General features: G+C 72.7%; 52 protein-coding genes and 1 pseudogene (1 of these 53 cut by a window edge). 25 read left to right on the top strand and 28 right to left on the bottom strand.

Going from position 1 to position 55,788, the window contains the following annotated elements:
* Nucleotides 1-527: the 3' portion of a maleylacetate reductase gene (locus tag ACIQGV_RS09495; RefSeq protein ID WP_402492707.1), read on the top strand. Its footprint begins 544 nt before the window's first position; the window shows 527 of its 1,071 coding nt (coding positions 545-1,071); the start codon falls outside the window, past its left edge; it ends in the stop codon at nt 525-527.
* On the top strand, nt 524-1,408 hold the full coding sequence (locus tag ACIQGV_RS09490; RefSeq protein ID WP_402492705.1) for a dioxygenase: 885 nt from the start codon (nt 524-526) through the stop codon (nt 1,406-1,408). Before ACIQGV_RS09495 ends, ACIQGV_RS09490 begins: the two co-directional genes overlap by 4 nt.
* Before the next feature lie 98 nt (nt 1,409-1,506).
* Here ACIQGV_RS09490 and ACIQGV_RS09485 read toward each other — a convergent pair whose 3' ends face one another.
* From ACIQGV_RS09485 to ACIQGV_RS09475, 3 genes are all read right to left on the bottom strand, one after another.
* Nucleotides 1,507-5,079, bottom strand: a complete 3,573-nt coding sequence (locus tag ACIQGV_RS09485; protein WP_402492703.1) for a CHAT domain-containing protein — start codon at nt 5,077-5,079, stop codon at nt 1,507-1,509.
* A 240-nt stretch (nt 5,080-5,319) separates the two neighbouring features.
* On the bottom strand, nt 5,320-5,646 hold the full coding sequence (locus ACIQGV_RS09480; RefSeq protein WP_402492701.1) for a plasmid stabilization protein: 327 nt from the start codon (nt 5,644-5,646) through the stop codon (nt 5,320-5,322).
* Between the two features lie 174 nt (nt 5,647-5,820).
* Entirely contained in the window at nt 5,821-6,981 is a 1,161-nt protein-coding gene (locus tag ACIQGV_RS09475; RefSeq protein WP_402492699.1) for a glutathione-independent formaldehyde dehydrogenase, read from the bottom strand.
* Between the two features lie 170 nt (nt 6,982-7,151).
* Here ACIQGV_RS09475 and ACIQGV_RS09470 point away from each other — a divergent pair, with 170 nt between their 5' ends.
* The 6 genes from ACIQGV_RS09470 to ACIQGV_RS09445 all read left to right on the top strand — a co-directional run bounded on the left by ACIQGV_RS09470 (nt 7,152) and on the right by ACIQGV_RS09445 (nt 12,556).
* Nucleotides 7,152-8,678: an FAD-dependent oxidoreductase gene (locus ACIQGV_RS09470; RefSeq protein ID WP_402492698.1), complete on the top strand. Its 1,527-nt coding sequence runs from the start codon at nt 7,152-7,154 to the stop codon at nt 8,676-8,678.
* A 5-nt stretch (nt 8,679-8,683) separates the two neighbouring features.
* Complete coding sequence (locus ACIQGV_RS09465; RefSeq protein WP_402492696.1) at nt 8,684-9,352, top strand: HAD family hydrolase; 669 nt, start codon at nt 8,684-8,686, stop codon at nt 9,350-9,352.
* 451 nt (nt 9,353-9,803) lie between these two features.
* Complete coding sequence (locus ACIQGV_RS09460) at nt 9,804-10,145, top strand: STAS domain-containing protein (RefSeq protein ID WP_402492695.1); 342 nt, start codon at nt 9,804-9,806, stop codon at nt 10,143-10,145.
* 117 nt (nt 10,146-10,262) lie between these two features.
* The gene (locus ACIQGV_RS09455; RefSeq protein WP_402492693.1) at nt 10,263-11,045 is read left to right on the top strand and encodes an MEDS domain-containing protein; all 783 of its coding nucleotides are present in this window, start codon (nt 10,263-10,265) and stop codon (nt 11,043-11,045) included.
* The gene (locus tag ACIQGV_RS09450) at nt 11,042-11,995 is read left to right on the top strand and encodes an anti-sigma factor RsbA family regulatory protein (protein WP_402492692.1); all 954 of its coding nucleotides are present in this window, start codon (nt 11,042-11,044) and stop codon (nt 11,993-11,995) included. Before ACIQGV_RS09455 ends, ACIQGV_RS09450 begins: the two co-directional genes overlap by 4 nt.
* Nucleotides 11,996-12,178: 183 nt before the next feature.
* Nucleotides 12,179-12,556 carry an STAS domain-containing protein gene (locus tag ACIQGV_RS09445; RefSeq protein WP_402492690.1) on the top strand — a complete coding sequence of 126 codons (378 nt, stop codon included), beginning with the start codon at nt 12,179-12,181 and terminating at the stop codon, nt 12,554-12,556.
* Between the two features lie 356 nt (nt 12,557-12,912).
* On the opposite strand, the gene ACIQGV_RS09440 is transcribed toward ACIQGV_RS09445, so the two are convergent.
* Complete coding sequence (locus ACIQGV_RS09440; RefSeq protein ID WP_402492688.1) at nt 12,913-14,073, bottom strand: hypothetical protein; 1,161 nt, start codon at nt 14,071-14,073, stop codon at nt 12,913-12,915.
* Between the two features lie 103 nt (nt 14,074-14,176).
* Here ACIQGV_RS09440 and ACIQGV_RS09435 point away from each other — a divergent pair, with 103 nt between their 5' ends.
* The 3 genes from ACIQGV_RS09435 (at nt 14,177) to ACIQGV_RS09425 (ending at nt 19,089) form a co-directional block, all read left to right on the top strand.
* A complete protein-coding gene (locus ACIQGV_RS09435) occupies nt 14,177-14,788 on the top strand; it encodes a DinB family protein (RefSeq protein WP_402492686.1) in 612 nt (203 codons plus the stop codon).
* 902 nt (nt 14,789-15,690) lie between these two features.
* Nucleotides 15,691-17,859 carry a discoidin domain-containing protein gene (locus tag ACIQGV_RS09430; RefSeq protein ID WP_402492684.1) on the top strand — a complete coding sequence of 723 codons (2,169 nt, stop codon included), beginning with the start codon at nt 15,691-15,693 and terminating at the stop codon, nt 17,857-17,859.
* A gap of 138 nt (nt 17,860-17,997) precedes the next feature.
* Nucleotides 17,998-19,089 carry a DUF1996 domain-containing protein gene (locus tag ACIQGV_RS09425; protein ID WP_402492683.1) on the top strand — a complete coding sequence of 364 codons (1,092 nt, stop codon included), beginning with the start codon at nt 17,998-18,000 and terminating at the stop codon, nt 19,087-19,089.
* A gap of 115 nt (nt 19,090-19,204) precedes the next feature.
* On the opposite strand, the gene ACIQGV_RS09420 is transcribed toward ACIQGV_RS09425, so the two are convergent.
* The 3 genes from ACIQGV_RS09420 to ACIQGV_RS09410 all read right to left on the bottom strand — a co-directional run bounded on the left by ACIQGV_RS09420 (nt 19,205) and on the right by ACIQGV_RS09410 (nt 24,706).
* The gene (locus ACIQGV_RS09420) at nt 19,205-20,248 is read right to left on the bottom strand and encodes a LacI family DNA-binding transcriptional regulator (protein ID WP_402492682.1); all 1,044 of its coding nucleotides are present in this window, start codon (nt 20,246-20,248) and stop codon (nt 19,205-19,207) included.
* Nucleotides 20,249-20,297: 49 nt separating this feature from the next.
* Nucleotides 20,298-22,733, bottom strand: a complete 2,436-nt coding sequence (locus tag ACIQGV_RS09415; RefSeq protein WP_402492680.1) for a glycoside hydrolase family 3 C-terminal domain-containing protein — start codon at nt 22,731-22,733, stop codon at nt 20,298-20,300.
* 656 nt (nt 22,734-23,389) lie between these two features.
* Nucleotides 23,390-24,706, bottom strand: a complete 1,317-nt coding sequence (locus tag ACIQGV_RS09410) for an ABC transporter substrate-binding protein (RefSeq protein WP_402492679.1) — start codon at nt 24,704-24,706, stop codon at nt 23,390-23,392.
* Between the two features lie 627 nt (nt 24,707-25,333).
* On the opposite strand from ACIQGV_RS09410, the gene ACIQGV_RS09405 reads away from it, so the two are divergent.
* Both ACIQGV_RS09405 and ACIQGV_RS09400 read left to right on the top strand, forming a co-directional pair.
* Nucleotides 25,334-26,056 (top strand): dienelactone hydrolase family protein, encoded by a 723-nt coding sequence (locus ACIQGV_RS09405; RefSeq protein ID WP_402492678.1) that lies wholly within the window; start codon nt 25,334-25,336, stop codon nt 26,054-26,056.
* 324 nt (nt 26,057-26,380) lie between these two features.
* A complete protein-coding gene (locus tag ACIQGV_RS09400) occupies nt 26,381-26,782 on the top strand; it encodes a VOC family protein (RefSeq protein WP_402492676.1) in 402 nt (133 codons plus the stop codon).
* 60 nt (nt 26,783-26,842) lie between these two features.
* On the opposite strand, the gene ACIQGV_RS09395 is transcribed toward ACIQGV_RS09400, so the two are convergent.
* The 5 genes from ACIQGV_RS09395 to ACIQGV_RS09375 form a co-directional block, all read right to left on the bottom strand.
* Complete coding sequence (locus ACIQGV_RS09395) at nt 26,843-27,505, bottom strand: class I SAM-dependent methyltransferase (RefSeq protein WP_402492674.1); 663 nt, start codon at nt 27,503-27,505, stop codon at nt 26,843-26,845.
* 78 nt (nt 27,506-27,583) lie between these two features.
* Nucleotides 27,584-27,859: a hypothetical protein gene (locus ACIQGV_RS09390; RefSeq protein WP_402492672.1), complete on the bottom strand. Its 276-nt coding sequence runs from the start codon at nt 27,857-27,859 to the stop codon at nt 27,584-27,586.
* A 55-nt stretch (nt 27,860-27,914) separates the two neighbouring features.
* Entirely contained in the window at nt 27,915-28,265 is a 351-nt protein-coding gene (locus tag ACIQGV_RS09385) for a hypothetical protein (protein WP_402492671.1), read from the bottom strand.
* The gene (locus ACIQGV_RS09380; protein ID WP_402492670.1) at nt 28,246-28,692 is read right to left on the bottom strand and encodes a MerR family transcriptional regulator; all 447 of its coding nucleotides are present in this window, start codon (nt 28,690-28,692) and stop codon (nt 28,246-28,248) included. The genes ACIQGV_RS09385 and ACIQGV_RS09380 overlap by 20 nt, the downstream gene beginning before the upstream one ends.
* Complete coding sequence (locus ACIQGV_RS09375; RefSeq protein ID WP_402492669.1) at nt 28,689-29,021, bottom strand: hypothetical protein; 333 nt, start codon at nt 29,019-29,021, stop codon at nt 28,689-28,691. The genes ACIQGV_RS09380 and ACIQGV_RS09375 overlap by 4 nt, the downstream gene beginning before the upstream one ends.
* Nucleotides 29,022-29,704: 683 nt before the next feature.
* Between ACIQGV_RS09375 and ACIQGV_RS09370 the strand changes: the two genes are divergently transcribed.
* Nucleotides 29,705-30,790: an FG-GAP repeat domain-containing protein gene (locus ACIQGV_RS09370; protein ID WP_402492667.1), complete on the top strand. Its 1,086-nt coding sequence runs from the start codon at nt 29,705-29,707 to the stop codon at nt 30,788-30,790.
* A 585-nt stretch (nt 30,791-31,375) separates the two neighbouring features.
* On the opposite strand, the gene ACIQGV_RS09365 is transcribed toward ACIQGV_RS09370, so the two are convergent.
* The 3 genes from ACIQGV_RS09365 to ACIQGV_RS09355 form a co-directional block, all read right to left on the bottom strand.
* The gene (locus ACIQGV_RS09365) at nt 31,376-31,900 is read right to left on the bottom strand and encodes a GNAT family N-acetyltransferase (RefSeq protein ID WP_402492666.1); all 525 of its coding nucleotides are present in this window, start codon (nt 31,898-31,900) and stop codon (nt 31,376-31,378) included.
* Between the two features lie 180 nt (nt 31,901-32,080).
* On the bottom strand, nt 32,081-32,752 hold the full coding sequence (locus tag ACIQGV_RS09360; RefSeq protein ID WP_402492665.1) for a zf-HC2 domain-containing protein: 672 nt from the start codon (nt 32,750-32,752) through the stop codon (nt 32,081-32,083).
* Nucleotides 32,749-33,324, bottom strand: coding sequence for an RNA polymerase sigma factor (locus tag ACIQGV_RS09355; RefSeq protein WP_402492663.1), 576 nt, complete (start codon nt 33,322-33,324; stop codon nt 32,749-32,751). The genes ACIQGV_RS09360 and ACIQGV_RS09355 overlap by 4 nt, the downstream gene beginning before the upstream one ends.
* Before the next feature lie 231 nt (nt 33,325-33,555).
* Here ACIQGV_RS09355 and ACIQGV_RS09350 point away from each other — a divergent pair, with 231 nt between their 5' ends.
* Together ACIQGV_RS09350 and ACIQGV_RS09345 are read left to right on the top strand one after the other, a co-directional pair.
* Nucleotides 33,556-34,017: a plastocyanin/azurin family copper-binding protein gene (locus tag ACIQGV_RS09350; protein WP_402492661.1), complete on the top strand. Its 462-nt coding sequence runs from the start codon at nt 33,556-33,558 to the stop codon at nt 34,015-34,017.
* Nucleotides 34,007-34,480, top strand: coding sequence for a hypothetical protein (locus tag ACIQGV_RS09345; RefSeq protein WP_402492660.1), 474 nt, complete (start codon nt 34,007-34,009; stop codon nt 34,478-34,480). Before ACIQGV_RS09350 ends, ACIQGV_RS09345 begins: the two co-directional genes overlap by 11 nt.
* A gap of 115 nt (nt 34,481-34,595) precedes the next feature.
* On the opposite strand, the gene ACIQGV_RS09340 is transcribed toward ACIQGV_RS09345, so the two are convergent.
* Nucleotides 34,596-35,270 carry a hypothetical protein gene (locus ACIQGV_RS09340; protein WP_402492658.1) on the bottom strand — a complete coding sequence of 225 codons (675 nt, stop codon included), beginning with the start codon at nt 35,268-35,270 and terminating at the stop codon, nt 34,596-34,598.
* A 125-nt stretch (nt 35,271-35,395) separates the two neighbouring features.
* Nucleotides 35,396-35,602 (bottom strand): annotated as a pseudogene (locus tag ACIQGV_RS09335) (DUF5133 domain-containing protein); the annotation flags it as partial.
* A gap of 273 nt (nt 35,603-35,875) precedes the next feature.
* On the opposite strand from ACIQGV_RS09335, the gene gvpJ reads away from it, so the two are divergent.
* Nucleotides 35,876-36,277 carry a gas vesicle protein GvpJ gene (gvpJ, locus tag ACIQGV_RS09330; protein ID WP_402492657.1) on the top strand — a complete coding sequence of 134 codons (402 nt, stop codon included), beginning with the start codon at nt 35,876-35,878 and terminating at the stop codon, nt 36,275-36,277.
* Between the two features lie 596 nt (nt 36,278-36,873).
* On the opposite strand, the gene ACIQGV_RS09325 is transcribed toward gvpJ, so the two are convergent.
* Both ACIQGV_RS09325 and ACIQGV_RS09320 read right to left on the bottom strand, forming a co-directional pair.
* Nucleotides 36,874-38,130, bottom strand: coding sequence for an MFS transporter (locus tag ACIQGV_RS09325; RefSeq protein ID WP_402492655.1), 1,257 nt, complete (start codon nt 38,128-38,130; stop codon nt 36,874-36,876).
* A 13-nt stretch (nt 38,131-38,143) separates the two neighbouring features.
* On the bottom strand, nt 38,144-38,731 hold the full coding sequence (locus ACIQGV_RS09320) for an ArsR/SmtB family transcription factor (protein ID WP_402492654.1): 588 nt from the start codon (nt 38,729-38,731) through the stop codon (nt 38,144-38,146).
* Nucleotides 38,732-38,981: 250 nt separating this feature from the next.
* Here ACIQGV_RS09320 and ACIQGV_RS09315 point away from each other — a divergent pair, with 250 nt between their 5' ends.
* On the top strand, nt 38,982-39,377 hold the full coding sequence (locus ACIQGV_RS09315; RefSeq protein WP_402492652.1) for a hypothetical protein: 396 nt from the start codon (nt 38,982-38,984) through the stop codon (nt 39,375-39,377).
* 84 nt (nt 39,378-39,461) lie between these two features.
* Here the strand turns inward: ACIQGV_RS09315 and ACIQGV_RS09310 are convergent, their stop codons facing one another.
* The 4 genes from ACIQGV_RS09310 to ACIQGV_RS09295 all read right to left on the bottom strand — a co-directional run bounded on the left by ACIQGV_RS09310 (nt 39,462) and on the right by ACIQGV_RS09295 (nt 43,526).
* On the bottom strand, nt 39,462-39,878 hold the full coding sequence (locus ACIQGV_RS09310) for a universal stress protein (RefSeq protein ID WP_402492651.1): 417 nt from the start codon (nt 39,876-39,878) through the stop codon (nt 39,462-39,464).
* A 2-nt stretch (nt 39,879-39,880) separates the two neighbouring features.
* Nucleotides 39,881-41,377, bottom strand: coding sequence for an APC family permease (locus ACIQGV_RS09305; RefSeq protein WP_402492649.1), 1,497 nt, complete (start codon nt 41,375-41,377; stop codon nt 39,881-39,883).
* Nucleotides 41,378-41,642: 265 nt separating this feature from the next.
* On the bottom strand, nt 41,643-42,074 hold the full coding sequence (locus tag ACIQGV_RS09300) for a DUF3224 domain-containing protein (RefSeq protein WP_402492647.1): 432 nt from the start codon (nt 42,072-42,074) through the stop codon (nt 41,643-41,645).
* A 192-nt stretch (nt 42,075-42,266) separates the two neighbouring features.
* On the bottom strand, nt 42,267-43,526 hold the full coding sequence (locus ACIQGV_RS09295; protein WP_402492645.1) for an esterase/lipase family protein: 1,260 nt from the start codon (nt 43,524-43,526) through the stop codon (nt 42,267-42,269).
* An 832-nt stretch (nt 43,527-44,358) separates the two neighbouring features.
* On the opposite strand from ACIQGV_RS09295, the gene ACIQGV_RS09290 reads away from it, so the two are divergent.
* Both ACIQGV_RS09290 and ACIQGV_RS09285 read left to right on the top strand, forming a co-directional pair.
* Nucleotides 44,359-44,685 carry a hypothetical protein gene (locus tag ACIQGV_RS09290; protein ID WP_402492643.1) on the top strand — a complete coding sequence of 109 codons (327 nt, stop codon included), beginning with the start codon at nt 44,359-44,361 and terminating at the stop codon, nt 44,683-44,685.
* 215 nt (nt 44,686-44,900) lie between these two features.
* Complete coding sequence (locus tag ACIQGV_RS09285; protein ID WP_402492641.1) at nt 44,901-45,308, top strand: hypothetical protein; 408 nt, start codon at nt 44,901-44,903, stop codon at nt 45,306-45,308.
* Between the two features lie 116 nt (nt 45,309-45,424).
* Here ACIQGV_RS09285 and ACIQGV_RS09280 read toward each other — a convergent pair whose 3' ends face one another.
* Nucleotides 45,425-45,763, bottom strand: a complete 339-nt coding sequence (locus ACIQGV_RS09280; protein ID WP_402492640.1) for a YciI family protein — start codon at nt 45,761-45,763, stop codon at nt 45,425-45,427.
* A gap of 239 nt (nt 45,764-46,002) precedes the next feature.
* Between ACIQGV_RS09280 and ACIQGV_RS09275 the strand changes: the two genes are divergently transcribed.
* Complete coding sequence (locus ACIQGV_RS09275) at nt 46,003-46,836, top strand: PIG-L family deacetylase (RefSeq protein ID WP_402492639.1); 834 nt, start codon at nt 46,003-46,005, stop codon at nt 46,834-46,836.
* A 122-nt stretch (nt 46,837-46,958) separates the two neighbouring features.
* Here ACIQGV_RS09275 and ACIQGV_RS09270 read toward each other — a convergent pair whose 3' ends face one another.
* Nucleotides 46,959-47,372: a hypothetical protein gene (locus ACIQGV_RS09270; RefSeq protein ID WP_402492638.1), complete on the bottom strand. Its 414-nt coding sequence runs from the start codon at nt 47,370-47,372 to the stop codon at nt 46,959-46,961.
* 183 nt (nt 47,373-47,555) lie between these two features.
* On the opposite strand from ACIQGV_RS09270, the gene ACIQGV_RS09265 reads away from it, so the two are divergent.
* The gene (locus ACIQGV_RS09265; protein ID WP_402492636.1) at nt 47,556-48,128 is read left to right on the top strand and encodes a dihydrofolate reductase family protein; all 573 of its coding nucleotides are present in this window, start codon (nt 47,556-47,558) and stop codon (nt 48,126-48,128) included.
* Between the two features lie 255 nt (nt 48,129-48,383).
* Here the strand turns inward: ACIQGV_RS09265 and ACIQGV_RS09260 are convergent, their stop codons facing one another.
* Both ACIQGV_RS09260 and ACIQGV_RS09255 read right to left on the bottom strand, forming a co-directional pair.
* The gene (locus tag ACIQGV_RS09260; RefSeq protein WP_402492635.1) at nt 48,384-49,175 is read right to left on the bottom strand and encodes a DUF4239 domain-containing protein; all 792 of its coding nucleotides are present in this window, start codon (nt 49,173-49,175) and stop codon (nt 48,384-48,386) included.
* A gap of 246 nt (nt 49,176-49,421) precedes the next feature.
* Nucleotides 49,422-49,991, bottom strand: coding sequence for a hypothetical protein (locus ACIQGV_RS09255; protein WP_402492634.1), 570 nt, complete (start codon nt 49,989-49,991; stop codon nt 49,422-49,424).
* A gap of 99 nt (nt 49,992-50,090) precedes the next feature.
* On the opposite strand from ACIQGV_RS09255, the gene ACIQGV_RS09250 reads away from it, so the two are divergent.
* Nucleotides 50,091-52,043 (top strand): SMI1/KNR4 family protein, encoded by a 1,953-nt coding sequence (locus ACIQGV_RS09250; RefSeq protein ID WP_402492632.1) that lies wholly within the window; start codon nt 50,091-50,093, stop codon nt 52,041-52,043.
* Between the two features lie 352 nt (nt 52,044-52,395).
* On the opposite strand, the gene ACIQGV_RS09245 is transcribed toward ACIQGV_RS09250, so the two are convergent.
* Nucleotides 52,396-53,298: an LLM class flavin-dependent oxidoreductase gene (locus ACIQGV_RS09245; protein WP_402492631.1), complete on the bottom strand. Its 903-nt coding sequence runs from the start codon at nt 53,296-53,298 to the stop codon at nt 52,396-52,398.
* Between the two features lie 155 nt (nt 53,299-53,453).
* Between ACIQGV_RS09245 and ACIQGV_RS09240 the strand changes: the two genes are divergently transcribed.
* Nucleotides 53,454-54,221: an SDR family NAD(P)-dependent oxidoreductase gene (locus tag ACIQGV_RS09240; RefSeq protein ID WP_402492629.1), complete on the top strand. Its 768-nt coding sequence runs from the start codon at nt 53,454-53,456 to the stop codon at nt 54,219-54,221.
* Between the two features lie 26 nt (nt 54,222-54,247).
* Entirely contained in the window at nt 54,248-54,619 is a 372-nt protein-coding gene (locus ACIQGV_RS09235) for a MerR family transcriptional regulator (protein ID WP_402493182.1), read from the top strand.
* Nucleotides 54,620-55,788 lie beyond the last annotated feature (1,169 nt).

Genomic DNA, 55,788 nt, shown 5'->3' with positions numbered 1-55,788 from the left:
GCCGCAACCCGGTGTCGAGCGCTGTCGCCGCGGACGGCATCCGGCACCTCGCGGCCGGTCTGCCCGCCGTCGCCGCCGACCCCGCCGACGGCGACGCCCGGGCCGCCCTGCTCCTCGGCGCCTACCTCGCCGGCTCGGCGTTCGCCGTCGCCGGATCCGGGCTGCACCACAAGATCTGCCACGTGCTGGGCGGGGCGTTCGGCCTGCCCCACGCCGAGACCCACGCGATCGTGCTGCCCCACGTGCTGGCCTTCAACGCCTCCGGGGCACCCGGGGCCATGTCCCGCATCGCCTCCGCGCTCGGTCAGGACGACCCCGCCCGGGCGCTGCACCGGCTCGGCCGCGAGCTCGGTGTTCCCGCGGGCCTGAGGGAACTGGGACTGCGCGAGGCCGACGTGGACACCGTCCTCGACGACGTCCTGGCGCTCGCACCCGCCGACAACCCGAGCCCCGTCACGACCGGCGGACTGAGAACCCTGCTGCACGCCGCATGGGCCGGAACGGCTCCCGCCACGGAGGACTCATGAGCACCGACCACGGCACGGCCGCCGACCGGGAACGGGCCCTGACCGACGAGGTCGTCGCCGGCTTCGGCCGGGCGGCCGCCCCCCGGCTGCGCGAGGTCCTGCAGAGCCTCGTCCGTCATCTGCACGCCTTCACCCGGGAGGTCCGGCTCACCGAGCGGGAGTGGGAGACGGCGATCGAGTTCCTCACCCGCGCCGGGCACATCACCGACGACCGCCGCCAGGAGTTCATCCTCCTGTCCGACGTCCTGGGCCTGTCCATGCTCACCGTCGCCGTCAACCAGCCGAGGACACCCGGAGCGACGGAGGCGACCGTGCTGGGGCCGTTCTACACCGACGACGCCCCCGAGATCCCGCTCGGCGGTGACCTCGCACGGGGGGCGAAGGGCACCCCCTGCTTCGTGTCCGGCCAGGTGCGGTCACTGGACGGCGGCCCGGTCGACGGTGCGCTCCTGCACGTCTGGGGAGCCGACGAGGACGGCTTCTACGACGTCCAGTACTCCGCCGGCCGCTCCGCGGGCCGCGGCCGGCTGCGGACGGCCCCCGACGGCTCGTACCGCTTCTGGACGGTGCTGCCGACGCCGTACCCCATCCCCCACGACGGCCCGGTCGGCGACCTGCTCACGGCCGCGGGCCGTGGCCCGATGCGGCCCGCGCACCTGCACTTCAAGGCCACCGCGCCAGGCCACCGCACCCTGGTCACCCACCTCTTCGTGGCCGGTGACCCCCATCTCGCGGACGACGCCGTGTTCGGCGTCAGGGACAGCCTCGTGGTGGAGGCCGAGCGTCACGCCGCCGGCCCGGCCCCCGACGGGACACACCCGCACCGGCCGTGGACGAGCATGACCTTCGACCTCGTCCTGGTGCCCGGGACCGACACCTGACCGGGCCACCCCGGCCCCGGCTTCCCCGCAGGGGCCTCTCGCTCCCGCGCGACGCGCGGATCGGTGCCGCCCGGATCCGGCGGCGGGCGCGTCTCCGTTCAGGAAGACCCTCGGAGCGTCGCGGTGGCGGCCGGGCTGCCGTAGACCGCGTACGCGAGCCAGGTCGGGTCACCGTGCAGGGCCCGGGTGGCTCGGCGGGCGGCCAGCGATGCCTGTCCCAGGGGCCGGCCGGCGTCGAGGAGCTGTCCGTAGAAGGTCTTCGCGAACTGCACGGCCGAGTCGGACCGCACCGGCCAGAGCGTGCCGACGAACGCCCCGGCGCCGGCCTGCAGGAAAGCCTGGGCCCACCCGACCGTGTCGCTGAACCAGGGAATCTCACCCGCGCTGCGACAGGCGTTGAAGAACACGAGCGGCTGATGGTCACGCAGGCTGCCGGTCTGCGCGGCGGTCGCGAGGTCACGGGGCGTGAAGTGTCCGTCGGCCATCCGCACCCGGGATCCGGACCGGGAGAAGGCGTTGTGGCAGGCGAAGTGCAGGAGGCCGGCGTGGCCGCGCTCGACCAGGTCGGTGAGCGCCTCGCGTTCGGTGAACAGTCCCGCGTCCACCACGTCCTTCCCGAGCAGATCGCGCAGTTCGGTTATCTCCAGCTGCGCCTCCGCCGGTGAATCCGGCGGCATGACGAAGGCGGCGCCCGGGACGGCGATCCGGTGGACGCGGTCCTGGCGGAAGACACGGCGCACGACGGGCAGCCACTCGGCGAGAAAGCCGTTGTCGTGGTCCTTGTCGAGCGGGTAGAGGAGCTCCCAGGGCACGAAGTCGTGCTCGCCGAGCACCGTGAAGGAAGTGATCCGGTCGGCCTGTTCCCAGAACTGCCGCTGTACCGCCTCCGGAACGGCCGACGACCACAGCTGGACGCCCTCGTTCTTCAGACGTCTGCGCAGCCCGGCCGCGTCGGTGCGCGAGGCGCCTCCGGCTCGGCCGGCTGCCTCACGCAGCTGGTCGTAGATCTGCTCGGTCGCCTCGCTCGGGTCACCTCCGCGGTACCGGAACAGTTCCGGGGGATAGCAGGTCTCGCTCAGCAACTGAAAACTGAACGAGCCGTCCTCGGCGCGGTGGACCTGGAGTGTGGCCTCCCCCGGCTCGAAGGCGATGCCCGGCAGCACCGCGCGCCGTCGCGGACCGTCCCTGGTCACCCCGCCCTCGGTCACCGAGATCTGCAGATGTACGGCTCCCAGATAGGTGCCTCTGCGGAAGGCGCGGACCGTCACGTGATGGAGGCCCGGGGCCATCGTGCGCAGACCGAAGTACAGGACATCGGAATCCCGCCCCGGGTACACGGTGAGTTCCTGCGTGAGATCGCCCAGCGCGCGCAGGCCCTGCGCGGTCACGGTGATCGTCAGCCGTGCGCCCTCCTCGGGTACGGAGAACGGCCTCATGAGGACGCTGCCCTGGCCTTGGCCCGGCTCCCGGGTGATCTGTACGTGGAGCGGGACCTCCCGGTCCGGGGCGGCCTGCTCCGCCAGCTCGGCAGTCAGGTGATGTGGTTCGGACACCCCCTCTCCCCCGCCTGCGGGAGCCGCGTGCGGCGACTCGGCCCGGGGCCGGGACGCCGTCGTGGCCGGACCGCGTGCGGACTCGCCGTGCCGGGACGGTCCGGTGTCGCCGGCGGCGTGCCTCGGGTCCGGTCCCGCGCTGCCCGTGTCGTCGTCCTCCTCCACCAGGAAACCGCGCATCGGCGACGGAGCCTGCTCCGTCGCCGGTGGACCCTGCGAACGGACCGGAGCCATGGGCTCGGTCATCGCGGGGAACATCTGCTGCCGGCCGCCATAGGCCGGAGACATGGACGGAGCGGGTGAGATCACGGGGGGAGAACCGTACGGCGCCGCGGCCCCCGGTCCAGGTCCGTTCGTCGGGCCGTCGCCGACGGCGCCGCCGGCCTGCGACGTCCCGGTGGCGACACCGGACGTTCCCCGTCCCCCGAGACTCCCCGCGTCCCGTCCCCCGCTGCCGGACACACCGGCGTCCCCGCTTCGGCCTGCCTCCGCCTGTGAGCCGTGCCGGCCCCCTGCGCCGACTCCGGCCCGGCGTCCTTGCGCAGTGCCACGCCGCAGATCGGCGAGTCGGCCGCGTACGTCCTCGGGCGCACGCGAGACCTGTGGTCCGGAAGGCTGTTGCTGTTGCTGCTGAGCCCTGCCGGGGGCGGAGTTCGCCCGCGGCACCCGGCGCGGCAGGCCGGAGGAGGTGAAGCCGCCCTCGGACGGCCGCCGGCCCTGCTCCGCCTGCCCGGCGACGTCGTGCGGGGTCCGGGGCCGCTGCGGTGCCGGAGCGGGGCCGCTGTCGGGCCGCTGTTCCCCGCGCCCCCGGAACCAGTCGGCCACCAGCGCGTCGTACAGCGGCGTAGGCTCCTCGCCGGGCCCCTGCGGGGCGGAGACCTGCGACACCCGGGTGGCGCGGTCCGGCTCGTCGCCGCCGTGCGGGGACCTCGACGGCAACTGCGCCGACGGGTCCGTCCCGTGCCGCTGCGGTGAACCCGACGGCGGTTCGGCGGGCAGCCAACCGGGCGGCGGCATCGGAGGCATTCCCGAACCGGTGGGAACGAAGTCGTCCGCATCGGGGCGACGGCGGGCCGCGTCCGCACCGACGGCGGCGTCCGCACCGCCGACGGGGCCGGCACCCCGGCCGCCAAGTCCAGCAGGTCCGCCAGGTCCGCCAGGTCCGCCAGGTCCAGCAGGTCCGCCAGGTCCAGCAGGTCGCTCGGGCGGGCCCTCCGTGTACGGTCCGTCCCCCTGCCATGGTCCTCGCGGGAGGAAGTGCGGGTCTGCGCCCGGCCCACCGGCTCCCCGGTGCTTCGTCCGGGAGAACCCCTCCGCGACGGCTGCCGCCAGTTCGCGGTACGCCTCCCGGGTGGCCTCCTGCACACGTTCCAGGTCCACGAGGCCACCGTTCGCGAGGTGTTCGTCGAACGGCACCACGACGACGCTGCGGCAGGATTCCCTCAGCCGCTCGGCAGCTTCACGGGCATCGAGTTGCGTCCCGCTGTCGCGGACATCCGTCAGGACCACATGGCTGCGCTCGGCGAGGTAACGGTAGGTGGCCAGGGCATCGACGGTGGCGGCGACACTGGACTCGGACAGGCTGCTGACGAATATCTGCTGGTCGGACCCGGTCAGTGCGACGAAGGTGGTGAGGTGGTCCACGCCGGTGGCGCAATCGCTCAGGACGACGCCGTAGGAGCGGAGGGCCGTGAGGAGGGCGCTGTACGAGACGGCGTCGAGCGGTCCACCCTGCGCGCCGGTGCCCGCCCCGCCGGAGAGGATCTTCAGTCCGAGAGCTCCGCCGGCGATGAACTCCCCCAGGCCGAAACCGTCTTCGCCGAGACGGGCGGCCACGTTCCGTAAGGAGGAACCGTTGTCGAGGGCGGGGGCGTAGCGGCCCAGCGTGCCGTCATCGGCGTCCACCGCGATGACCTGGTCGTCCCGCTCGGAAGCGAGGACGGCGCCGAGACCGACGACCGTCGTCGTCCTGCCGGTGCCGGCCTGCGGGCCGACGACCGCGACGAGATGGGGGCTCCCAGGGGGAACGGGCGTGCGGATCGTCTCGCCGAGGTCGCGAGAGCCTTGCCGGTCGGATCCCTTCCTGCTCCGCCACCACCGCCGACCTGTCGCCGACATCGGTCACCCCCGGTCACGCGCGACTCCGGCCCTGCCCGCCTCTGCACCTGCCAGCTCGTACCGGACATGCCGAGGCGTCCTGCCACTCAGGGCCCGCAGACGAACAGCGGCCTCCTCGGCCTGTCCGGCCACGTCACGATGCCAGGTCGAGAAGCACCGCGCCGTGCGACGCTCCGGATCATTCCCTCTGCGGCCACGGCCGACTCCTTTGGACCGACGCGTTGTGGGACGCGCCGCGCGTCACCGTCCGAGGGCGTCCGCCAGCTGCTTCTTCGACATCGAGGAGCGGCCGTGGATGTTGCGCTTCTTCGCCTCTTCGTACAGCTGGTCCCTGGTAGGTCCCTGCGCCCCGCTGTGCGAGCGCTGCCCGCCGCGCTGGGACGCGGACTTGGGGTCACGGGTCGAGGTCCTGCTCGCCGTCCTCGACTCCCCCGCCCTCGCCCGTTCCTTGTTGACGGTCCGCGCGGCGATCTCCTTGGCCCGTCCGGCGGACTCGCCCCGGTCCTGGGCGCTCTCCTTGATGTGTTCGTACTGTCGTTCGCGCTTGGAACTCGATCCGGCAGGCATTCCGTTCCTCCTCGCGTCAGGGACGACCGGGCCGCCGGGCCGCGGGTGCTCCGCCGTCCCTGCGGTCGCGCCGCGGCTCGGACCGCCGAGGGGATCCGGCCCCTCGGCCGCCTCTCGTGCCGTGCACCGGTCAGGACGACGGGTTCCCCGAAGCGGCCGTCCGATGCGGCCGTCTCAGCCGTGGCCGTCGGGGTGCAGGACCACCTTGGTCCAGCCCTCGTCACGGTTGTCGAAGTGTGCGTAGGCCGACGGCGCCTCGTCGAGGCTCAGTTCGTGCGAGACGATGAAACCGGGCTCGGCCCTGCCGGAGGCGATCAGGTCGCGCAGGGCGCGGTTGTACCTCTTCACCGGAGCCTGGCCGGTGCCCATGCGCTGGCCCTTGAACCACATCAGCCCGTAGTCGAACGGAATCCTGCCCTGGGCCGCCAGTTCGCCCTGGGCCTCGGCGGCGCCGGGGTCCTCCGGGAGGAAGACGCCGACCACACCCAGAGAACCGGTGAAGCGGACGCTGTCGATCAGTCCGTTCAGGGTGAGGGCCGCGTCCTCCTGTCCGCCCGGGTCGTGGGCCTGGTAGCCGACGCACTCGCAGCCGTTGTCGGCGCCGAGCCCGAGCGTGGCCTCCTTCACGACTTCGGCCGGGTCCTCCCTGGTCGTGTCGATCGCGACGGCGCCGATCTCCTCGGCCTTGCGCAGCCGGTCCTGCTGGTGGTCGGCGACCCACACCCGGCCGGCGCCCCTGAGCATCGCCGAGTACGCGGCCATCAGTCCGACCGGCCCGGCACCGTAGACGAGGGTCTGGTCGCCGGGGGAGACACCCGCCATCTCGGTGGCGTGATAGCCGGTCGGGAAGACGTCGGCGAGCATGACGTAGTCGTTCTGCCGCTCGACGGCGTCCTCGCCCAGGCGCAGGGCGTTGAAGTCGCCGTAGGGGACGCGCAGATATTCGGCCTGGCCCCCTTGGTACGGCCCCATCTCGGCGAATCCGTAGGCGGCTCCGGCCAGCGAGGGTTCCGGCTGCATGGTCAGGCAGTAGTTGGTGAGACCTTGTTCGCACTGCTTGCAGAAACCGCAGGCGACGTTGAACGGCAGGACGACGTGGTCGCCGACCTCGACCTTGCTGACGGCGGAGCCGACCTCGACCACTTCGCCGAGGTTCTCGTGCCCCATGCTGCGGCCCGTCTCGAAGGACGTACGCCCCTCGTACATGTGCAGGTCCGAGCCGCAGATGTTGGTGGTGGTGATCTTGACGAGGATGTCGCAGGGGTGCTCGATCCTCGCGTCGGGCACCTCCTTGACGGTCACGGTACGCGGTCCTTCGTACACGGCGGCCTTCACGGTCTCTCCTTCCGCGCCACTGCGGCCCGCTCGACCGGGGCGGCTGGGGCGGCTGACGCTGTCCGTGGCGGGTCCCCGCGTACGAATCGCGCGAAACCGCCTGAAAGCACCCTTCGGTGCCGTGCGTCGGGTCGCGCGTGTCACTCCGGCAGGACGGGCACTCGGCAGCCATGAACGCTCAGCAGGAACTCCCGGGGTCGTACTGGCTCGAAACCGCGCCGGGCGGCGAGCCCGCTCCCCCGCCGTCCCGCGACCTCGCCGTCGACGTCGCGGTGGTCGGCGGCGGCATGGCAGGACTCAGCACGGCGTGGGAGCTGGTCCGGCGCGGTCACGAGGTGGCCGTTCTGGAGGCGGGCCGGATCGCGGGCGGGGTCACCGGCCGCACGACGGCCAAGCTGACCGCGCTGCACACCCTCGTGTACGACCGTCTCCGCCGCACCCGCGGCCGCGAAGGCGCACGGCTGTACGCCCACTCGCAGTCGGCGGCGATCCGCCGTGCCGCCGAGACCGTCGAGGAAGTGGGGATCGAGTGCGCCTGGGAGGAAGCGGCGGCCTGCACGTACGCCGAGGATCCGCGGCACGTCCCGCAGCTCCGGGCGGAAGCCGAGGCGGCGCGCGAGGCCGGTCTGCCGGCCGGGTTCGTCACCGGCACAGAACTGCCCTACCCGGTCGCCGGAGCGGTGCGGGTGACCGGCCAGGCGCAGTTCCATCCCGTGAAGTACCTGCTCGGCCTGACGGAGGAGCTGCGTCGGCGCGGCGGCATCGTCCACGAGGGGACCCGCGTCACCGGCCTCACCGAAGGCACACCCTGTGTCCTGACGACCGACGCGGGTGTGCGGGTGCGGGCGCGCGAGGTCGTGGTCGCCACGCACCACCCCGTCTTCGACCGGGCGCTGCTCTTCACCCGGCTCTCCCCGCGCCGCGAACTGGTCGTCGCGGGAACCCTCGGCGCGGACCGGGCCCCGCGCGACATGTACATCACCACCGAGCAGAACACCCGGTCCGTGCGCAGCGCGCCCCACACCGACGGCACACGTCTGCTGATCGTCGCCGGGGAGCACTTCACCCCCGGCACCGCCGACGTCGAGGAACGCTTCGGCCGTCTCGCCGCCTGGGCCGAGAGCCGCTTCCCGGGGCTGGCTCTCAGCCATCGCTGGGCCACCCAGGACAACGACTCCACCGACTCCGTCCCCCTCGTCGGACCGCTCCACCCGGGCAGCCACCACGCCTACGTGGCCACGGGATTCGGCGGCTGGGGCCTGAGCGGCGGCATCATGGCGGGCGAGCTGATCGCCGACCTCGTCGAGGGCCGGAAGCCCGAGTGGGCGGACCTGTACGACCCGCGCCGGCTGGGCTCCGTGGTCCGCGAGGGATGGTCGTTCCTGAAGAACCAGGCCCATGTGGCCCAGCACTTCGTCGGCGACCGGCTGCCGTCCGTGACGACGCCCTCTCCCGAGGAGCTCGCACCGGGGGACGGTGCCGTCCTGCGGGTGGGCGGGCACCGGTACGCCTTCCACCGGGACGGCGGCGGCCTGCTCCACGCCGTCTCGGCCCGCTGCACCCATCTCGGCTGCATCGTCGCCTTCAACCGCGCGGAGCAGGCATGGGAATGCCCCTGCCACGGCTCCCGCTTCGCCCCGGACGGCCGTGTCCTCCAGGGTCCCGCCGTCCGGCCGCTGGAGAAGCGAGAGGTCTGACCGCCATGGAACGGGCAGCCGTGTTCGACGTCGACGGGACCCTCGCCGACACCAATCATCTGCATGTGGTCACCTGGTGGGAGGCGTTCCGCCAGGCCGGGCACGCGGTGCCGACGCACGCGATCCACCGGGCGATCGGCCTCGGATCCGAGGACCTTGTCGCCCATCTGCTCGGGGAGGACGGCAAGGCGCCCCCGGCCCCTGACGAGGTGCGGGACCTCAGCACCGCCCACAAGGTCCTGTACGCCCAGTACTTCGGGCGGCTGACCGCGCTGCCGGACGCAGGACGCCTGCTGCGGCGGCTGGCCGACGACGCCTGGACGGTCGTCCTGGCCACATCGGCCGGGGACGACGAACTGTCCGCGCTGCGGCGGGCGATCGACGCGGACGACGCCGTCGAGGCGACGGCGAGCGCCGACGACGTCTCCGCGGGCAAACCGGCACCCGAGCCCGTCGAACGGGCACTGGAACTGGCCGGCGTACCGGCGGAACGCGCCGTGTTCGTCGGCGACACCGTGTGGGACATGCAGGCGGGCACCCGCGCCGGGGTGCCGTGCGTGGCCCTGCTGTGCGGCGGCGTCGCCCGCGCGGACCTGGAGAAGGCCGGTGCCGACGCCGTTTTCGACGACCCGGCCCATCTGCTCTCCGAGCTGGCGCGCAGTCCGTTCGCCTGACAGCGTCGTCATGTCCGCTGTGCCGGGGCACTCGTGCGGCACGGCCGCGCTCGCCCGCCGGTTCCGCCGCCTCCGGGAGGCGGGCACCGGAGCGCCTCGGCCCACAACGGCCTCCGACGTGGATCCCGGACCCTTCGGCGGCCGGCACCGTCGAGTCCGGCCGGTCATCGCTCCCGAACCGGCCGGGCGGCGGGAGGCGGGCCGACCGGGCGGCGGGAGGCGGGCCGGCCGGGCGGCGGGAGGCGGGCCGGCCGGGGGCGCGGCATCTGTGTCACGCTGCAAGGACAACCAGCCTGGTCCGGTGGGAGACCCCGCGCCGCCCCGACGGCCCGTACCGTGGCCGGGACGCGGTACGGGTTGCCCTGCCCGGCTGTACGCGGCCCCACGCCGCGTGCTTGACGCCTCCCTGCCGGGGCGTGATGGGCTCGACCCCGGATTCGGGGGGCGGACCATGAACGGCCTCACCACCACGACCCAGCACCACCCCCACCGCACGGTCATCACCGTCGCCGGGGACATGGACCGCAGGACAAGCGCCGAGATCGCCCGGACCACGTCCCTCGTCCTGCCCGGATGCGTCCTGCTGCAGATGGACCTGTCCGACGTCTCCTTCATGGACTCCAGCGGCCTGAACCTGCTGCTCAAGCTGCGGCGCCACCTCCAGGCCCAGGGCGGCTCCCTCAGCGTCACCGGCCTCCGGCACCAGCCCGCCCGGCTGCTCATGCTGACGGAGACCTACGAACTGCTCGCCGCCGGCACCGACGGCGAACACGACGAGACCTCCCCCGCCTGAGCCGGCCGCCCTGCCCGCAGCCGGGCCCGAGGGCGGCCGGGGATGCGCTTCGCCCCGCCCTGAGGGCCGGGGGACCCTCGTAGGATCAAGGGTGGGAGGAGAAAGCGAGGGAGAGTGGTGAGAGCGCCGCGGATGCTGGCCACCCTGGACGAGGTCGACGCCGGCGACCACGTCTGCCAGGTGCTGGGCCGTACCGACGACGTCATGGGCCGCAGCCTGTCCTTCGTCGCCGACGGGGCGTTGCACGGCGACAAGGTGGTGATCGTCGGCCCCGGCCTCCGGGCGGGAAGCGGCTACGGAGAGCTCGTGCTCGACCCCGCCCGGCTGGACGGCTCCCTCCTCTCCGCCGTGCGCCGCGAGGCGGCCAACGCCGACCGGGAGGGCTTCCGCTCGCTGCGCGTGCTGCACCATGTCAGGCCCGGCGACCGGGCGGACCGGGACCCGCAGTGGCTGCGCAGTGAACTCGATCTCGAGGAGTTCGCCGCCGACACCGGAGCGATGGTCGTCTGCGCCTACAGCGGTGCCGGCCTGGACCTCTCCGTTCTGCATCAGATCGAATGTGTGCACCCCCACCGGGTGGGCGGCCGGGCGGTGCCCCCGGCTTTCCGTGTGTACCGGAGCGGGAAGGAGGGCTGGACGACGGAGGGGGTCGTCGACAGCGACGGGGCGGCGGCCTTCGGCGCCGTGCTGTGCACGCTCCTGGCCCGGACGGCGACCGTGCGGCTGCTCTGTCACGCGCTGGAGTTCTTCGACGCCGCCGGCATGAGCGCCCTGGCCGACGCCGCCAGGCACCTTCCGGATCGCAAGGTGATCCTGGAGGGCACCAACGAGACCGTGCGCTTCGCCTGGGAGCTGTCCGGCTTCGCGATCCCCGACATCCCGGTGGTGATGACGCCGTGACCTCCCCCTCCACGTCCGCAGCCACGCCCGGCGGGGACTACCGGCACGAGCTGTACCCGTACTCCGGGCCCGACGAGTTCGTCCAGGGCACCGCGGGGTTCATCCAGGAGGCGCTGGACGGGGGCGAGGCGGTCGTGGTGGCCGTCTCCCAGGAGAAGGCATCTCTGCTGCGCGCGGCGATCCGCAGGGACGACGCGGTGCGCTACGTCGACACGACCGAAGTGGCGCACCATCCCGGCCGGCTCATCGGGGCATGGCAGCGATGGATCACGGAGCAGGCGTCGGACGGGCGGCCCGTCCGCGGTATCGGCGAGTCGCCCTGGGACAAGGTCCGCAGCCGCGCCGAGGCCGACGAGCTGCGCTACCACGAGTGGCTTCTCAACATGGCCTTCGCCCAGGGCCCCGCCTGGTGGCTGCTGTGCCCCTACGACATCGCCCACGAGCAGGCGGCCCTGCCGCAGATGGCCCGTTGTCACCCCGAGATGCGCACGGACGGGCGGACCGCGGCGTGCGAGGACTACGATCCTCGGGTCCCGTACGCGTTCACGCCGTTCACGGCCCCCTGTGATCCGTACGACGAGTTCCCGTACGCGAGCGGTGATCTGCCCGCCCTGCGGGACAAGATCGCCGCTTGCGCCGCGGAACACGGCCTGGCCGGCCGGCGCCTGAGAGAACTGCACCTGGCCGCCACGGAGGTGGCCACCAACAGCATCCGGCACGGCGGTGGGCAGGGTGTGCTGCGCACATGGGGCGAGGAGGACCGGCTCGTGTGCGAGTTCCGCGACGCGGGCCACCTGGACAATCCCCTGGCCGGGCGGACGATGCCCAGCCCCGGCCAGTCGGGCGGACGCGGTCTGTGGCTGGTCCATCAGCTGTGCGACCTCGTCGAGATCCGGTCCGCACCGGACGAGGGAACCACGGTGCGCCTCCACACCCACCTGCCCGGCTGATCCCGCCGCCCGGCCGGCTGCCGGTCCCCGACGACGACCGGCATGGTCCGCACCGGACCGGGCAGGCGGTGAGGGCGGGACGGCAGGTGCTGGTACGGCGCGGCCGGACGAGGGAGGACCCGCGGGCAGAAGTGCCGCGGCGACCGGGATGACGAGGACGGTACGGATGGGAGCATGTCGTCCATGCTGACTGTGGCGATGCGGCGAGCGGACATCGCGGTGGCACAGCTGCCGGAGGAGGTCGACTTCGACAACGCCGCCTGCGTCCGCGCCCAGTGCGAGGACCTGATACGGCAGGGCTGCCGCCGGCTCGTCCTGGACGCGTCCGAGGTGCGCTACCTCGACTCCTCGGGCATCAGCATGATCGTCTCGCTGTTCCACGCGCTCAGCGGCCTTGCCGGCACTCTGCGCCTGGCAGCCGTCGACGACCACTACCAGCAGGTGTGGCGCATCCTCGGTCTCGACGGCCTGCTTCCGCTCTCCGCCACGGTGGACGAGGCTCTCGGCGCCCTTGTCACGGGCTCCGGGCTCCCCGAGAGCGAGGTCCCCGGCCGGGCATGACGGCATGTCCGGCCGGGGGCCGGAGCGGCCCGGGCCCCCACGGGGCCGAGGAGCTCGGGCCCCCACGGGGCCGAGGAGCTCGGGCCCCCACGGGGCCGAGGAGCTCGGGCCGACACCGCCCGCCCGGCCGGCCGGACACCGCCGGGCGCCGGGCGCCGCCGGTGTGCCGGAGGAGGCCGGGGACCGCGCGGCGGCCCTCGGCGGCGCCACCGTGGCCGGGAGACTCGACCGTGACATCGATGTCGCCGTGACCTGCCGGTCGCGGGCATCGAAGCCACGGCCGGGCCGCGGTGGCGCCGGGACTCCTCCGGCCGAACGGGCTGCGGCAGTCGCCTCGGGCCGTCCTGTCCGGCGGGTCAGCCCGCGGCGGGACGCGTCGCGCTCACCGTGGCGGGACGCGACTTGGAGCCACCGCTGTAGAGGGCGACCAGGCGGTAGTAGGTCGTGACACCCGGCTGGGCCGAGGCGTCCGGGTACGACACCTTGTCATGACCGGACGGCCCGCCGCCGATGTCGCCCGGCCGGCCAGGCTCGCCGGCACCGTTGTACGTGCCCAGCAGCGTGAAGCCGCTGCCCGGGGACGTGGACGACCAGATCTCGAAGTCGTCGACGCCGTACTGCCAGGTCCACTTCAGCTGGTTGCCGTCGGCCTGCCCGGCCGCCGTGACCACGGTCGCCTTGCCGCACGACACCTTGGAGACGGTGTCCGGGCCCGGCACGGTGACCTTGTAGAGGCGCTGACGGCCGTTGGGGTCGAGCCAGCGGGTGCTGAGGGTCCTGCCCGAGGGGATCGACGCGGCCAGGCCGGCTTCCACGTCGGTGTAGAAGAGTTCGCTCTCCGAAAGGAAGTCGGCGGTGAGAGTGTCGGCGGTCGCCTTCGGCCAGCTCACGGACTGCCGGCTCAGGACCGACGGCGTCTTGCGCGGCGTCTCGGCGAACGTGCGGATGCCGTCGGCCGCCACGTCCTCGAACGGCGCCAGGTGGTGCCGGTCGACCTTGAACGCGATGCGCCGGGTCAGCTTGTAGCCGCCGACGGAGTCCCGCCTGCAGGTCAGCGTGGAGGCGGTGGCGACCGGGACGGTCGGCCGGTAGGCGCCGCCGTCGTTGCGGGTGCCCTTCATCGACGCGTTGCCCAGGCTCCACATCTTGCCCGTGGTGCGCTTGTGGAAGGCGCAGCGGATGTAGGTGGTGTTGTACTTCTTGGCCTGCGCGTGGTTGGGGTAGAGGGTCACGACGCCGACGTTCTTCAGGGAGGCGTTCTTGGCGAGGCCGAGAAAGGTGCGGGCCTGCGCCGTGCAGAACGGCACGGCGGTCTTCTTGGCCCAGGCCGCCGGCGTCGCGCTGTTCGTGGGCACCTGACCGACCGACGCCCACGCCTTCTTCGTCGCGTAGAACTCAAGCGCGTGCGGCTGGGTGCAGGCGGTCTTCACCAGGTAGGTGTCCGGGTCCGCGGAGCTCGCCGTCCAGTAGTCCTGACGGAACCGCGGGACGGTGTACGGCGGGGGGCTTGTACTCAACCGTGCCGGTCCGGCCTTCCGGCCCATGTACGTGAGCCAGGAAGGGGCAGTAGAGTCCGACTGAAACTTTCTGCAAAGAATTGCACTCCGAGAGGGCCCAGCCATGCCGGGATTCGCCCCGCCCGCCGCCGACGAACGCACGGCGCTGACCGCCTACCTCGCCCACCAGCGGCGCGCGCTCCGTGTCACGGCGTACGGCTTGACGGACGATCAGGCCCGCACGGCGGCCCCCGTCGGCGAGCTGAGCATCGGCGGGCTGATCAAGCATGCGGCGAGGTGCGAGACCTTCTGGACCGACCTCGTTCTCCGGCAGCGGCGTGGGCCGCAGCGCAAAGCGGACGAGTCCGACGCCGACGAGTTCCGGCTCGCCCCGGACGAGAGCCTGGCCGACGTCCTGGCCGCGTACGCCGAGGCGGCCGAGCGGACCGACGCGGTGATCGCGGGGATCCCGGATCTCGGGCAGGCCGTTCCGGTGCCGCGGGGTCTTCCGTGGTTCCCCGAAGAGGTCGGGGAATGGTCGGTCCGCTGGGTCCTGCTCCACCTGATCGAGGAGACGGCGCGGCACGGAGGTCACGCCGACCTCATCCGCGAGAGCCTCGACGGCGCCACCCTCTACCCGCTGCTCGCCACGGCCGAGGCGTGGACCGACCCGTGGTTCCAGCCGTGGGAACCCGCGCCCGCAGACCTCGGCCCGCAGCAGGCATCGGCCGACTGATCCTGACGCGCCCCCGGCGGGCCACCCCGCCCCCGCCGAGGATGCTTCCCTGCCCCTCGTCCCTGCCCCTCGGGCAGCGGATGCCCCCGTCGCCCCGTCGAGCCACATCAGCAGGCGTCGCCTCTCGCCGGCCTCCGCCGAAGAAGCCGGCGAGCGCCTGGGGCGAGGGGGCGGCGCGAGACGGAGGAGGCCCCGTCGGCCGCCCGCCTGCTGACGCAACTGCCGTTCGCGGCGCGGCGCCGTTCGCGGTGACCGTTTCGCTCCAGGGGTGACGGCCGGGGCGACGCCGTTCTCCGGCCGGGTGGTCGAGGGCCCCGCTCGCCCCGGCCCCACGGATCTCGCCCGGCCCCGCGAGCTCTCGCCCCGGCCCCGCGGATCTCGCCCGGCCCCACGAGCTCCCGTCCCGACCCCACGGACCCTGCCCCGGAAGGGCAGCCGCGGCCGGTACCGGCCTCCGTCGGCGTCGATGTTACAGGAGAGCGCTCTCCGGCGACATGCCCGCCGACGCCTTCGCGCGTCGGCCCGGGCTGCGGCGACCACGCCGTCGACGACACCGGAATCTCCCCGCACCCGTCGGCACCTCCACGGTCTCCGCAGCCCCCCTCCCCACTCCGACCTGCACCGATCAGCTCCTCGGACATGACCGCGCCCGCGGCCTTTCCACCCCGAGGGGCCGAGCCTCGCCCCGCCGGAGCCCCGTACGACGCAGCCGCCCGGCAACGCGGACCGGCCGCGCGCTCCAGGGGCACCGACCCTCCGCCACCCCTTCGAAAACGCCCTGCAATCAGAACGGTTGACCCAGGAAACATTGACAGGCCCACAACTGCACGACACTCTCTGGGAGAGCGCTCTCCCAGATTGGCACGGTGCCGTCCGAACTCCCCACTCAGCCAGGAGCCCCAGTGTCCAGACCCCCTCTCGCCCCCGGCCGCCCACGAAAGGCCGCGCTGCTCGTCACACTCGGCGCCCTGCTGGCGTCCTCCTTCTCAATCGCGGCGGCACCGGGCGCGGCGGCCGCCGACACCCTGCTGTCCCAGGGAAAGCCCGTCTCCGCCTCCTCCCAGGAAGGAGACGGCTACTCCCCCTCGGCGGCGGTCGACGGCAACCTCACGGGCACCCGGTGGGCGAGCCAGTGGAGCGACCCGCAGTGGATCCGCGTCGACCTCGGCCAGGTGTCCGACCTCAGCCGCGTCGTCCTCACCTGGGAGTCCGCCTACGGCAGGGCCTATGAGATCCAGGCGTCCGACAACGGCACCGACTGGCGCACCCTGAAGACCGTCACCGACAGCGACGGAGGCACCGACGACCTGGCCGTCTCCGGTTCCGGCCGCTATGTGCGCATGCTGGGTACGGCGCGGGCCGGCGGTTACGGCTACTCGCTGTGGGAGTTCCAGGTCTACGGCTCCGCGGGCGGCACCCCTCCCGCGCCCGGGGGCGCGGTCAAGGTGACCGGTTCCCAGGGCAACTGGCAGCTCCAGGTGGGCGGTCAGCCGTACACCGTCAAGGGCTTCACCTGGGGTCCGTCGATCGCGGACGCCCCCAGATACATGCCCGACCTGAAGTCCATGGGCGTCAACACCGTCCGCACCTGGGGCACCGACGGCTCCACCAAGCCGCTGCTCGACGCCGCGGCGGCCAACGGCATCCGGGTGATCAACGGCTTCTGGCTGCAGCCGGGCGGCGGCCCGGGCAGCGGCGGCTGCGTCAACTACGTCACCGACACGACGTACAAGAACAACATGCTCACCGAGTTCGCCAAGTGGGTCGACGTCTACAAGAGCCACCCGGGCACGCTGATGTGGAACGTGGGCAACGAGTCCGTCCTCGGACTGCAGAACTGCTACAGCGGGACCGAGCTGGAGGCGCAGCGCAACGCCTACACCACGTTCGTCAACGACGTCGCCAAGAGGATCCACTCCATCGACCCGGACCACCCGGTCACCTCGACCGACGCCTGGACCGGGGCCTGGCCGTACTACAAGCGCAACGCCCCGGACCTGGATCTGTACGCGATGAACTCCTACGGCGACATCTGCGGCGTCCAGGAGGACTGGCGGCAGGGCGGTTACACCAAGCCCTACATCATCACGGAGGGCGGACCGGCCGGCGAATGGGAGGTCCCCGACGACGCCAACGGTGTCCCGGACGAACCCACCGACGTCCAGAAGGCCGACGGCTACACCAAGGCGTGGAACTGCGTCACCGGTCACAGGGGTGTCGCCCTGGGAGCCACTCTCTTCCACTACGGCACCGAGCACGACTTCGGCGGGGTCTGGTTCAACGTCCTGTCCGGCGGTCTGAAGCGGCTGTCCTACTACACGGTGAAGCGCGCCTACGCGGGCTCCACGGCCGGGGACAACACCCCGCCCGTCATCAGCAGCATGACCGTCTCACCCGCTTCGGCGGCACCGGCCGGAGGGGAGTTCACCGTCCGTGCCGACGTCCGCGACCCGGACAACGACCCGGTCACCTACAAGATCTTCCTCAGCGGCAACTACGCCACCGGCGACAAGGGCCTCGTCGAGGCGAAGTGGCGGTCCACCGGGAACGGCACCTTCGCCGTCACCGCGCCCGAGAAGCTCGGCGTGTGGAAGGTCTACGTCGAAGCGCAGGACGGGAAGGGCAACGCCGGCATCGAGACGAAGTCGGTCAAGGTCGTCGCCCCGCCCGTCAGCGGGACGAACGTGGCGCTGAACAAGCCCACCACCGCCTCGTCCTACCAGGCCCAGTACGGTGACTGCCCCTGCACCGCCGCCAAGGCGACGGACGGCGACATGAACACCCGCTGGGCGAGCGACTGGAGCGATCCGCAGTCGATCCAGGTCGACCTGGGCGCACCCACCGCCATCCGCAGACTCCAGCTGGTCTGGGACCCCGCCTACGCCCGGTCCTACGAGGTCCAGGTCTCCGACAACGGCACGAACTGGCGGTCGGTGTACTCCACCACCACCGGCAACGGGGACGTCGACACCCTCGACGTCACGGCGACCACACGCCATGTCCGCCTCCAGCTGACCGCGCGCGGCACCGGCTGGGGCTACTCCCTCCACGAGTTCGGCGTCTACAGCTGACGATCCGGACCTCCATGACGGGTGGCGGGGCCGGCCGCTCGGCCCCGCCACCCCGGCACCACCGCACGGGAACCCACCACACCGGTCGCGCGGCGTCCGCACGCGCACGCGACACCACCCCACGGGCAGGAGATCCCCATGAGATCGAGTCCGAAGCGGCTCTCCGCACTCCTCGTCAGCACGGCCCTCATCGCCGGCGCCCTCGGCATCGGCACGATCGCCCGGGCCGCCGACCCGAGCGACGGCGCCCCGCCCGCCGTCGCTGCGGCCGTCAACCACACCGGCCACCGGATGGCCGCCTCCACACAGGCCTCGGGCGACGACGCCGACGGGGACGGCTACATCCCGGCCGTACCCCAGGTCACCGGCGTCGTCCCCTCCACGGCCACCCCGCCCCCGGCCTACCATCACGAGTTCCAGGCCGGCTGCTCCGTCACCCACACCGCGCCGGACGACCCGATCGTCTACCCGGGCCAGTTCGGCAAGTCCCACGACCACACGTTCATGGGCAACACCTCCACCAATGCCGCCAGCACCACCGGCTCGCTCTACGGGGGGAACACCACCTGCAAGGCGCCCGCGGACGCCTCCGCGTACTGGATGCCCTCGCTCTACAAGGGCGACCAGAAGATCCTGCCCGTGGGCCCGCAGGTCATCTACTACAAGGCGGGCGTGACCGACTACCGGAGCGTGCGGCCCTTCCCCAAGGGGCTGCGGTTCGTCGTCGGCAACCCGATGCAGACCGCCCAGGAGTTCCGGTCCCACAAAGGGTTCGTCGAGGGCTGGGAGTGCGGTGACAGCTTCTTCAACACCGACATCCCGGCGAGCTGTCCGAGTCGGCCCGACGTCCAGCTCAACCTGCGCATGCAGGCCCCCAGCTGCTGGGACGGGAAGTACCTCGACACCCCGAACCACCAGGGCCACATGGCCTACACGGTGGTCAAGCCCGGCACCAACGACAACATGTGCCCGGCCTCCCACCCGGTCGCCCTGCCCATGATCGAGTTCAAGATGGCGTGGCCTGTCAACGGCGACATGAGCCAGGTCCGCCTGGCCAGCGGCCGCGGCTACTCCTTCCACTACGACTTCTTCAACGCGTGGGAGGAGCGCACCCTCAAGGCCCTTGTCGACCACTGCATCGTCGGCGGCCTGCAGTGCGACACCCGGGGCTTCGACCTCTACCGCCCCGAACGCGGTGCCGTCCTGAACGAGGACCACCGCCTGCCCTGACGGCTCCTGAAGCTCCGATCCGGCCCGCTCCGCGCCTCCTGACCAGGCGGGGGCGGGCCTCTCCGTTCCGTCGCCCCGGCCGCACACGGCAACGGCGCGGGGCGGGGCGGCGCGGCTATGCCGACTCGCGTACCACCAGTGCCGGTTCGAAGATCAGCGACGTGGGCTCCTCGCGGGTGCCCTCGATGTGCTCCTGGAGAATGCGGGCCATCGCGGCCGCCATCTCCTCCATCGGCTGGCGGACCGTGGTCAGCGGGGGGCGGCAGGTGCTCGCCGTGACCGAGTCGTCGAAGCCGACCACCGCCACGTCCTCCGGCACCCTCCTGCCGTGCTCCCCCAGTGTCTGGCACACCCCCTGCGCCATCAGGTCGTTGGCCGCGAAGACTCCGTCGATGTTCGGGTGCTCGGCCAGGAGACGGGCCATCGCGGCCGCGCCGCTGTCGTGCGTGAAGCGGCCCTCGGCTATCGGGATGTACGGGTGACCGCGGCGTGCCATGGCCTCCTGGAAGCCCGCCAGCCGGTCCTGGGCGGCAGGCAGGTCCAGGGGGCCGCTCACGGTCGCGGCACGCCGGCACCCACGGGCCAGCAGGTGCTCGGCGGCGAGCCGTCCCCCGTCCCGGTGGGCGAGGTCGACGTAGCTCACCGGGGTCACCAGCGCGGGCCGGGCGAAGAGCACACACGGCAGGCCCTCGTCCGCGAGGAGGCCGGGCAGCGGATCCTCGGCGTGCGTGGAGAAGATCAGCGCGCCGTCCGCGCTGCCCTGCCGCAGATACGTCACCACCTGCTGCCTGGATGCCTCGGTCTCGGCGAACATCAGCACAGGGTGCATCGACCGCGGCCGCAGGAAACCGATCACTCCGCTGACCACACGCCCGAAGAAGGGATCCGCGAAGACCCGGGCCGCGAAGGCGGCCTGATCGTCCTCGGACCCCCCGTCGCTCGAACCGGAGACGACCAGCGCAACGGTCTCGGCCCGCCGGGTGACCAGAGAACGCGCAGCCCGGTTGGGCATGTAGCCGGTGCGGTCGATCGCGCCTCGCACCAGGTCCTGGATGGCGGGGTCGACGTTGCGGATGCCGTTGATGACGCGGGAAACGGTGGCGCGCGAAACGCCCGCCTCCCGGGCGACGTCCTCCAGCGTCGGCAGTTGTCTGGCCATGGCCGGTAAGCCTACCCGCCCGCCACCAGGCGGTGGAGCGCTCTCCGGCTCAGGAACCGTGCTCGACGCGCACGGTCGCCGACAGCAGCAGATCTCCGGCCGATCTGCCGGCCAGCACCCGCCACACCCCGGCCTCGGTGCGCCATGCGGCGTCCGCCTCGGACCAGTGCCGCAGGGCCCGGGCGTGCACATCGATCCGCGCGGTCACCAGCTGGCCCGGTCCGGCCTCCACCGCCGCGTAGCCGGCGAGCCATCGCACCGGCCGCTCCAGGGGCGAGCCGGGTTTGGCCAGGTACACCTGGACGACCTCACGTCCCCGGCGGGTGCCGCTGTTGCGGACGTGGACGCGAACCGTCAGGGAGCCGTCGTCGTGCGTGACCTTCGGAACGTCGAGCCGCTCGTAGTCCCACGTCGTGTAGCCCAGACCGTGCCCGAACCAGTAGGCGGGCGCCCGCCCGGCGCGCAGCCAGGCACGGTAGCCGATGTGCAGTCCCTCGGCGTACTCCAGCACACCGTCCTCGGGCCGGGTCCTGACCACCGGAGCGTCGGCGAGGGAGGCCGCCCAGGTGGTCGGCAGGCGTCCGGCCGGCTCGGTCCGCCCGAGCAGCACGTCGGCCAGGCCGGCTCCCGCCTCCTGGCCGGGAAACCAGCACAGCAGCACGGCGCCCACGTCCTCGCGCCAAGGGAGCTCGACCGGACCGCCCGCGCTGACGACCACCACGGTGCGAGGGTTCGCCCGGGCCACGGCGCGCACCAGGTCGTCCTGTCCGCCCGGCAGCGCGAGACCGGCACGGTCGTGGCCCTCGGACTCGTCCTCCTCCGTCGTGCCGACGAACACGATCGAGACGTCGGAGTTTCGCGCCGCCTCGACCGCCTCGGCCAGCGCCAGTTCCGGGGTCCGGACAGGCGGCTCGGCGGTCACCAGGACGGCGCGGCCCGCGCCGGGAACCAGTTCACGGCGTGCCACGACGTGTACGTCCCCGGTGCCCTCCAGACGCAGACGGCCGTACCGGCAGGGCGGGTTGACATGGACCACGGCCGGGTCGTCGGTCTCCCGGCGGACCGTGGCGTCCACCACGGAGAGGCCGTCCACCGTGAGCGTCATGGGCCCGAAACCGCCCACGCCGAACGTCCACTCGCCGCTCTCGGTGGGCGACAGCAGGGCACTGACCTCTACGCGGTGGGTACCCGGAGGCACAGGCGGCTCCAGCTGGCGTCCGGACCAGCGGTGTTCGGCGTGGAGTTCGTTCCCCTGCTCGTCGAGCGCGCGCACCAGCACCCCTGGCCTGCCGCTTCGGGGGTCCCGGCACCGCGACCGGTCCAGGGGCAGGGGCGGGGAGCCGGGATCGGGGCCTGGCGCGTGGACGACGCGCACGCTCTCCCCCAGGGCGTCGCGTACGCCTGCCAGCGGGGGGACGACATGGTGCGGGTACACGCCGGCGCTGCCGCCGCCCTGGACGCGCGGCCGGGTGGCGGGCGCCCCGATCACGGCGACGGTTTCGAGGGCGGCGGGATCCAGCGGCAGCAGACCGTCGTTGCGCAGCAGCACCGAGCCGGCGGAGACAGCCCGCCGGACCAGTTCCCGCGCGTCGCCGGGGTCCGGCGGCGCGACGGAGGCGTGCCGGGGCGCACCGAGCACGCCGACCCTGTCGGCGAGCCGCAGGACGCGGCGGGCCTTGTCCTCGACGGCCTCCGGGGGCACCGTGCCCTCACGCACCGCACGGACCAGCGCCTCTCCCCAGACGCCGTCCGGCCCGGGCATCACCAGGTCGTGGGCGGCGAGTGCCGGAGCCAGGGTGGTGCGCACAGCTCCCCAGTCGGACACGACGACGCCGTCGAACCCCCACTCGTCCTTCAGCGGCGCCGCCAGCAGGGGGCTCGCGGTCATCGTGGCTCCGTTGACGGCGTTGTAGCCGGCCATGACGAGCCACACCCCGGCGGCCACGGCAGCCTCGAAGGGAGCCAGGTAGACCTCCCGCAGGACGCGGTCGGTGACGCGGACGTCCACGGTGAGCCGTTCGGTCTCGGAGTCGTTGGCGACGTAGTGCTTCGCCGCCGCGGCGACACCGTGCGCCTGGATGCCACGGATCAGCGCGGCACCGGTCCGGCCTGTCAGTTCCGGGTCCTCGGCGAAGCACTCGAAATGGCGGCCGCCCAGCGGTGACCGGTGCAGGTTGAGCGTGGGGGCCAGAACCACATGCACCCCCTTGCGGCGCGCTTCGGCCGCGAGCAGGCTCCCGAGCCGTTCCACCAGGGCGTCGTCCCACATCGCCGCGAGAGCGGACGGCGAGGGCAGCAGCAGAGAGGTGCTCCGTTCGTCCCAGGACTCTCCCCGCACTCCCACGGGGCCGTCCGAGATCACCATCTCTCCCAGACCGACGGCGGGTTCGGAGACCGTGCGCCAGGTGGTCGCGCCCGTCAGAAGGCGCACTCTCTGCCGCAGGTCCAGCTTTTCGAGCAGTCGTGCACGTTCTTCTTCGGTCATGCGTGTCTGCCTCCTCGGCCACCCATTATGGGAGAGCGCTCTCCCAAGGATTCCGAGGGAAGGAGAGGAATGTCAATGAGGCCCGGCGATCATCGTGGGCTCGGCGGCTTCATCACGAGGCCGCCGCGGCGAGAAGACACGCGCCGTGCCGGGCAGACCATGACCGATCGGACCCCCTACGGTGCCGGACCGAGCCGAAGCGGCCGGGGGCGGTCTCCGGTGCCGGACCGGCGGGCCGCCGTGGGCGCGGACGGACGGCGCGGGCCGCCGTGGGCGCGGCCGGACGGCGCGGGCCGCCGTGGGCGCGGGCAGATCGGATGCGGACCGCCGTGGGCGCGGGCAGATCGGATGCGGACCACCGCGGGCGCGGGCAGATCGGATGCGGACCACCGCGGGCGCGGGCAGATCGGATGCGGACCACCGCGGGCGCGGGCAGACGGCGCGGGCCCGCGCCCACGGGTACGGGCGCGGCAGGCCGAAGACGCGAGAGCGCCCCGGCCTGAAGGCCGGGGCGCTCTCGAAGGATCAGAGGCAGGGCCCTGCGATGCGGTGGACCCGCCCGGGGCGGCGCGGGCCTCGCGCCGCCCCGGGGGCACCCTTCCGCATGGCCGGCGCCCCGGCCCGCGGGACTGCGGTCGTGCCCGGGAGAGCGTCGCTCACTGCTGGGGCATCTGCTGCTGGGCCTCGGTGAGTTCGGCCTTGACCGACTCGGTGGTCACCGGCTTGCCGTTGGCGGCGGCGGCGAACAGGTTCTTGACCGCGGTACCGACGAGGGTCTCGAACTGCGCCTCGTTGGGCACCTGCGGGAGCGGCGCCGCGCTGGTGGCCAGGGTGTCACGCAGGACCTTCAGCTCGGGGCGGTCGAAGGCCGGGTCGTTCTGCGCGGCCTTGACCGGCGGGATGGAGCCGTAGGCGGCACAGAGGATCTTCTGCTCGGCGTCGCTGGTCATGAACTTCACGAACTCCATGGCCCCGTCGAGGTTGTCGGTGTTCTTGAAGACGCCCATGTTGATGCCCGAGACCATCGAGTTGACGGCCTTGCCCTGGCCGGGGGTGCCCGACTGCACGGGGACGGGGGCGACGCCCCACTCGTCGTCGCTCATGCCCTGGGACTTGAACGTGGAGGCAGCGGCCTGCCACAGGACCATCGCGGTACGGCCCTTGGCGAAGTCGCCCAGCGACTGGTTCTGGGCGTACTCGGCGTTGCCCGTCGCGATGACCTTGTCCTTGGCCATGAGGTCCACGTACTGCTTCACCGCGGCGACGGCTCCGTCCGAGGTGAAGTCGGGCTTGCCGTCGGCGGTGAAGAAGTCGGCTCCGTGCTGCTTGCCGAGGACGAACACCTGGTGGATGTTGTTGGAGAGGTTCGAGCCCTCCGCCCCCAGGCCGGCCTTGCCGTTCCCGGTCAGCTTCTTTCCGGCGGCCACCAGCTCGTCCCAGGTCGCCGGCGGCTTGGCGACGCCCGCGTCGGCGAGCATCTTCTTGTTGTAGTAGAGCGCGTAGGACATCGAGTAGAGCGGCACGGCGGCGGGGTCCTGGCCCTGTGCGCCGGCGGAGCCGAGGGCGGCCTCCAGGAACCGGTCCCTGCCGCCGATCCTGGAGAAGTTCTCCTCGTTCCAGGGCAGCAGCGCACCGGTGGCCTGCAGGGAGGCCGACCAGGTGTTGCCGATGTTGAGGACGTCGGGGCCCTGCCCGGACGTCGTGGCGGTCATGATGCGGTTCAGCAGGTCGGACCAGGGGACGACCTCCAGCTTCACCTTGATGCCTGTCTGCTGCTCGAACTTCTTCAGTTCCGGCGCGAGGACCTTCTTGTCGGCCTCGATGTTCGGCCCCTGGTTGGACGCCCAATAGGTGAGGGTCTTCGGCGACTCGTTGGAACCGCCCTCGTTCGAGGAACCGCCTCCGCACGCGGTCGCGGTGGCGAGGAGAGCGACGGCGACCGCACCACTGGCTACGGCTCTGTATCTGCGCATGGCTCCAGGTGTCCCTTCCGGAGGAGCGAGAAGCCGGAGAGCGGGCGGCACGCGCTGCCTGCCCGAACGTCACCCTCACGGCTTAATTTAGAACGTGAGTGAAGCGGCCGCCGAGCGACGGAGTCAAGAGGCAGCACCACGCCGATCTCGGTGACATCGCGGAACGAAGAAGCCGAAGCGCCTGCACGAACCGTGCCGTACAGTCACTGACCTGCGACGCAGCAACTGCGCTGCGGATTGCAACGGTTGTGTTTCGGAGGGCCCGCGAGCGGGCGGGAACCCGGCCCCTCCTCCGGGCCGGGCGCAGCCACCCTCAGCGACGTCGCCGGCGGGACACCTGTCCGGGCGGAGCTCCTCGGAGCCTCTCGGCGCACTCTCCCGGTGAGCCCGTATGTCGAGGTGCGGTGCGGCCCGCCGGGAGCGGCTCCGTGACATCCGGGCACGGAGCCACCGCAGAAACCTGTTTGGCGGACCACCGGGGCCGCTGCTACCTTCCGGGAAGCCGTGCGAGAGAACGAGGAGGTGGTACCCGTGAACACATCGACATGGGTGCTCCTCTCCGGGGTCACGGTCGGGCGATAGGTCGTCCGGGAGCGCCGTTCACGAGCACTCCCGAAAGGCACGACCATGCGATTCACTTCCGAGCAGCGCCTCGACGACGGCGTCCTCGAACGCGCATTCACCCTCGGCGAGATCCCCGGCACCCTGTGGACGTCTGGATCCGCACCGGCCCCGCTGGTCCTGATGGCCCACAACAACGGCCTGCCCAAGGCGGACCCCCGGCTGGTGGCCCGGGCCCGGTACACCGCGGCGCGCGGCTACGCGGTGGCCACCATCGACGCCGCCGGGTGCGGTGACCGGCCCCGCTCCGCCGCCGACGAACAGGCCCGCGCCGACCTCCGCCGTGCGATGCAGGCCGGCGAGCCGGTCGACGAGATCTTCGAGTCCTTCATCGGCCCGCTGGTCGAGAACGCGGTCCCGGAATGGCAGACCACTCTGGACGCCCTCCTCGAACTGCCCGGGATCGGCGGCCCGGTCGGGTACTCCGGGGGGTGGACCGCCCTCGGCATCCGGCTGGCGGTGGCCGAGCCGCGCATCGCGGCCGCCGGCTTCTTCGCCGGGGGGTACGTGCCCCGCGCCCAGCGCGAGGAGGCCCGGCAGGTCACCGTCCCGCTGCTGTTCCTGCTGCAGTGGGACGACGAGGGCAACCCCCGGCAGCGGGCCCTGGACCTGTTCGACTCCTTCGGCAGCAAGGAGAAGACGCTGCACGCCAATCCGGGCGGGCACACCGGCACCCCGTGGTTCGAGCTGGAGGACGGGTGCCGGTTCCTGGACCGGCACCTGAAGTGAGTCCGGGCCGTCGGACCGCCGGCAGCCGGTGAGCGGGCCGGCCAGGACACCGCTCGTCGAGGAGGGCCGGGCCCTCCTCGACGGCGGTGGCCGGCAGATGCACCACCGCCCCGATCCCGGCGGTACCGGCGAGGGCCGGCGCTCGGCCACCGACGCCCTGACGGCGACTCGGATCCGCCTGCCACGCCCGGCAGGAGTCCGCTTCCTGGCCGGCCCGGAGGGCGGAGGGTCCACGGAGGAGCCCCGGCGGGCCCGGTCCTGTCCACGAGGAAATGCCCTCCACGGCCTGTGCAAGCCGCAGGAACTCGTAGATCCTTGCTCCCCGTGACCGATACGACGAGCGCAACCACGTGGCCCGCAGAGATCAGCGCCATCACCCTGTTCACGGAGGATCTGGAGGCCACGAAGGAGTTCTACCGTGACGTGTTCCGCCTTCCGGTGACTTTCGAGGACGACGACTCGGCCGTCTTCAGCTTCGGGAACACCCTCATCAACCTGCTGAGGTCCACCGCGGCGCACGAGCTGATCAGCCCCGCGCACATCGCCGCTCCGGACGCCGGCTCCCGCATGCAGCTCACTCTCCCCGTGGACGACGTGGACGCGATGTGCAAGGACCTCACCGCCCGCGGCGTGACGCTGCTGAACGGCCCGATGGACCGGCCCTGGGGGATACGTACCGCCGGCTTCCGCGACCCGGGCGGCCACATCTGGGAGATCGCGCGGTGACCGCGGCCGCGTCCGCCGCCCGGACGCCGTGGACGGTGACGTCCGGTACGGGTACCGCGGTCAGCGGGGCAGCGTCTGGGTGACGCGCCACAGGCGGCGGGGCAGGTCGCCCTCCTCGAAGGGGTGGATCTCGTTCAGGGTCCAGCCGTCGGCGAGGGCGTCGACCAGGGCGCAGTCGAAGAAGTGGACGGCGAAGCCGCCGTGTTCGTAGATGTCGTCGCCGTGGGCGGTGCCGGCGCCGTAGTGGGCGTCGCCGGTGTGCCGGACGGTGTGGACGAGGACGCCGCCGGGCCGCAGGACACGGCGGATCTCGCCGACCGCCGTGCGGATCTCCTGCGTGGACAGGGCCATGCACAGCAGCATGTGCGCGAAGACCGCGTCCACCGAGGCGTCCGGCAGCGGCAACGGATCGCGGACGTCGTGCAGCACGGTGGTGACCCGTTCGGCCACGCCTCGGGCCCGGGCCGCGTCGCGCAGCTGTTCCAGCCCGGCGGGACTGAAGTCGGCGGCCCGGACGGTGAATCCCTGGCGGGCGAAGTACAGGGCGTCGCGGCCGTGCCCGGCGCCGAGCTCCAGCACGTCCCGGGCTCCGGCCGTGCGGAACACGCCGGCCGCGTGGACGGCCGGGGCGGAGGGCTGCTCGCCGTACATGCCCGGGTGGGCGGTGTAGGTGTCCTGCCAGTGCCGTCGCTGGGTCTCGGTCAGGTCCTGCTCGTCCGTCACGGTCTTTCCGTTCCCTCTGGTGCCCGGGGAAGTCCGGGTGTACCGCCGCCCGGTCGGCGGCGGGGGGCGCGTCCACGGTCACGGCCGTCTCGCGGGGCGCACCAGGGCTCCGACGGCGTCGTGGCGGCCGGGCCGGCGGCCGTCGGCGATCCCGCCCCGGGCGATCGGCCCGGCCCCGAAGATCCCGCCGTACGCGGCCAGGATACGGCCGAAGCCACCGTCGGGCCGGAGGCGACCACCGCTGCGGTGCAGGCCAGGGCGACGGCACCGATCCGGATCCGGTCCCCGTGCTCGCGGATGCCCGGCCGGACCGGCCGGGCGCCGCCGGTCCCGAAAGGGGCGGCGCCCGCACACAGGGGGGCGGCGGCACGCGGGGCGACGGAGGGAGCGACGGTCGTACCGGCCGGCCCTACCGGCGGCCCGTGCAGCCGGTCTTCGTCGGGCCGGTGTCCGCCGCGCAGCCGCACCCGTCCTCACCCGCGCTCTTCGGTGAACAGGAGCGGGAGCCGCGGCGCTGCCCGTACCACCAGGTGCCGGCCGCGAGTACGGCCAGGACGACGGCGAGGGCGGGCAGCCGGCCCACCACCGTCCCGGCCCCGGCCCCGGCCCCGGCCCCGGCCCCGGCCCCGGCCCCGGCCCCGACGACGCCCGCCGTGATCAGGACGGGCAGCGCGCAGCAGGCCGCACAGGCCAGCGCGGCCAGAGCCCCGAGTGCCTTCGGGGCACGGTGCGGGCGTCGGTCAGCAGCAGGGGCCGACATGGCGGTTCTCCTCGGCGAGGCCGGTGAAGGGGATGGGGCAGCACGTGCTGGACGCGCAGACGGTCAGGTCGTCGCAGCCCGCCTCCAGGGCGGCGGCCAGGGCGGTGCGGATGGTGGTGAGGTCGGCGATCCTCGCGTCGACCTCGGCGAGCTTGGCCGCGGCCCGGTCCTGGAGCCCGGCCACGGGGCGGCCGTGCCGGTGGCGGCCGGCCTCCAGCAGTTCGGCGACCTCCTCCAGCGTGAACCCGAGCCGCTGCGCGGCCTTGATCACCCGCAGCACGGTCACCGCGTCCTCGCCGTACAGGCGGTGGCCGCCGTTGCTGCGTTCCGGCTCGGCCAGCAGGCCGCGCCGCTCGTAGTAGCGCAGCGTCTGGACGTTCACCCCGGCCGCCTCCGCGACCTGCCCGCTGCGCAGGCCCGCGCTCACCGCTGCTCCCCGGCGGCGGTCCGGGCCGCGAGGGCGTCCAGGACCGCCAGGTGCGCCCGGTCCACCGAGACGTCCAGATGGATCAGGTCCTCGTCGGCAGTGGCGGTGAAGGTGAAGAACGAGCAGCATCCGCTCTCGCGCCCCGTCAGGTCACGGACCCGCTCCTCGACGCCCTCGCCGGCTGCCAGGACGAGACGCAGGCGGAGCGGCTGCGGCCGGGACAGCGAGGTCAGCCGCTCGGACAGCAGCGCGTCCCACTCCGCGACCCGCAAGGGCCGTTCCTCGGTGGGCAGCGTGCAGGACCACGGCACCCATGCAAGATCACTCATAGCCTTCACTCCCGTCGTCGTGTCCCTGTGGAGGGGGCACCTCCGACGCTAGACCTGTACCTGGGTACCGTTTGCAAGCCCGGGTGTCGACGGGCTGCGGCCCGGGAGGGGCGGAGCAGCGATCCACGCCGGGCGGCGCAGCCGTACCCTGTGGTGGCGCCGTTCCCGGCCGGGGTCCGGGCCGGGCCGACGGTCTGTCCGCCGGAGCCGCTCGTGGCCGTCCGCCGCCACGGGCCCTGACCGGGCGGAAGCCGATCACGCGGTCAGCCCGTCGGCGCGCAGCCCGGCGACGGGGAAAGAGCGGGCGCGGGAATTTCCTCCGGCCGTCGTACGGCATCGGCAGGCGGTCCCGGTCGACGCTGTGGTGTTCCGGCTCATTCGATCGAGGTAGCCGGGACGGACCCCTGGAAAATCCCGCGGACTACGCATCCGGAGGAACCAGGTACCTCACATTCGCGATGGTGACCCCCTGACCGAAGAATCATTTCTTCGGAAGCTGTCCCTGCTTTCCGGTGTGGAGGAATGCGGAATTTCCGTTCACCGGAAGGAACGCCTGATCGAATACCGAGTGCTCCATCGACGGTATTTCTGTCTTCTTGTCCTGGACGGGCTCGGATTGCCCGTGCGAGCCTGTGACCCGGTTCCCGCTCGTGGAATCAGGATCATTCTCATCAGGGGGAAAGTTGCGAGAACGACGGATCTGGCGAGCGCTGATCGCCTCCTTCTCCGCCTTTGCGGCCATCGCGACCACGGCGTTCGTGAGCGGCACCGCCCACGCGGACGTGGTGGAGCGTCCCTACGGATTCAGCAGTGTCAGCGGCGACTTCAACGGCGACGGCAGGGACGACGTCGCGACGTTCACCAGGGGCACTGCGGCTGATGTGTATGTGGCGCTGAGCAACGGCCGCCGATTCGTGGGTACGGGGGTGAAATGGCACGACTACTTCGCCGCCGGCCGGGAAAAGCCTCTCGTCGGGGATTTCAACGGTGACGGCAGGGACGACATCGCCACCTTCACCGGCGGTTCAGCGGCTGATGTGTACGTGGCGCTGAGCAACGGCCGCCGATTCGTGGGCACCGGCGTGAAGTGGCACGACTACTTCGCCGCCGGCAGCGAGATCCCGGCCGTGGGGGATTTCAACGGAGACGGCAAGGACGACATCGCCACCTTCACCAGGGGCCGGGCGGCTGATGTGTATGTGGCGCTCAGCAACGGCGGCAGGTTCGTGGGCACGGGCGTGAAGTGGCACGACTACTTCGCCGCCGGCAACGAGGTACCCTCCGTGGGTGATTTCAACGGAGACGGCCGCGCCGACCTGGTGACGTTCACCCGAGGACCGGCCGCCGACGTCTACGTGGCGCTCAGCAACGGCCGCCGGTTCCTGGGGACCGGCGTGAAGTGGCACGACTACTTCGCCGCCGGGGCCGAGGCCCCTTCCGTGGGTGATTTCAACGGAGACGGCCGCGCCGACGTGGTGACGTTCACCAGGGGCCGGGCGGCTGATGTGTATGTGGCGCTGAGCAACGGCGGCAGGTTCGTGGGCACCGGCGTGAAGTGGCACGACTACTTCGCCGCCGGCAACGAGGTACCCGGCACCGGTGATTTCAGCGGCGACGGCAAGGACGACGTCGTCACCTTCACCCGAGGACCGGCCGCCGACGTCTACGCGGCCGTGAGCAACGGCGGCAGGTTCGTGGGCACGGGCGTGAAGTGGCACGACTACTTCGCCGCCGGCAACGAGGTACCCCTGGGCGGGACCTACTGGTGAGCCCGGGCGAGAGGCCCCGGGCGGCCCGGGCCTGAGAAGCCGCCCCCGGCCTCCGCCGTGAGGGAGACGTCGTCCGGCTCCGGCCCCCGGCACACCGCCGGGGGCCGGAGCCGGTGAAGGCCCGTGTTCCACGAGCCGGTCCGGAGCCCGCGCAGAGCCCGGCAGCGGTGCGGCCGAGACCGGCGCGGCTCCGTCCTTCCCCGGCTCCCCACGGCGACCGCCCCGGCCGCCCGGCTCCGGACAGGACCGCTCGGACAGGGTCTGCGGTGCGGCGCCGCTCTTCCGGTTTCCCCCGGTGAGCCGGCCCGGCATCATGACGACGGTGCCGGCGACGAGGATCGCGGAGCCGATCAGCGTTCCCGACGCCCGGATACCGGCATCGCCGGGCACGAGTACCGAAGACCAGCTGCCGGCACAGCGCGAAGGCCACCGCCGGCCGACCCCGGCCGTGGATCCGCGGGGCGCGGATGTGGCGCCGCTGCGTGGGGAAGCACCCAGCCGCGGGTGCTCGCCGCCACGCCGGAGGCGGCGGCGAGCAGTGGCCTTCCGCCGGCCCCCGACCGTCACCGCGGGAACCGGCGACGCCTACCCGCCGTGAACCGGCACCGCCTTCTCCAGCAGGGTGAACGACTTGGGGGCGCCGCCCGGCTGGGGTTTGCCCGCCTTGTGGCCGACGACCCGGTAGCCCGCGCTCAGGTAGTACCCGTTCAGGCGCGCGTTGCCGGCCAGGCAGTCCAGGCGCACCAACTCCCGCCCCGCAGCGGCCACACGGCGCTCGGCGGCCTGGAGCAGCAGCCGCCCCGTCCCCGGCGGGGTGCTCCTGCGGTCCACCATCAGGCGGTGGACGTAACCGGCCACCGGCGGCTGCGGCCCCCAGGCGTCCTCGTCCGTCCACCACAGCTCCCAGGCCCCGGCCGGACGGCCGTCGGCCTCCGCGAGCCAGACCTCTCCGCTCGTCATGACGCGGCGGAAGTGGTCCTCGTCCAGTTCGCCCGGCTGCCACTGGCCGGTGACGCCCTGAGCGAGCATCCAGCGAGCGGCGTCGTCACGCAGACGGACGACGGAGGCCAGGTCGGCGTCGGTGGCGAGGCGGAAGCGTATGCCGTTCACGTCGCGATCTTCGCACGGAGGCGAACCGTCCCGGCCCTGCGGGCCGTGCGGGCATGCACACGTCTTCGCCCGTCCCCGCCCGGGAGTTCCCACGGCGGCGGACGGCTGAGGGCCCGCCCCACGAGCCGGCGCCGGGTGCCGGGCCCGGGACAGCCCCTGCGCCCGTCGGCCCGCGGGGGCTCAGCTCTGCGGGAAGCGCGCCGTGGCGAGAACGCTCCCGTCCGCGGCCACCAGACGAACGCCGGTCACCGTCCCCGGACCGGCCCCGGCCGGTCCTCCCCAGTGCCCCCGGCCGCCCTCGAGCGGGAACGAGCCCACCGGGTCCGTCGACCCGTCGGCGTGCACGAGCAGACACCGCACCCGGCCCCGGCCGGCTCCGCCGAGGTCGACGGACATGTACACCCAGCCCTCGTCGCCGGCGTGCGCGTAGACATGGCCCACCTCGTGGCCGTCCGCGACCAGGGCCGCCTCCCGTACTTCTTCCGTGGCGCGCTGCGAGGCCGTCAGGGGAGCGTCCTCGACCGCCGCGCCGATGGCCCATCCCCCGAAGCCGCAGGCCACGGCCGTGGCCACGGACGCCGCCGCCAGCCGCAGCCGGTGCCCTCGGCGCCTGGGCGCGGGGGCCGCGCCCAGCGCCGCAGCGACCCGGCTCTCGAAACCGACCGGCGGCTCGACGCCCGGCAGCAGCGCGAGCAGACCGTCGCCGACCGCGGTCAGCCGCTCGACCTGCTCACGGCAGTCGGGGCAGTGGTCGAGATGGGCGACCGCCCCGGCCCGCTCGCGGGCGGGCAGCACCCCGAGCGCCAGCTCGGCGGCGAGCTCCCGCACCTGGTCGCACTCCACTCCGCTCACCGCCTCTCCTCCGCCTCGAGGAGGGCTCGCACCTTGAGCGTTCCGGTCCGGATCCGGGTCTTCGCCGTGCCCAGCGGAACGTCCTCGGCGGCCGCGACCTCCCGTGCCGTCATCCCGTAGATCCCTGCCATCACCAGTGCCCGTGCCTGCTCTTGGGGCAGCGCCGCCACCGCCCGCCGGACCCGCTCCGCGCTGTCGTCGGCGAGCGCCCGCCGCTCAGGGGTCTCGGTCACGATGCCGAGCAGCGCGTCCAGGTCCTCCGAGGCGACCGGACTCGCCCGCCGGGCCCGCGCCACGTCGATCGCCAGGTTGTGCGCGATGGCGGTCAGCCAGGCCCGCACCGAGCCGCGCCGGGGGTCGTACACCTGCGCGTGCCGCCACGCCCGCTCGAAGGTCTGCTGCGCGACGTCCTCGGCGAGCTGGGGGTCGCCGAGCACCGCGAGGGCCACACCGAAGACGGTGCGCTGGAAACGGCGCACGAACGCGACGGCGAGCTCCGGATCACTCGTCGTCAGACCGGCGAGCAGTGTCTCGTCGGGCGGCCGCCCGCGGGAAACACCCATGCGCCACATGACAGGAATACGTTCCGCGGCCCGAAAGGGATTGCCCCGACCCGACTGGATCCGGCCGGATCGCCTCACGTCGATTCTCCTCCCGCTTCCGGCCGTGCGGGCCCGGGACAGGAGCCTCGTGGGGCGGGATCCTCCGGGACGGGATCGGGCGGGCCGTGATCCCGCACGCCGCAATCCCTCGGGGCGGCAGCGCCGTACCCCTTGCAGGGGGACGATCCGGAGGACCGAATCATGACCATCCCGTCCAGCCGCCGTCATGTGCTTCTCGGTGTGACCGCCGCCGGTGGCCTGACCGCCTTGCTCGTCGCCTGCGGGGGCGGCAGCGGCGGCGGGGCCACGGCCCGGACCTCGGCGGACAACGCCTCCTCGGCGACCCAGGTCACCGCGAAGCTGACCGACTTCCACATCCAGCTCCCGAAGGACACGTTCCCGTCCGGCCGCTACACCTTCACCGCGCAGAACATGGGCCGTCACCTCCACGCGCTCGAAATCGAGGGCGCCGGCGGCGAGCACCGCACCAAGACGCTGCAGCCGGGGCGGTCCACGACCCTCACGGTGACGCTGAAGCCGGGTTCGTACCAGGTCTACTGCCCGGTCGGCGGTCACAAGGACCTCGGCATGAAGACGAAGATCAGCGTCGGTCGGGCCCCGGCGCCGGCCGACCGCACGACCTCTCCGGACCATGGCTACTGAGCGGGCGGCCGCGACGCTCGTCCTGCGCCTGGCCGGCACGGGCCTGACGGCGGCGGCGGCCGCGATCCATCTGCGGCTGTGGGCCGAGGGCTACCGGGACCTCGCCGTCATCGGCCCGCTCTTCCTGCTCGACGGCGTCGTGGGCGTCCTGCTCGCCGCGGCGTTGCTGGTCACGCCCGTGCGCCGGCTCGGCCCGGTCGCCGCCCTCACCGCGCTGTTCACGGCCGGCGCGCTGGGCGCGCTGTTCCTGAGCCTCACCACGGGGCTGTTCGGCTTCTACGAGGCGGTCGACGCGGAGCTGGTCCTTCCCACGCTGTACCTGGAGACGGCCGGAACGGCCGTCCTGGTCACCCTGGTGGCGTTCACCCTCCGTCCGCGCGGGCGCGGTGAGCGCCACCGGCACCGTCATCCGCGAGGTCGTGGACGGACCCGCTCGCACGGAGCCGCCCGAGCGGGGTCCTGAGCGGGCGGAGGCGCCGGGACACCGTCCCGCCGCCTCCGTCCTGTCCTCGGGCCGGGTCCCCCGGACCGGACCGGATCCCGGCAGGGGCCGACGCCGGCGGGCGGGTCCCGGTCGGTCACGGACGAGAAGTGCGCGGTGCCACGGTCACCGGGCGTCCGGCGACTGCGGCGGCTGCGAGTCTTCGCACATCCAGCCGGTCACCGTCGAAGAACTCCCGCGGCAGCACCGCTGCCGCGGCCTCGGCTTCCGGGCCGCCGTCCGTGCGCAGGACCCTCGTCGCCGCGGACGGCTCCGTTCCGCCGCCGATGTACGTCCGGGCTTCGCGGATCTCCAGTTGCAGCCACGTGCTCACCGAGGACGGACCCTCCACGGACAGGAGACCGGCTTCGTACAGGTCGGTGACCAGCAGGTTGTCGACGCGCAGTGCGCCGGCGACGAACAGGACGCACTCGCTCGTGCACAACAGGTTCTCCGCCGCGACGGACCCGGTGACGCACAGCGTCGGGTAGTGCCCCTCGTTGGAGAAGTGCAGTGTTCCCTCGACGGTCAGGTCGCCGTCGATCACATGGACCGCTTCCACGTCCTCGTGCGGGCCGACGTCGTCGATGCCGCAGCCGACAGCCGCGCCGCCGGCGACGAGCAGGTCGCCGGAGTGGACGAAGACGTGCGCCGGCTCCTCGCCGAACAGGGCGTCGAACTCGAGGTCCGGGCCGGCCAGGAACGGATGGCGCCGCACCGCCTCCTCCCAGGGGACGGTCTCCCAATCGGTCGTCAGCCGGCTGAACAGCATCGGTCCCCCCAGGGCTCGCGGTCGCGGGGAGGGATCATACTGACCGGGGATTTCAGCTCGGTGCCGCCGAGAGAGCCCGGCCCCGGGAAGCGTCCCGGCATCCACGCCGACGGCTGACGGCCTCCCCGGCCGGCCGTGAGCCGCCTGAGCATCGTGTCTGCCCCGACCAGGGCCTCGGCGGCGGTGCGGGCTCCCGTGATCGCGCAGAGCGTGTACGTGGCCTCTTCGAGGGCACAGCTGGTGCGGCCCGTGGGAAGCACGTCGTGCTCGATGCGCGCGGCGGCGAACCGGGCCAGTGCGGCACGCAACGCCTTCTCGGCCGGAGTGATCATGGTCGGTCCTCTCTCACGGAACACGGCCCGCACGCCGTGCCGTCCCCAGGAGGAGGACCGGGCGGTGCCGGACGGATTCCCGACTGCCCCGCGGTGAACGGCTCACGCCTGAAGGTCCCGGCCGTGGCGTACCGCTCTCGTTTGAAGCCGCGGGGGCGGGCTACTCGCGCCAGAACGTGTCCTCGGCGCACCCACGCAGCGGAAACGCCGGTCCGCCGCGAGGAAAGGGCAGGCCGGCACGTCCACACAGGTGAGGGCAAGGGGCTGGTGACGATGAGCGTGGCGACGCGGCAGGGCGGTGGCGGCGGAGGCAGCAGCGGCCTCTACGACGTCCTCGAACTCGTTCTCGACCGGGGGCTGGTGATCGACGCGTTCGTCCGGGTCTCCCTGGTCGGCATCGAGATCATCAAGATCGACGTGCGGGTCGTGGTCGCCAGTGTGGACACCTACCTGCGCTTCGCGGAGGCATGCAACCGTCTCGACCTGGAGTCGGGGCCGCGCAAGCCGGCCGGTCTGACCGAGCTGCCCGGGAGGCTCACGGAGTCCGGCGCCCACGGAAAGACCAAGGGGGTGCTGTCCGGCGCCGCGGAAGCCATCGGCGACGCCGTACGGCAGGCCCGTGAGGAGGGGCCGGGCAGGCAGGGCGCTGCCCGGCGGCGCAACGGCGGGCGCTGAGAACCTGTGGCATGACGCGCCACCTGCGCGGCGTGGTCCAGCCGGCCGGACCGGCCCGTCCCGAACGGTGCCGGAACGGCCCGACACGCTGGACGACCGTCCGCCCGGCCGGGGCCGCTGCCCGAGCGACGGGGCGTGACACGCCCGGCCGGACGAGCGGACCGGACACAGATCCGTCGTCCCTCGCACGGGAGATCGCGGATGTCGTGGACTGCCCGGCACGCCTTCGGTCGCAGGCGGGCCGGGAGGCGAGTCCGCGGCTGTCGCCGCACCGGCTGCGGGCGCCGCGGATCCTGGAGGCGGCCGGTCTGCTGCAGCGTGAGCTGCATCCGCACAAGCGGCGTGAGGTGCGGCTGGACCTCACGCGACGGGGGCGGCAGGTGCTGGGCGAGGTGACGGCGTGCGGGTCGCGCTCGCTCGCCGAGGTCCTCGCGGCCATGGGGCCCGCCGAGTGTGAGGCGCTGGGCCGGGCGTCTTCCGGCGGGCAGGCGCCTCGGCCTTCCGTAGGAGCGTCCGGGTCGAAAGGGCGCCGCAGACCGTGGGGTCCGGGCCGGGCCGCGGACAGGGACCGCCGGAACACGTCGGCGCATCCGGGGTCAGTGGGGCAGCTCGGCGCGGCGCAGGTCGCGGACGCACAGGGCGACGACCCCTCCGAGCCCGCACACGGCCGCGCTGACCACGAAGACGGGGCCGGTGCCCCAGAGGCCGACGGCCACGGCGGACAGCGGCATGGTCAGAGGGGCGAGGCCGAGGCTGACCAGGCTCGCGACGGAGGTGACACGGCCCAGGTACGCCGGGTCGGACCGGGTCTGGAGCAGGGCACCGCACAGGGCACCGCTGAGCCCCGCGAGCAGGCCGATCAGCAGGGCCACCGCGACGGCCGCGGCGACCCGGGGCACGAACGCCAGGGAGCCGATGGCCACGCATCCGGCGAGGATGGCGATCCCGGCGACCCGCCCGGCGTGCGGCACCCGGCCCCGGACGGCGAGCAGCAGCGCGGCGAGACCCGCGCCGACACCGAACCCGGCGAGCACCGCGCCCATCCCGGAGGCGCCCCAGCCGCGTTCCCGGGCCAGCAGGGTCAGTCCCACGTTGAGCGGGCCGACGAAGCCGAGGTCGCCGAGGGCGATGGCCACCATGAGCGGGGCGAGGACACGGTGTCCGCGGATGTAGCGCAGGCCGTCCCGCAGGTCCCGCCAGGGCGTGCGGTGCGCCGGGTCCGCGCTGTCGTCCGGGGGCAGGTCACGCACCTGGACGGCCATCAGCAGCGGCACCGAGACGGCGATCAGCAGACCGGCCAGCCCGAACGCGGCGGCCGCACCGCCCAGGGCCACGCCGAGGCCGCCGAGCGGGGCGCCGACCACGCTCGCGAAACGCAGGGCGAGCCCGCGCATGCCCTGCACCCGGGCGAGCTGGTCCCTGCCGGTGATGCGTGCCGGAAGAGCACCCACGGCAGGCATGAACACCGCGTCCACACACCCGAAGACGAAGGCCAGCAACGCGAGCGCCCCCAGGCTGGGCCCGGCCAGGAACAGGAGCGCGGCCACACCCAGCGCGGCCGCACAGCGCACGCTGTCGCTGCCGATGACGACCCGGCGCGGTCCGAGCCGGTCGACGACCACTCCCCCGCCGAGCATCAGCAGCGCCCTCGGGACAGCGCTCACCGACATCACCAGACCGGCCTGCGCGGGTGTCCCCGCCTGGACCGCGGCCCAGGACAGGGCGAGGTAGTAGACGTTGTCCCCGAGGGCCGAGGACGCGTACGCGCCGAGCCAGCGCAGGACGTGCGGGTCCCGGTGGGCGGGGCGGCCGGGGGCCGACTGCTGTACGACAGGTGCGGACACGGCGGTCACGGCAGAGCCTTCCTCAGACGCGGAACGGGAATCCGTACACGTGCAGCGCGACGTTCTCGCGCCCTTCGGTCTCACCGGTGGCCTCCCGGGCGCGCGCCCGGTCGTCGTGCCGCTTGACGACGTCGAGGAGTTCCTTCTTCAGCTCGGCCAGTTCGGCGGCGGTCAGCCGCAGCAGGGACTCCGAGTCGGAGGCGGCGTCGTTCCAGGCGCTGCCCCAGCGGGCGCGTTCGTCGAGATAGGCGCGGTGCATCTCAAAGCGCTGGTCCTGGAAGAGCCGGGACGCCGCGAGATGCGCGGCGGCCTTCTCGGGCGCGTCCCGGAAGTCCTCGTCCCGGACGGTGACGCCGGCCGTGGCGGGCTGCCACCAGCGCTCCCGGGCGTCTCCGCTGCGCGGCTCGGCCTCCTCGACCAGTCCGTGCTCGGCGAGCTTGCGCAGGTGGTAACTGACCAGGGAGACGGCCTCGTCGACCTGCCCGGCGAGCTGTGAGGCGGTCGCCGCGCCGGCCACGAACAGCAGCCTGTACAGCTTCATGCGCAGCGGATGGGCGAGGGCTTTGAGCGTGCCCAGATCGGTGACGCGGCGGTTCTCCTTCTCCGTCATGCACCGACCGTAGATACGAAAGAGAAATTGCACAACAGATTTTGCGCAACAAAAATTTCCTATCTTCCGTACGAGAGCGCGCACTTCGGCTCCCCGGCGGCCGCCCCGACCCTCAACAGGTGTCCCGGCTCCGCAGGTTGCTGCCGTGGAGCGAAGCGTGAAACTCGGTGGCCGCCTTGTTCGGCCTGCCGGTACCGTCGGGCCCCCGGCGGCCGCATCGGCGGTCCGCCTCGTCCAGGAGCGATCCCCCGTGACCAGTCGGCAAGCGACGACGACCCTGTGGCGTCCCACCGGCCCCGGGGAACTGGAGCTGGTGCGTGAGCTGGACTGGCGCGCCTGGCCGCCCCGGCTTCCCGGGCAGCCGATCTTCTACCCGGTTCTCGACGAGGACTACGCCGTCAGGATCGCGCGGGACTGGAACGTCCGGCACGACGGCGCCGGCTTCGTCACCCGCTTCGAGGTCGAGTCCGCCTTCCTGCGCAGGTACCCGGTCCGGCAGGCGGGCGGGCGGACGATACTGGAACTGTGGGTGCCGGCCGAGGAGCTCGACGAGTTCAACGCTCACATCGTCGGCAGGATCGAGCTGGTTCACGAGTTCCGTCGAGCCGCGGGACGAGGAGCCGAAGAGCCGAGAACACCGAGGTGAGCCGGTGACCGACGACGAGGTCGTGGAGGCGGTGCGTGCCGCAGCCCGGACACGGCCCCTGCCCCCGCCCGCGGGCCGGCCGGATCAGTTCTCTGTGGGCACGCACAGCACCGGAGTGCGGGACAGATGCAGCAGCTTGTGGGGGGTCGATCCCAGCAGCGCTCCCCGCAGGGGACTCTCGCCCCAGCTGCCGACCACGATGAACCTCGCCGCGTGCCGCGACGCGGCGTTGATCAGCGCATCCGCCGGTTTCTGGTCGATGACCTCCACCGTGGTCCGTACTCCGGCCTCGTCGGCCACCCTGACGGCGTGGTCCAGCGCGGCGCGTCCGGCCTCGTGGAGGACCTCGCGATGGGCGGCGGCCTCCTCACCGACGGTGCCGGGCGGCGCCGCTCCGTAGACCAGCACGAGCGGCTCGTCGAACGCGGCCGACACCTCGATGGCGACACGCAGCGCGCGGACCGCGCCCGGGGACTCGTCGTAGCCGAGGACGACCGACATCTTCAGGACTCCTTGTCGCCGTGGACGAGACCGGGGTCGGCCACCTGCGGGCGTTCCGACCAGAAGGCGGGCGACATCAGACGCCACACGACCATGAGGACCACGCCCGCGGCGGTGATGCCGATCCCGATGACCAGAGGGGGACCGAGCCCGAACCACGAGACACCGCTGTAGGAGTTCGCGGGATCGGCCATGTCGCCGATCGACTCCACCAGCAGCCAGACCAGCAGCGCCGCGCCGACCAGCGGGCCGAGGCCGATGAGGACGAAGTGGTGCACGCTCTCGGTCAGATGGCGGCGGTAGTAGACCGCGCATGCGATGCCGGTGAGGGCGTAGTAGAAGGCGATCAGCAGGGACAGCGCGGTGAGCGAGTCGAACAGGGCGTTCTCGCTGATCTGGCGGACGACGAGGTACCAGGCGATGGCGATGCCCGCGACCCACCATGTGCTCACGTCGGGGGTGCGGAACCGTGGGTCGATGTGCGCGTAGTGCGCGGGCAGCGCGCGGCGGCGTGCCATGGACAGCGCCGTGCGGGAGGCCGGGATGATCGTCGTCTGCGTCGACGCCAGCGCGGAGGTCGAGACCGCGAGCAGGACGACCCAGTCCCAGTTCCCCATCGCCTCGTCGGCGAGCAGGGCGAACACGAACTCCTCCTCCGCGGCGTTCTCGGCCAGGTACTCCGTTCCGGCGTACGCCACGACCGCGACGGCGACCGACACATAGGTCACCAGCAGGATGACCGTCGACCAGACGGCCGCCTTGCCGGGAGCCGTGGCGGAGTCCTCGACCTCCTCGGTGAGGTTGACCGCCGACTCCCAGCCCCAGTAGATGAACACGCCGAGCAGAAGGGCCCCGGTCAGCGACGCGCCGCCGGCCCCGAAGGGGTTCAGCCAGTCCAGGGAGGGGTGGACGGAGTCGAGTGTGCCGGTGTCCGCGTAGACCCGGTACAGGGCCACCACGGCGAAGGCGAGCAGACAGGCGACCTGCGCGAGGATGAGGACGTTCTGGACCTTCGCCGACAGCTCGGTGCCGATGACGCACACGGCCGTCATCACGAGGATGACCAGCACCGTCAGCGACTGGCGCGCGAACTCGTTGTCCGCCCAGCTGTCGAGGCCGAAGGCGAGCAGGGCGAAGGTCACCGCGACGTCCGCCAGGGACCCGACCACCAGGACACCGGTCATCGCGATGGCCCAGCCGCCGAGCCACCCGGCCCATGGGCCCATCGCGCGCGTGACCCACGAGAAGGTCGTGCCGCAGTCCTGGTCGACCTTGTTGAGGTAGTAGAACGCCGAGGCGATCAGCAGCATCGGCACGAACGACGCGACCATCACACCGGGGGCGTAGACACCCACGAGCGCCACGACCGGTCCGATGGCGGCGGCCAGCGAGTACGCCGGGGAGGTGGAGTTGAGGCCGATGACCATCGCGTCGAGGAACCCGATCGCGTCGGCCTTCAACCCGTCGGGCGGGCGTGCGTCCGTGCTTCCTCGGGCCATGCTTCCTCGATTCCTGATCGCGTGTGACCTCATCAAACAGCGCGAGGCTGCGGCTGCCGGGGCGTCGAGGCCACGTCTCAGGAGTAATCACCCGTGTGCCGGTCCGGCGGCGGGCGGGCCGTCCTGGCTCCGACGGCGCTCGGCCTCGTCGTCCGGGGCCGGCCGGAGTCGGCCGGAGGAGAACGACGACGAGGCAGGCGGGCCGAACGGCGAGTTCGGCCCGCCTGCCTCGTCGTGCGGGCGTCGGACGGTCGGGGGATCCCGGTCAGTCGGCCGACGGCTCCGTTCGGCCGAGCCGGTAGTCGAACCAGATGCGATGGGTGCCGTCGGCGTCGACGGTCAGGCCGCCGGCTCCGGAGATTCCCGCCAGCTCGCCGGTGCCGCTCGAGGGCACGACGGTGAAGAACTCCGCAGTGCGGTCGCTGCCGGACGTGGTTGCCGAGTGCACGAAGTTGAAGGAACCCCTCCGGCCGTGCAGCAAGCCCTCGAACGACTCCATGGCCACATAGGTGCCCACACCCGTCGCCTGGTCGAACGCGGCGGTGAACAAGGTCGCCGAGCGCCCGGCGACCTCCCCCTCGAAGTGCTTCTCCATCGTCGCGACACCGACCGGCAGCCGAGTGGGCACAGCCGGCGGCTCCGGCTTCAACTCCGTGGGGACGAACGCTTTGACGGTGAACGTTCCAGCAGCTCTCATGCGTCGACCGTACCGAGCCGGTCTGACAACGAAGGGCTCGTTCCGACGCGACCGGCATCGGCTCCTGCACCCGGCTCGCACCCGGTTCCCGGCAGGGCGGCCCCGGAGCGGCAGGGCGTTCCCCGCGGGGCACGGAAGTGCCCGCTCGGGGTGGGCGGGCTTCGGGTCGGCGCGGCCCGCCCACCCCGACGGTCACGAGGCCGAGACGATCTCGTTCACGATCCACGCGCCGAGTTCTTCGGTCATGGCGGTGTGGCCCTCGTTGCGGCCGGCGCACAGGAAGGCGTCGAGTGCGCTGTGCTCCGGTGCGATCGGCTGGTAGAGCGCCTTCGGGTCGTCGATGTCATGCACGTCGACGGCGCTGATGCTGGGGATGAAGCAGGACGTGGCGATGACGCCCGGGTCCACGGTGTTGCCGAGGAGACCCATGAGAAGGGCGGCCAGGCCGAAGCTGCCGGTGTCGCCCGCGGGGGACGGCACGCTGAACAGGCCCCCTGGGGCACCGTCGATGTCGGGCAGCCCGCTGGTGCGGATCTGCGTCGGCTCCTCACCGGTCTTCTGGAGGCCGGCGACCACCTGGTCCCCCTGCGCCTGGGTCTTGAGCCATGTGTCGTGCAGCGTCTCACCGTCGCACCTCACCGCGGTCACCCCGGCCTCGACGCCGTTGCCGGTGCCGGTGTCCACGCCGTTGGCGACGCCGATCCTGCGGACGTTGCGCGGCCATCCGCCGACCTCGTCGAGGGCCTTGAGGAACGCCACCCGCTCCGGTGCCTGTGCGGGGGTGTCGTCGGCCTTCTCGATGTGCCACCGTGCCATCTGCTTCGCGGCGGGGCTGTTGAGCAGCCCGGAGAACTGGCGCAGGACGGGGCCCACGCCGGGAGCGTCTCCCCACTTGTCCGTCGCGTAGTGCGTGAACGCCTGGAGGGCGACGGGGAACCATGCGCCCTGGTGGGGAGTGTCGTAGGAGAGGTAGAGGGCCGTCTCGTGGTCGGGAAGACCGGGATCCTGCTCCATCCTGGCGAGGGCGTAGCGGGTGACCAGCCCTCCCATGCTGAAGCCGCCCACGACCAGCTTCGAACGGCCCACCCGCTCGCTGAGGGTTCGGTTGATGCATTCGATGACGGTGTCGGCGTTGTCCGTGATCGACGCCGTACGGTCGGTGTAGCCGAGGATGATCACGTCCCGGCCGGTCGCGTGGAGTTCGGAGATGAAGCGGAAGTCGCCGTTCTCCTCCAGGCCGTGCCAGAGCTGGTCGAGGTCGCTCGACCCGTTCGAGAAGCCGTCGGAGAGGATGACGGGCCTGATGAGCTGGCGTCGGTTCAGGGGGCTGTAGTAGACCCAGGCCGTTCCACCGGCGAGGGCCCATTCTTCGTGCGGTTCCGGCGCGGGGGGATACGAGGAGCGGACCCCCGGGGCGACCGGGCCCCAGACGTCAACGACAGATGTGGACATGCTCGGCTGACTCCTTGCGTGCGTCACGATTTCGCGGGCATGACCGGCCACGGGCATCGCGCTACGGGATCGCTGTCACTCGGCCGCGCTGTCACACTCCGCATGCATATGACCACGGTATGCGAGAGGGGGGTTTCCCGCCCTCCGGCGCCGCCCCTCGCCCCGTCACGACCACAGGGGTGGATGTGCCTGCGTCCGGAGAACCCGGCCGCCCCTCAGGAACAGCCTTCGAACGACGGCCCACGCGGGCTCCGGGCCGGATCCCGGCGGCCTCGCCCGAAGCACGCCCTCGCCGCGGGAACGCAGGAGCACTCGCCCCGGACGCATGCCGCGGCACCGTCGGCGGGCAGGCCGCCGATCCGACCCGGGCCACGTCCGGGGCGGTCGCCGCCGGGGCCGCACCGCCGCCGGGCGCACCGGCCCCCGGACCGGGTTCGCCGGAGCCGCCCGAGGACGAGTGCGGGGCGCGACTGCCGCCGTCCAGCGGCAACAGGCTCATGCGGCGCGGCGATGAATCCGCGGGCACCCGCGGGTCTGTCTCTTGACGGAGACCACCGACTCACCGGGAGCAGACCGACGGCACGCCCGCCACGGGAGACATGAGCGCCCCCGACCGCGGTGCGGCCGACGGCGGCTGAAGCCGGCCCGCACCTGACGAGTCGGCACCCGGCCCGATGCGCGAGCCGCTCCCCTCCAACTCGCTTGCGGCGCAGGTGATTCCACTTCAACGCACCCGGCATGGCAGCAAATATCCGAATTGAGGACCAGCTTGACGAACACACAGTGAATCCTTAGGTTCGCCTTACCTAACTCCGATCGAAGAGATTCGGCCATGTCCAGATCCCTGCCGTCCTCACTCCCTCAGGACCGCCCGCCCGCGTTCCCCACGGCCCGCGCCGACGTGGTCGCCGACGGAGCCGGCACGGCGCCGTTCCGGGCGGGGATCGCGGTCCGGAGCGGGCAGGGCGAGGCGGGGCGGCACCGAATCGGCTCCACCGCCGAAGCCGCCGGTCCATGGTTCCGGGCCAGGCACGGCCACCGGGGGAAACCGGTCGACCGTGACCCCGCCGAGAACGGGACGCGTCACGCCCCGACGCCGCGCAAGGCGGCCACCACCACGTCCGCAGACAGCGAACCGAAGCCCGAGAGCCGACCGTGACCGACATCTCCCACAGACCCATGGCCGCGGCCGTCTCCCCGCACAGCCGGAGATCCGAGCGATCGCCGTCCGCCGGCGGCCAGGCCCCCGACCACAGCTCGGCCGCTCACACGCCATGGGGGGTTCTCGCCGCGGCAGGACTTCTGAGCTGCGCCGCCCTTGCCGCGGTGTGCTGGCTGTCGAGTCACCTCCACGCAGATCCGACGCTGCAGACCGTGGCCCGCTTTCTGCACCTCGCGTCCCTCGTCGTCGGACTGGGCGCCGTACTCGCCGTGGACTGGTTCGCCGCCCTGTGGCTGCTTGGACGCCGCCGTCTGGCCGACATCCTGGACACCGCGTGCACGCTCCAGGTCCCGATCTGGCTCGGTCTCTTCGGACTGGTGGCCACCGGTTCGTTCCTCCACCCCGATCTGACCTCCGCTCTGACCCAGATCAAGCTCGGACTCGTCCTGGCCATCACCCTCAACGGCCTGTACGCCCACCGGCTCGGTGAGCAGCTCAGCCTGTACCGGACCAGGACAGTGCCACGCGGCCTCCTCGTCCGGTCAGGTGCTGCCGCCACCGTCAGCCAGCTCGGCTGGTGGGGTGCCGGCCTGATCGGCTTCGTCAACAGCCAGTCCTGAACCCGCCCCGGCGGAGCCCTGCGCGGACAGGGACCGGCTGTCCCCGCGGTCTCGCCCTCACCGTGACCGCCGCGTCCGGGTCACGGCTGTCCCTGCCCGCGGCCGGCCGTCCTCGGTCAGGCCGTGGGGTCGGACATGATCTCCCGGACCTCCTGCGCGCAGCGGCACGCGGCAGCGAGCTCGGCGGCCCACTCCAGCGCGTCCTCACGCGAGGGCACATCGATGACCGCGAACCCGCCGAGCACCGCCTTGGTCTCCGGGTACGGGCCGTCGGTGACGGTCCCGTCGACGGCCACGACGCTCGCCCGCTGCCTCTCCAGTCCGCCGCCGAAGACCCACACACCGGCGTCCCGGGCCTTGCGCACCACCTCCAGCGAGGCTTCGGCCACCTCGGGCAGCTCCTCCTCGGGGAAGGTCATCGCGCCGTCGTCGAACGAGATCAGGTATCGCGTCATCCATGGCTCCCTCGGCCGCCTTCGGTCGTCTCCCACCCTACGGCGAGAGCCTCTTTGGGAACCGGCGCTCCCCCGGCTCCCGGAACGTGTCCCCGGGCGTTCCGGTGTGCGGCGGGAACAGCCGGTCCGGCCGCCACCGTTGCACTGATCAAGAGACCGGAACCGACACCGACGAGCGAACGCCCATATGCACCCGCCACGGACCCGGACCGAGGCGTTTCACACAGGAGGACCGCTTCATGAACGACAGGCCCTTGACGCTCATGGCCGTACACGCCCACCCCGACGACGAGGCCACCGGAACAGGAGGCGTCCTCGCGCGGTACGCGGCGGAAGGCATCCGCACGGTCCTCGTGACGTGTACCGACGGCGGTTGCGGTGACGGACCCGGGGGCGTCAAGCCGGGCGACCCCGGACACGATCCGGCGGCCGTCGCCCTGATGCGGCGCCGGGAACTCGAGGCGAGCTGCGAAGTCCTGAAGGTCGGTCACCTGGAGACGCTGGACTACGCGGACTCGGGGATGATGGGCTGGCCGGACAACGACGCCCCCGGGGCCTTCTGGCAGACGCCCGTGGAGGAGGGCGCCGCCCGGCTCGCGGAACTCCTGCGGCGCCACCGGCCCGACGTCGTCGTCACCTACGACGAGAACGGCTTCTACGGCCATCCCGACCACATCCAGGCCAACCGGATCACGATGGCGGCGCTGTCGATGGTCGAACTGACCCCGAAGGTGTACTGGACGACGGCGCCCCGCTCGATGATGCAGCGGTTCGGTGAGGTCATGCGCGAGTTCGGTGCGGACGAGCAGGAGCCGGATCCCGCCCAGGAGGCCGCGATGGCCGAGATCGGACTCCCCGACGACGAGATCACGACCTGGGTGGACACCTCCGCGTTCGGTGGCCAGAAGTTCGACGCGCTCGCCGCTCACGCCAGCCAGGGCGAGAACATCTTCTTCCTCAAGATGGGCCAGGAGAGGTTCACCGAGCTGATGGGCGTCGAGACCTTCGTACGGGTCCGGGACACCACCGGTGCCGCCGTGCCCGAGAACGACCTCTTCGCCGGACTGCGCTGATCCGCCCGTCCGCCCGGGGCCCGAGAGAGATCATGGTGCGAGAACGGCGGCCCTCCCGGTCCGCGTGCGGCCAGGGCCGGCAGGGGCGCTCGCGCGGTGGCGGACGGCAGATCCGGGGATCGTCACTCCTTCGGACCTGCCGGGCCGGCGGCCGCGGCCCGCACGGCGGCTGCCGCCTCCAGCAGGGACCAGCCGTCGATCTCCCTCGCTCCCGGCTCCTCCGGCTGCCACCCGCGGGCCAGTGCCGTGTCGAGGAGGGCTCGGACGGCGCCGGGTTCGTGCAGGTTCAGGGAGGCGCCCCGCACGTACCCCACGTCTCCGGAGCCCAGTGGAGCCCCGCCCGGGACGTACCGGGCGGGGCCCTCGGTGAAGACGATGCGCAGGGGGCCGCGCTCGCCGGCCGGCTGCGGGTGCAGCGTGAGCGTCTCGCGGCAGGTCCGGCCTCCGTCCACCACGCTGTGGCTGTGACGGAGGGTCCACAGATACGTGCGTCCGCCGGCGGTCAGGCGACGGGGCTTCCTCGGATCGCGGGGCACGGGGCCAAGGGTAGACGCCGGGAGCCCGGCCGGGACCGCCGGAAGAGTCAGGGCATGGACCGATGAGTTTCTCCGTGACCGGCGGTCAGAGATCATGGCTGGTGCGACGCGACCGCGGGAGCGGACGCGGCGCGTACGGCCGAAGCCGCTGCACACGGACACGAGAGACCGAGGAATCCTCTGATGCGTACCCTGATCAGCACCGCGTTCATCTCCCTCGACGGCGTCGTGGAGGCCCCGGGCGGCGAGCCCGGATACCGGAACTCCGGCTGGACCTTCAAGCACACGGAGTTCCTGCCCGAGGCGTTCGAGATCAAGGGCCGGGAGCAGAAGGAAGCCGCGGCGATGCTGATGGGCCGGATCAGCTACGAGGCGTTCAGCCCGGTGTGGCCGGACATGGCGGACTTCGCCGACTACAAGGTGATGCCGAAGTACGTCGTCTCCACCACCCTCACCGAGGACGCCCTCGTCCCGAACTGGGGCGAGACGACGATCCTGCGCTCCCTCGACGACGTCGCCGCGCTGAAGCAGACCGAGGGCGGCCCGATCATCGTCCACGGCAGCGCCTCCCTGAACCAGGCCCTCTCGGACGCCGGCCTGATCGACCGCTACCACCTGCTCGTCTTCCCGCTCCTGCTCGGGGCCGGCAAGCGCCTCTTCAGCGCCACCGACAAGGATGTCCAGAAGCTGAAGCTCGTCGAGCACGAGGCGTACGCCAACGGCCTGCAGAAGAACGTCTTCGACGTCGTCCGCTGACACGGCCGCGGCTCCTGCCGCCGGTGCGGACGCCTCGGTGCACGCGAGCACCGAGGACGTCCCGGACCTCAGGCCGGCTCGCCCGCGGGTGCGGGACGGCGGCGGGCGCTCTTCGTCACGGTGCGGGCCGCCGCGCAGGCAACCCGCCGACAGCCTGTGAGAAGAGCGGAGTTGCGCGCCCGGCCGACCGGGCGGGGGTCCCGGTCGCGCCGACGAGGGCCGTGCGGCCGAGGGGGCATGTGCCGTGCCGCCGGTTCACCGGGACCAGTACCGGGCGAGAGCTCCCTCCCGGTACGGGGCGGGACTGACGCTGAGATCACCGGAGAAGGGGCGGTCCAGGACGAAGACCAGCAGCAGACTGAAGCCGACGAGCCCGGCGACCGAGGCGACGAACAGGATCTGGACCCTCAGCTTGCGCAGACCGTAGAGGAACGTCAGGGGGACCAGGACAAGTGCACCGCCGAAGGCCAGGGCCTGGAGCAGCGGGGGCAGTTCCTGGCGTGCCATGGTGATGCGGGCGCGGCGCTGCGAGGCGACGTCGTTGAGATGGGCGACGGCCTCCTCGTAGAAGACCTGCTCGCTCCTGCTCTTCGGGTCGTACTCCTGGAGCGCCTGGAAGGCGGCCCGGAGATGGGACTCCGTGGCCCCGTAGCTGGGGTCCCCCGCGCGCATCCGGGGCCATTGGTCCTCGACGACCGCGTGGACGTATCCGCTCATGGCCGTGTCGAGACGGGCACGCACCGGCGCCGGGAACGCGGCGGCGTCACGGGCGATGAGCGCCGCGTCCGTGGCCTCGGAGGCCACGATGGTCTGGGTGGACTCCAACTGCGTCCACAGGGTGACGATCACGAACGCGAGGATGATCCCGTAGATGGCGCCGAACATCCCCAGCGTCACGCCGACCATGTCGTTGTGCTCTCCGCGGGCCACCGACGGATACCTGCGACGCAGCAGCACGGTCCCGGCGACGGCCAGGAGAACGGTTCCGCCGACGACGACGGCGGCCAGCGTGAAGGTGCTGAACTGGTTGAGGAGCCATAGCGACATGTGCGCGGAGTCTAGGCCGGGCACAACGCCCCCCGGGACCGCGGTTCCATGGGCCGCCAAGGGCGTGCGGGAAGAGGTTCACACCACCGGGTGAAAGCCCCGTCCGTCACACCCCGCGCACGACGGCCGCCCGGCCCTGGACCGCTCCGACAGCCTCTTCACCTGCGCGGCCGACTGCTGCTGCCACCGCCCACGTCGTGCCAGGAGTGTGCCGCCCGCGCCGATGGCGGCCTCCGGCCGCGGGCATCACGGCCGGGGGCCCTGCGGGAGATCGCCTCTCCAAGAGGGCGGCCAGGGCACCGCCTCGGCCACCCGCGCTCCTTGCACACCGAGGCCGGCACGAGCCAGTTCCAGGAAACGCTGCCGTGCCTGCCGGAAATCCTCGTACGCCTGGTCCCAGCCGCCCTGCTCTCTCGTCGGAAGCCCGCGGGCCAGCCATTCCAGATGCCACAGGCAGTGGTTCAGCCTGACAGCGGCCGTGTTCGTCCTGCTGTCCCCGAGCAGCCACACCGTCTCGGCGAGCGCCGAGCGTCTCACTTCGGCCTCCGCCGCTTCGGCGAAAGCCTCGGCGGTGGGCTCCAGCGGTGCGGCCCCGCTCGCAGCGATGCCCTTGGCGACCGCGATGCGCCGGTAGCGGTGCGCGAGTTCCTTCACTGCGTGGGCGTACTCGGCGTACGCGCCGAGCCGACGCTCGTCCCACCGGACGGACACTTCACGACGCCATCGTGTCCTTTCCACGATCATCGTCGCCGCCGTCGACAGGACCGCGCCCAATGCCACGCCGAGCAGAGCCGCGAGCTGACCAGTGAGTCCCATGAGGGTTTCATGGCCCGCCGGCCGGAGCGGCAACCGCGCGCGAGTTCCGCCGGTCGCGGCGGACGGCTGTTGTCAGTGGCGGGTGGCAGCATCGGACGCATGACAGACACCACGGCATTCGACTGGCGGTCCTTCCTGCTCAGATGGAGTGGCGAGTGGGCGGACTCCCTGTCGGACGACGAGACCCGGGGCGAGGACGACGAGACCGCCCGGCAGGCGCGGTGGCTGGGGTTCCCGCCTGCGTCCGACGAGCGGATCGCAGCCATGGAGGAGCGTCTCGGCCGGCGGATGCCCCCGTCCTACCGGGAGTTCTTGAAGGTCAGCGACGGATGGCGGCACGCGGGCGGATTCGTGTGGCTGCTGGCGGGAACCGACGACGCACGCTGGCACGACGACGCGTCGGGCCTCGCGGAGATCTTCGAGGAGTACCTGGACGAGGACGCCGGACCCGAGGAACGGCAGGAGGCGGACCTCTGGCGGCGCGGGCTGCAGCTCGACGTGGAGTCCGACATCACTCACGTCCTCATGGACCCGGAGGATGTCGACGAGCACGGTGAATGGGCCGTGTACACGTGGGCGAGCTGGCGGGCCGCGCCGCCCGAACGGCACGCGAACTTCGTCGAGTTCATGCAGGAGATGCACCGGGAGCTGCACAGCCTGCGGACCCACCGGAGCGACAGGGAGGCCGAGTTCGTCAACGACACGACACAAAGGCTGGACGCCCAGGTCGAGGAGGCCCGGCTGGAGGCGCTGCGCGGCGACTGGGAGCGGGCGGGCAAGGCGCTGGACGAGGCCAAGGGGTACGGCAGGCCGCGGGCCGCCGCACTGGGGGACCAGATACGCTGCCTGCTCGGACAGAGCCACGCGGTGTCCTTCCAGGACCTGGTGACGGACCCGCTCTACACACCCGATCTGCTGCCGCCGCTGGTCGCCGAGCACGCGGCGCACTCCTACCGGGACGACTCCGCACTGATGTCCCCTCTCCAGGGCGCCGACAGCGACCTGGCGTCACTGGCCCACGCGATGCTGGAGCAGATGCGGGGCGGGCGGTACCGGTACACGGCGCCCGGGCCGTTCGGGGAGGCGGTCGAGCGGGCACGGAACCTGGCACGGTGGGGGGACACCGACGGGGCCTGGCGGACGCTGATGGATGCCCTGCCGCTGTGGGAGCCGCTGGGGCCGGACCATCTGGCGCCGCTGGGGTGGGTGGCCGACCCCGTGCTCGGACCACTGCTGACTCCGGAGCGGGGCCGCGAGCTGCTGTCCACGCCGAGGGGCGGGCAGCCGGGCCCGGCACCGAGGCCGACGGCCGGTCTCGACACGGGCGACCTGGCATGGCTCGCGGAGCCGGACCCGGGCAACAACCGCACGTCCTACCGTTTCGTCCTGGTGGAGGGGGTGGAGCCGGAGGAACTGCCCGGGCGTCTCGCGGACGGGGACGCCGCCGTGCTGAGCGAACCCATGACCTTCTGGGAGGCACGCGACAGAGCGTCGGCCGGCCGGACGGAGTTCTCGTCGTACGACGACAGGGCTCTCATGGCGGTCGGCCGGGCCGGCACCGGCTGGAGCTTCGCCTTCGACGGCGAGCCCGCTCCGTTCGACCGGCGGCGGTTCGTCTCCCCGGCCGCGGCCGCCGGCGCGGGCACCCGCGCGGTGGTGGTGTGGAGCGGCCTGAGGGCATGGCACGGCGAGCCGTACTTCCACCTCTCGGTGGCGCGCGACGGCGCCGAGCAGTTCGCGTTCACCTACACGGACGGAGAGGTCCGGCGGAGCGGGGAGATACCGCCGGCGCTGGACCCGGGGCGGTTCTTCGCCGGCCCGAAGGACGACGCCGAAACGGAACGCTCTCTGCTGGAAGCGGTGGCCGGGGAGTTCGGGGTCCATCTGCCGCGCCGTGCCATCGTGACCGGGCGGCTGCACACGTTCGTCACCCGGTCCTGGACGCGGCCGCCGTGGGACGGGGAGACGTACGCGGTGGTCCGTCTGCGTCAGGCGTCCGCACCCCCGGCCGACAGCCCACGGACGGAAGAGGACGGGACGGGGAACCCGTAGGGCCCGGCCGGGCCGCGCGCCTTCCACGGCCGGCCCGGTGCTGCCCGAGGGCACGCGGAGGGCTCGCCGACCCGGGGCGCGTCCGTGCCCCGGAGCGCCGGGGCACGTGTGCGGCGCCGCTCGTGAACCCGAAGGCCCCGGCTCAGCCGCCCCTGCCGGGCTCACGCCCCGACGCACGACCGCCCGTGATGGTCTCCGTCGTCATCCGACGGCGGGCGCCACGACGACGGGCACCACGACGGCGGGGCGGCCGCAGTCCGGCTGCCCCGCCGGCTGCCCCGAGGGGCGGTGCACCGTACAGGGAACGGGCCGGCGAGGTCGCCGCGATCTCGCCGGCCTCGGTCCTTCGGGGTCAGCCCAGTTGTCCGACGGCCTCCGTGGCGATGCGTTCGAACACGCCCGGGTCGGCGGCGAAGTCCGAGTCGGGGATCGGCCAGTGGATCACGATCTCCGTGAAGCCGAGTGCGCGGTGACGGCCGGCGAAGTCGACGAAGGCGTCCACCGACTCCAGGGGGCGGCCCCGGTCGGGGGTGAAGCCGGTCAGAAGGACCTTGTCGAGGTCGGCCACGTCCCGGCCGGTCTCCGCGCACGCCTTGCCGAGCTTCTCGGTCTGGCCGCGCAGGGCCTCCACGGACTGCTCCGGCGTGCCCTCCTCGTACAGCTTCGGGTCACCGGTCGTCACCCACGCCTGCCCGTACCGGGCGGCCAGCCTCAGCCCGCGCGGCCCGGTCGCCGCCACCGCGAAGGGCAGCCGGGGCCGCTGGACGCAGCCGGGGATGTTCCGGGCCTCCTCCGCCGTGTAGAAGTCGCCCCGCTGCGAGACGGCACCCTCGGTGAGGAGCCGGTCGAGCAGCGGCACGAACTCGCCGAAGCGGTCCGCCCGCTCCTTGGGCGTCCACGCCTCCTGCCCGAGCACGGTGGCGTCGAAGCCGTTGCCGCCGGCTCCGATGCCGAGGGTGATCCGTCCGCCGGAGATGTCGTCGAGCGAGATCAGCTCTTTGGCGAGCGTCACCGGGTGCCTGAAATTGGGGGACGTGACGAGGGTCCCCAGGCGCAGGCGGTCCGTGGCCGTGGCGGCGGCGGTGAGGGTGGGCAGGGCGCCGAACCAGGGACCGTCGCGGAAGGTCCGCCAGGAGAGGTGGTCGTAGGTGTACGCGGCGTGGAAACCGAGCTCCTCGGCGCGCTGCCACTTGGCACGGCCTCCCTCGTGCCAGGGGTCGACGGGGAGGATCACGGTGCTCAGGCGCAGACTCATGCCCCCGAGCCTACGTCGGCCCCAAAGGTGTCTCCGCGCGGCTGCGGAGCGTCACGGTCCCACGCGGCGGTCGGAGCCACCGGCGGCGGCGGTCCCGTCCGGTGCAGGACGAGCGGCTTCGGCGTTGACCTTGCCGCCGGCGTCAGGGTTGCACGATGACCGGCATGAACAGCACCCCACCGCAGGACGGCAGGATCGTCGTCGTCACCGGAGCCGGCACCGGTATCGGCCGGGCCACCGCCCGCGCTTTCGCCGCCGAGGGCGCCCGCGTGGTCGCGATCGGACGACGGAGCCGGCCGCTCGAGGAGACGGCGGCCGGGCACGACCGGATCGTACCGCTGCCCGCCGACATCACCGCCGAAGGCGAGCCCGAGCGGATCGCCCGGACCGTCCTGGCGGCTCATGGCCGATGGGACGTGCTGGTCAACAACGCCGGCATCGTGCGCAACGGCGCCCTCGGCACACTGACCCCGGGGATGATCGCGGATCAGCTCGCCACGAACCTCGTCGCTCCCGTCCTGCTGGCCCAGGCCGCGCTGCCCCTTCTGGAGACGTCGGGCGGAGTGATCGTCAACGTCAGTACATCGGTGGGGCAGCGGGCCTGGCCCGGAAGCTCGGTCTACGCGGCGACCAAGACCGCCCTGGAACTGCTGACCCGCAGCTGGGCGGTCGAGCTGGCGCCCCGCGGGGTCCGGGTCGTGGCGGTCGCCCCCGGCGCGATCGACACCCCCATCGGGGAACACCAGGGCCTGACCCCCGAACGGAAGGCCGCGGTGCGGGAGTGGCAGCTGGCCCACACCCCGATGGGCCGGATCGGCCGCCCCGAGGAGGTGGCCTGGGCGATCACCCGGCTCGCGGCACCGGCCGCGTCGTTCGTCACCGGGGTCGTGCTCCCCGTCGACGGCGGAGCCGTCGTGGCGTGATAGGAGTGACCTGGGAGGTGGAACGGATGCGAATCGGTGAACTGGCCAGGGCGACCGGGGTGTCCGCTCGTGCCCTGCGGCACTACGAGCAGGCCGGGCTGATCTCCTCCGAACGGGCCTCCAACGGCTACCGCGTCTACGACGAGCGGGCGGTCGTGCGGGTCCGCAACATCCGTCACCTGCTGTCCGCCGGGCTCACCCTGGACGACGTGCACGTGTTCACCCCGTGCCTGGAAGGGGACGTGGCCGCCGCACCGCCCTCGGAGAAGGGCTTGCGGGTCGCGGCGGCACGGCTCGCGGTCATCGATGCACGGATCGCCGTCCAGACCGAGGTCCGCGACCGGCTCGAAGCCGCGCTCCGGGAGCAGGCCGGCGGCCGGATCGGCCCGCCGGCCTGACCGGACGGTTCATCACCGGCGGCCGGGTGCCGTCCCGGAGACCGGACCGCTGCCGCCGCTCCGGGCGGATCGCTGTGCGCCGCCGAGGACGGCACCGGCACCGCTTTTCGTCTCCCCGAGAGCATGCTCAGCCGGAGAACGGCAAGGCGTACCTCTTCAGCGGAGAGAAGTACGTCCGCGCCGAACCCTCGACCGTCGCCGTCGACAGCGGCTGTTCGTTGACGACCGGGGACACATGGAAAGGGTTCCCCCGACGTTCGCTCCCCGTGACTTCGACGCCGTGCGGATCAACCCGAACCACGCCTGAGAACGTGGGCGTCGTTCCCTGAGGACGATGCCCGCACCCGTCCGGTGCCGGTGACGAGCGACGGCCTTCCGGCGGTCGGCACCTCGTCGACCCCCGTCATGGCGAACGCAGTTCGGCTCATGGCGGCCGCAGTTCGGTGGACCGTGCCGCTCCGGCCCCGAAGGGCGCCGTGCCCGCGGGCGCCCGGCGCAGGAGCCGCTGCGCCGGAACGCCGTTGGGATCGCCCAGGACGGTGGCTGCCCGGTCCGTCCGACGGCCGAAGAACCCCGCGCCGAGCACCGTCCCGACGAGCGGACTCCGAGGCCGGCCGGGCCGGCCGGGGTGGGCGAGTCCGTGTCGCCGAAGGCGGGTCCGGCCCGGGGCAGGGCCGAGGCGGGTCCGGCACCGTTCCAGGGCGGGACCGAGGGCGGCCGACAGCCGTCGGCCGGTTCGCCGCACGGCTGTCGGCACGCCGGTCGCGAGGACCGGCCCGCCGGGACGGCGGGCGACGCCGGCAGCGGCGCGCGGGGTGCGGCACCCGGAAGTCCTGGGGAAGACCGTCGCCGCGCGCGATGCCGTCGGCGGCCCGGCCGACACCCGGTGGGTCGCCCGCGACGGGGTGGTGCCCGCTCCCGGCGAGCAGCAGGCCACCGACGGCGCCGACGGTGTCCCGGGCGGCCGTGGTGGTGCGGATCTCTTCGCCGTCCGGCGCCTGGGGACCGGCGAGTCGCGGTGGGGCAGCCGGCAGGGGACGCGCCGACCGGCCGGTCCGGGCGGGCGTCGTCGGGCCGGTCCGGGCGGGCGTCGTCGGGCCGGTCCGGGCGGGCGTCGTCGGGCCGGTCCGGGCGGGCGTCGTCGGGCCGGTCCGGGCGGGCGTCGTCGG

The organism is Streptomyces sp. NPDC093094 (assembly GCF_044754345.1).
Classification (GTDB): domain Bacteria; phylum Actinomycetota; class Actinomycetes; order Streptomycetales; family Streptomycetaceae; genus Streptomyces.
The sequence above is the reverse complement of the archived record's forward strand: the minus strand, read 5'-3'. Positions and strand labels throughout refer to the sequence as shown.

Excerpts from the sequence above, each read along its gene's own strand:
- ACIQGV_RS09300 (WP_402492647.1), bottom strand. The coding sequence starts at position 42,074 with ATGAGAGCTGCTGGAACGTTCACCGTCAAAGCGTTCGTCCCCACGGAG.
- ACIQGV_RS09235 (WP_402493182.1), top strand. The coding sequence starts at position 54,248 with ATGCGAATCGGTGAACTGGCCAGGGCGACCGGGGTGTCCGCTCGTGCC.
- ACIQGV_RS09275 (WP_402492639.1), top strand. The coding sequence starts at position 46,003 with ATGAACGACAGGCCCTTGACGCTCATGGCCGTACACGCCCACCCCGAC.
- ACIQGV_RS09420 (WP_402492682.1), bottom strand. The coding sequence starts at position 20,248 with ATGGCCAGACAACTGCCGACGCTGGAGGACGTCGCCCGGGAGGCGGGC.
- ACIQGV_RS09435 (WP_402492686.1), top strand. The coding sequence starts at position 14,177 with ATGCCGGGATTCGCCCCGCCCGCCGCCGACGAACGCACGGCGCTGACC.
- ACIQGV_RS09445 (WP_402492690.1), top strand. The coding sequence starts at position 12,179 with ATGCTGACTGTGGCGATGCGGCGAGCGGACATCGCGGTGGCACAGCTG.
- ACIQGV_RS09340 (WP_402492658.1), bottom strand. The coding sequence starts at position 35,270 with ATGCTGTTCAGCCGGCTGACGACCGATTGGGAGACCGTCCCCTGGGAG.
- ACIQGV_RS09250 (WP_402492632.1), top strand. The coding sequence starts at position 50,091 with ATGACAGACACCACGGCATTCGACTGGCGGTCCTTCCTGCTCAGATGG.
- ACIQGV_RS09310 (WP_402492651.1), bottom strand. The coding sequence starts at position 39,878 with ATGTCGGTCGTCCTCGGCTACGACGAGTCCCCGGGCGCGGTCCGCGCG.
- ACIQGV_RS09350 (WP_402492661.1), top strand. The coding sequence starts at position 33,556 with ATGACCATCCCGTCCAGCCGCCGTCATGTGCTTCTCGGTGTGACCGCC.
- ACIQGV_RS09385 (WP_402492671.1), bottom strand. The coding sequence starts at position 28,265 with ATGTCGGCCCCTGCTGCTGACCGACGCCCGCACCGTGCCCCGAAGGCA.
- ACIQGV_RS09355 (WP_402492663.1), bottom strand. The coding sequence starts at position 33,324 with ATGTGGCGCATGGGTGTTTCCCGCGGGCGGCCGCCCGACGAGACACTG.
- gvpJ (WP_402492657.1), top strand. The coding sequence starts at position 35,876 with ATGAGCGTGGCGACGCGGCAGGGCGGTGGCGGCGGAGGCAGCAGCGGC.
- ACIQGV_RS09295 (WP_402492645.1), bottom strand. The coding sequence starts at position 43,526 with ATGTCCACATCTGTCGTTGACGTCTGGGGCCCGGTCGCCCCGGGGGTC.
- ACIQGV_RS09245 (WP_402492631.1), bottom strand. The coding sequence starts at position 53,298 with ATGAGTCTGCGCCTGAGCACCGTGATCCTCCCCGTCGACCCCTGGCAC.
- ACIQGV_RS09375 (WP_402492669.1), bottom strand. The coding sequence starts at position 29,021 with ATGAGTGATCTTGCATGGGTGCCGTGGTCCTGCACGCTGCCCACCGAG.
- ACIQGV_RS09425 (WP_402492683.1), top strand. The coding sequence starts at position 17,998 with ATGAGATCGAGTCCGAAGCGGCTCTCCGCACTCCTCGTCAGCACGGCC.
- ACIQGV_RS09470 (WP_402492698.1), top strand. The coding sequence starts at position 7,152 with ATGAACGCTCAGCAGGAACTCCCGGGGTCGTACTGGCTCGAAACCGCG.
- ACIQGV_RS09490 (WP_402492705.1), top strand. The coding sequence starts at position 524 with ATGAGCACCGACCACGGCACGGCCGCCGACCGGGAACGGGCCCTGACC.
- ACIQGV_RS09280 (WP_402492640.1), bottom strand. The coding sequence starts at position 45,763 with ATGACGCGATACCTGATCTCGTTCGACGACGGCGCGATGACCTTCCCC.
- ACIQGV_RS09405 (WP_402492678.1), top strand. The coding sequence starts at position 25,334 with ATGCGATTCACTTCCGAGCAGCGCCTCGACGACGGCGTCCTCGAACGC.
- ACIQGV_RS09290 (WP_402492643.1), top strand. The coding sequence starts at position 44,359 with ATGTCCAGATCCCTGCCGTCCTCACTCCCTCAGGACCGCCCGCCCGCG.
- ACIQGV_RS09485 (WP_402492703.1), bottom strand. The coding sequence starts at position 5,079 with ATGTCGGCGACAGGTCGGCGGTGGTGGCGGAGCAGGAAGGGATCCGAC.
- ACIQGV_RS09460 (WP_402492695.1), top strand. The coding sequence starts at position 9,804 with ATGAACGGCCTCACCACCACGACCCAGCACCACCCCCACCGCACGGTC.
- ACIQGV_RS09345 (WP_402492660.1), top strand. The coding sequence starts at position 34,007 with ATGGCTACTGAGCGGGCGGCCGCGACGCTCGTCCTGCGCCTGGCCGGC.
- ACIQGV_RS09240 (WP_402492629.1), top strand. The coding sequence starts at position 53,454 with ATGACCGGCATGAACAGCACCCCACCGCAGGACGGCAGGATCGTCGTC.
- ACIQGV_RS09260 (WP_402492635.1), bottom strand. The coding sequence starts at position 49,175 with ATGTCGCTATGGCTCCTCAACCAGTTCAGCACCTTCACGCTGGCCGCC.
- ACIQGV_RS09265 (WP_402492636.1), top strand. The coding sequence starts at position 47,556 with ATGCGTACCCTGATCAGCACCGCGTTCATCTCCCTCGACGGCGTCGTG.
- ACIQGV_RS09415 (WP_402492680.1), bottom strand. The coding sequence starts at position 22,733 with ATGACCGAAGAAGAACGTGCACGACTGCTCGAAAAGCTGGACCTGCGG.
- ACIQGV_RS09480 (WP_402492701.1), bottom strand. The coding sequence starts at position 5,646 with ATGCCTGCCGGATCGAGTTCCAAGCGCGAACGACAGTACGAACACATC.
- ACIQGV_RS09305 (WP_402492649.1), bottom strand. The coding sequence starts at position 41,377 with ATGGCCCGAGGAAGCACGGACGCACGCCCGCCCGACGGGTTGAAGGCC.
- ACIQGV_RS09465 (WP_402492696.1), top strand. The coding sequence starts at position 8,684 with ATGGAACGGGCAGCCGTGTTCGACGTCGACGGGACCCTCGCCGACACC.
- ACIQGV_RS09410 (WP_402492679.1), bottom strand. The coding sequence starts at position 24,706 with ATGCGCAGATACAGAGCCGTAGCCAGTGGTGCGGTCGCCGTCGCTCTC.
- ACIQGV_RS09320 (WP_402492654.1), bottom strand. The coding sequence starts at position 38,731 with ATGACGGAGAAGGAGAACCGCCGCGTCACCGATCTGGGCACGCTCAAA.
- ACIQGV_RS09255 (WP_402492634.1), bottom strand. The coding sequence starts at position 49,991 with ATGGGACTCACTGGTCAGCTCGCGGCTCTGCTCGGCGTGGCATTGGGC.